The 56,071-nt window shown below is 63.1% G+C and carries 53 protein-coding genes and 1 pseudogene (2 of these 54 running past the window's edge); 26 read left to right on the top strand and 28 right to left on the bottom strand.

Features of this window, described 5'->3' with window-relative positions:
- The 5 genes from O7A60_RS23090 to O7A60_RS23070 form a co-directional block, all read right to left on the bottom strand.
- Positions 1-1,301, bottom strand: partial view of a cold-shock protein gene (locus O7A60_RS23090; protein ID WP_337108139.1) — the 5' portion only. It extends 229 nt beyond the left edge of the window; only the first 1,301 of its 1,530 coding nucleotides appear in the window; it begins with the start codon at positions 1,299-1,301; its stop codon lies off the left edge, out of view.
- Positions 1,302-1,816: 515 nt separating this feature from the next.
- On the bottom strand, positions 1,817-5,314 hold the full coding sequence (gene carB / locus O7A60_RS23085; protein WP_337108138.1) for a carbamoyl-phosphate synthase large subunit: 3,498 nt from the start codon (positions 5,312-5,314) through the stop codon (positions 1,817-1,819).
- 190 nt (positions 5,315-5,504) lie between these two features.
- Positions 5,505-6,284 carry an SH3 domain-containing protein gene (locus tag O7A60_RS23080; RefSeq protein ID WP_337108137.1) on the bottom strand — a complete coding sequence of 260 codons (780 nt, stop codon included), beginning with the start codon at positions 6,282-6,284 and terminating at the stop codon, positions 5,505-5,507.
- A 152-nt stretch (positions 6,285-6,436) separates the two neighbouring features.
- Entirely contained in the window at positions 6,437-7,207 is a 771-nt protein-coding gene (locus tag O7A60_RS23075) for a metallophosphoesterase family protein (protein WP_337108136.1), read from the bottom strand.
- Positions 7,208-7,268: 61 nt separating this feature from the next.
- On the bottom strand, positions 7,269-7,625 hold the full coding sequence (locus O7A60_RS23070; RefSeq protein WP_027143252.1) for an ArsR/SmtB family transcription factor: 357 nt from the start codon (positions 7,623-7,625) through the stop codon (positions 7,269-7,271).
- A gap of 195 nt (positions 7,626-7,820) precedes the next feature.
- Here O7A60_RS23070 and O7A60_RS23065 point away from each other — a divergent pair, with 195 nt between their 5' ends.
- Complete coding sequence (locus O7A60_RS23065; RefSeq protein WP_337108135.1) at positions 7,821-8,999, top strand: MFS transporter; 1,179 nt, start codon at positions 7,821-7,823, stop codon at positions 8,997-8,999.
- 30 nt (positions 9,000-9,029) lie between these two features.
- Here the strand turns inward: O7A60_RS23065 and O7A60_RS23060 are convergent, their stop codons facing one another.
- Positions 9,030-9,494: a MarR family winged helix-turn-helix transcriptional regulator gene (locus O7A60_RS23060; protein WP_337108134.1), complete on the bottom strand. Its 465-nt coding sequence runs from the start codon at positions 9,492-9,494 to the stop codon at positions 9,030-9,032.
- Positions 9,495-9,706: 212 nt separating this feature from the next.
- Here O7A60_RS23060 and O7A60_RS23055 point away from each other — a divergent pair, with 212 nt between their 5' ends.
- Positions 9,707-10,501, top strand: coding sequence for an SDR family NAD(P)-dependent oxidoreductase (locus tag O7A60_RS23055; RefSeq protein ID WP_337108133.1), 795 nt, complete (start codon positions 9,707-9,709; stop codon positions 10,499-10,501).
- Between the two features lie 85 nt (positions 10,502-10,586).
- Here O7A60_RS23055 and O7A60_RS23050 read toward each other — a convergent pair whose 3' ends face one another.
- A complete protein-coding gene (locus O7A60_RS23050) occupies positions 10,587-11,186 on the bottom strand; it encodes a LysE family translocator (protein ID WP_337108132.1) in 600 nt (199 codons plus the stop codon).
- Between the two features lie 96 nt (positions 11,187-11,282).
- Here O7A60_RS23050 and O7A60_RS23045 point away from each other — a divergent pair, with 96 nt between their 5' ends.
- The gene (locus O7A60_RS23045) at positions 11,283-12,152 is read left to right on the top strand and encodes a LysR substrate-binding domain-containing protein (RefSeq protein ID WP_337108131.1); all 870 of its coding nucleotides are present in this window, start codon (positions 11,283-11,285) and stop codon (positions 12,150-12,152) included.
- Positions 12,153-12,332: 180 nt separating this feature from the next.
- Here the strand turns inward: O7A60_RS23045 and O7A60_RS23040 are convergent, their stop codons facing one another.
- From O7A60_RS23040 to O7A60_RS23030, 3 genes and pseudogenes are all read right to left on the bottom strand, one after another.
- Positions 12,333-12,983, bottom strand: coding sequence for a dihydrofolate reductase family protein (locus O7A60_RS23040; protein ID WP_337108130.1), 651 nt, complete (start codon positions 12,981-12,983; stop codon positions 12,333-12,335).
- A gap of 110 nt (positions 12,984-13,093) precedes the next feature.
- A pseudogene (locus O7A60_RS23035) lies at positions 13,094-13,922 on the bottom strand (protein-L-isoaspartate O-methyltransferase family protein).
- 54 nt (positions 13,923-13,976) lie between these two features.
- Positions 13,977-15,341: an Nramp family divalent metal transporter gene (locus O7A60_RS23030; protein WP_337108129.1), complete on the bottom strand. Its 1,365-nt coding sequence runs from the start codon at positions 15,339-15,341 to the stop codon at positions 13,977-13,979.
- 213 nt (positions 15,342-15,554) lie between these two features.
- Between O7A60_RS23030 and mntR the strand changes: the two genes are divergently transcribed.
- From mntR to O7A60_RS23015, 3 genes are all read left to right on the top strand, one after another.
- Positions 15,555-16,004, top strand: a complete 450-nt coding sequence (gene mntR / locus O7A60_RS23025; protein ID WP_027145749.1) for a manganese-binding transcriptional regulator MntR — start codon at positions 15,555-15,557, stop codon at positions 16,002-16,004.
- 209 nt (positions 16,005-16,213) lie between these two features.
- Complete coding sequence (locus O7A60_RS23020; RefSeq protein WP_337108128.1) at positions 16,214-16,402, top strand: hypothetical protein; 189 nt, start codon at positions 16,214-16,216, stop codon at positions 16,400-16,402.
- 26 nt (positions 16,403-16,428) lie between these two features.
- Complete coding sequence (locus tag O7A60_RS23015; RefSeq protein ID WP_337108127.1) at positions 16,429-17,262, top strand: alpha/beta fold hydrolase; 834 nt, start codon at positions 16,429-16,431, stop codon at positions 17,260-17,262.
- A 438-nt stretch (positions 17,263-17,700) separates the two neighbouring features.
- On the opposite strand, the gene O7A60_RS23010 is transcribed toward O7A60_RS23015, so the two are convergent.
- A complete protein-coding gene (locus O7A60_RS23010; RefSeq protein WP_337108126.1) occupies positions 17,701-19,383 on the bottom strand; it encodes a hypothetical protein in 1,683 nt (560 codons plus the stop codon).
- Positions 19,384-19,576: 193 nt separating this feature from the next.
- Between O7A60_RS23010 and ypfJ the strand changes: the two genes are divergently transcribed.
- The 3 genes from ypfJ to O7A60_RS22995 all read left to right on the top strand — a co-directional run bounded on the left by ypfJ (position 19,577) and on the right by O7A60_RS22995 (position 22,117).
- A complete protein-coding gene (gene ypfJ, locus O7A60_RS23005) occupies positions 19,577-20,479 on the top strand; it encodes a KPN_02809 family neutral zinc metallopeptidase (RefSeq protein ID WP_337108125.1) in 903 nt (300 codons plus the stop codon).
- Between the two features lie 154 nt (positions 20,480-20,633).
- The gene (locus O7A60_RS23000; protein WP_337108124.1) at positions 20,634-21,899 is read left to right on the top strand and encodes a TCR/Tet family MFS transporter; all 1,266 of its coding nucleotides are present in this window, start codon (positions 20,634-20,636) and stop codon (positions 21,897-21,899) included.
- A complete protein-coding gene (locus O7A60_RS22995) occupies positions 21,896-22,117 on the top strand; it encodes a hypothetical protein (RefSeq protein WP_337108123.1) in 222 nt (73 codons plus the stop codon). Before O7A60_RS23000 ends, O7A60_RS22995 begins: the two co-directional genes overlap by 4 nt.
- Positions 22,118-22,154: 37 nt before the next feature.
- On the opposite strand, the gene carA is transcribed toward O7A60_RS22995, so the two are convergent.
- Positions 22,155-23,360, bottom strand: a complete 1,206-nt coding sequence (carA, locus tag O7A60_RS22990; protein ID WP_337108122.1) for a glutamine-hydrolyzing carbamoyl-phosphate synthase small subunit — start codon at positions 23,358-23,360, stop codon at positions 22,155-22,157.
- A 275-nt stretch (positions 23,361-23,635) separates the two neighbouring features.
- Between carA and O7A60_RS22985 the strand changes: the two genes are divergently transcribed.
- Positions 23,636-24,085 carry a GatB/YqeY domain-containing protein gene (locus O7A60_RS22985; protein ID WP_337108121.1) on the top strand — a complete coding sequence of 150 codons (450 nt, stop codon included), beginning with the start codon at positions 23,636-23,638 and terminating at the stop codon, positions 24,083-24,085.
- A 64-nt stretch (positions 24,086-24,149) separates the two neighbouring features.
- Here O7A60_RS22985 and O7A60_RS22980 read toward each other — a convergent pair whose 3' ends face one another.
- The gene (locus O7A60_RS22980; RefSeq protein WP_337108120.1) at positions 24,150-25,067 is read right to left on the bottom strand and encodes a LysR family transcriptional regulator; all 918 of its coding nucleotides are present in this window, start codon (positions 25,065-25,067) and stop codon (positions 24,150-24,152) included.
- Positions 25,068-25,166: 99 nt separating this feature from the next.
- Here O7A60_RS22980 and O7A60_RS22975 point away from each other — a divergent pair, with 99 nt between their 5' ends.
- Entirely contained in the window at positions 25,167-25,958 is a 792-nt protein-coding gene (locus O7A60_RS22975) for an alpha/beta fold hydrolase (protein WP_337108119.1), read from the top strand.
- A gap of 27 nt (positions 25,959-25,985) precedes the next feature.
- Here O7A60_RS22975 and O7A60_RS22970 read toward each other — a convergent pair whose 3' ends face one another.
- Positions 25,986-26,966, bottom strand: a complete 981-nt coding sequence (locus O7A60_RS22970) for a hypothetical protein (RefSeq protein WP_337108118.1) — start codon at positions 26,964-26,966, stop codon at positions 25,986-25,988.
- Positions 26,967-27,261: 295 nt separating this feature from the next.
- Here O7A60_RS22970 and O7A60_RS22965 point away from each other — a divergent pair, with 295 nt between their 5' ends.
- Positions 27,262-27,819, top strand: coding sequence for a GNAT family N-acetyltransferase (locus O7A60_RS22965; protein ID WP_337108117.1), 558 nt, complete (start codon positions 27,262-27,264; stop codon positions 27,817-27,819).
- 2 nt (positions 27,820-27,821) lie between these two features.
- Here the strand turns inward: O7A60_RS22965 and O7A60_RS22960 are convergent, their stop codons facing one another.
- From O7A60_RS22960 to O7A60_RS22945, 4 genes are all read right to left on the bottom strand, one after another.
- Positions 27,822-28,859, bottom strand: coding sequence for a DmpA family aminopeptidase (locus tag O7A60_RS22960; protein WP_337108116.1), 1,038 nt, complete (start codon positions 28,857-28,859; stop codon positions 27,822-27,824).
- Position 28,860: 1 nt separating this feature from the next.
- Entirely contained in the window at positions 28,861-30,045 is a 1,185-nt protein-coding gene (locus O7A60_RS22955) for an MFS transporter (RefSeq protein WP_337108115.1), read from the bottom strand.
- A gap of 115 nt (positions 30,046-30,160) precedes the next feature.
- The gene (locus O7A60_RS22950) at positions 30,161-30,370 is read right to left on the bottom strand and encodes a DUF2061 domain-containing protein (protein ID WP_027145762.1); all 210 of its coding nucleotides are present in this window, start codon (positions 30,368-30,370) and stop codon (positions 30,161-30,163) included.
- 133 nt (positions 30,371-30,503) lie between these two features.
- A complete protein-coding gene (locus O7A60_RS22945) occupies positions 30,504-32,168 on the bottom strand; it encodes a Na/Pi cotransporter family protein (RefSeq protein WP_140505131.1) in 1,665 nt (554 codons plus the stop codon).
- A gap of 380 nt (positions 32,169-32,548) precedes the next feature.
- On the opposite strand from O7A60_RS22945, the gene O7A60_RS22940 reads away from it, so the two are divergent.
- From O7A60_RS22940 to O7A60_RS22905, 8 genes are all read left to right on the top strand, one after another.
- A complete protein-coding gene (locus O7A60_RS22940; RefSeq protein ID WP_337108114.1) occupies positions 32,549-32,929 on the top strand; it encodes an RcnB family protein in 381 nt (126 codons plus the stop codon).
- 398 nt (positions 32,930-33,327) lie between these two features.
- Positions 33,328-33,693 carry a helix-turn-helix transcriptional regulator gene (locus O7A60_RS22935; protein WP_337108113.1) on the top strand — a complete coding sequence of 122 codons (366 nt, stop codon included), beginning with the start codon at positions 33,328-33,330 and terminating at the stop codon, positions 33,691-33,693.
- A 108-nt stretch (positions 33,694-33,801) separates the two neighbouring features.
- The gene (gene dnaG, locus O7A60_RS22930; RefSeq protein ID WP_337108112.1) at positions 33,802-35,757 is read left to right on the top strand and encodes a DNA primase; all 1,956 of its coding nucleotides are present in this window, start codon (positions 33,802-33,804) and stop codon (positions 35,755-35,757) included.
- 426 nt (positions 35,758-36,183) lie between these two features.
- Positions 36,184-38,208, top strand: a complete 2,025-nt coding sequence (gene rpoD / locus O7A60_RS22925; protein ID WP_027145766.1) for an RNA polymerase sigma factor RpoD — start codon at positions 36,184-36,186, stop codon at positions 38,206-38,208.
- A gap of 209 nt (positions 38,209-38,417) precedes the next feature.
- Positions 38,418-38,711: a GYD domain-containing protein gene (locus O7A60_RS22920; RefSeq protein ID WP_140505142.1), complete on the top strand. Its 294-nt coding sequence runs from the start codon at positions 38,418-38,420 to the stop codon at positions 38,709-38,711.
- Positions 38,712-38,968: 257 nt separating this feature from the next.
- A complete protein-coding gene (locus tag O7A60_RS22915) occupies positions 38,969-39,100 on the top strand; it encodes a DUF333 domain-containing protein (protein WP_337108111.1) in 132 nt (43 codons plus the stop codon).
- Positions 39,101-39,120: 20 nt separating this feature from the next.
- Positions 39,121-39,489, top strand: a complete 369-nt coding sequence (locus O7A60_RS22910; protein WP_337108169.1) for a thiol-disulfide oxidoreductase DCC family protein — start codon at positions 39,121-39,123, stop codon at positions 39,487-39,489.
- Between the two features lie 154 nt (positions 39,490-39,643).
- On the top strand, positions 39,644-40,336 hold the full coding sequence (locus tag O7A60_RS22905; RefSeq protein ID WP_337108110.1) for a PadR family transcriptional regulator: 693 nt from the start codon (positions 39,644-39,646) through the stop codon (positions 40,334-40,336).
- 93 nt (positions 40,337-40,429) lie between these two features.
- Here the strand turns inward: O7A60_RS22905 and O7A60_RS22900 are convergent, their stop codons facing one another.
- Positions 40,430-40,690 (bottom strand): YiaA/YiaB family inner membrane protein, encoded by a 261-nt coding sequence (locus O7A60_RS22900; RefSeq protein ID WP_337108109.1) that lies wholly within the window; start codon positions 40,688-40,690, stop codon positions 40,430-40,432.
- A 64-nt stretch (positions 40,691-40,754) separates the two neighbouring features.
- Positions 40,755-41,432, bottom strand: coding sequence for a PspA/IM30 family protein (locus O7A60_RS22895; protein ID WP_337108108.1), 678 nt, complete (start codon positions 41,430-41,432; stop codon positions 40,755-40,757).
- 178 nt (positions 41,433-41,610) lie between these two features.
- Between O7A60_RS22895 and O7A60_RS22890 the strand changes: the two genes are divergently transcribed.
- Positions 41,611-42,252 carry a TetR/AcrR family transcriptional regulator gene (locus O7A60_RS22890; RefSeq protein WP_337108107.1) on the top strand — a complete coding sequence of 214 codons (642 nt, stop codon included), beginning with the start codon at positions 41,611-41,613 and terminating at the stop codon, positions 42,250-42,252.
- 44 nt (positions 42,253-42,296) lie between these two features.
- Positions 42,297-42,590, top strand: coding sequence for an HlyU family transcriptional regulator (locus O7A60_RS22885; protein WP_027145774.1), 294 nt, complete (start codon positions 42,297-42,299; stop codon positions 42,588-42,590).
- A 108-nt stretch (positions 42,591-42,698) separates the two neighbouring features.
- Here O7A60_RS22885 and O7A60_RS22880 read toward each other — a convergent pair whose 3' ends face one another.
- Positions 42,699-43,733 carry a class I SAM-dependent methyltransferase gene (locus O7A60_RS22880; protein WP_337108106.1) on the bottom strand — a complete coding sequence of 345 codons (1,035 nt, stop codon included), beginning with the start codon at positions 43,731-43,733 and terminating at the stop codon, positions 42,699-42,701.
- A gap of 199 nt (positions 43,734-43,932) precedes the next feature.
- Between O7A60_RS22880 and O7A60_RS22875 the strand changes: the two genes are divergently transcribed.
- Entirely contained in the window at positions 43,933-46,026 is a 2,094-nt protein-coding gene (locus tag O7A60_RS22875; RefSeq protein ID WP_245262315.1) for a putative bifunctional diguanylate cyclase/phosphodiesterase, read from the top strand.
- 139 nt (positions 46,027-46,165) lie between these two features.
- Here O7A60_RS22875 and O7A60_RS22870 read toward each other — a convergent pair whose 3' ends face one another.
- Both O7A60_RS22870 and O7A60_RS22865 read right to left on the bottom strand, forming a co-directional pair.
- A complete protein-coding gene (locus tag O7A60_RS22870) occupies positions 46,166-47,368 on the bottom strand; it encodes an MFS transporter (RefSeq protein WP_337108105.1) in 1,203 nt (400 codons plus the stop codon).
- A 171-nt stretch (positions 47,369-47,539) separates the two neighbouring features.
- A complete protein-coding gene (locus tag O7A60_RS22865) occupies positions 47,540-47,998 on the bottom strand; it encodes an Lrp/AsnC family transcriptional regulator (RefSeq protein ID WP_027145778.1) in 459 nt (152 codons plus the stop codon).
- 170 nt (positions 47,999-48,168) lie between these two features.
- Between O7A60_RS22865 and O7A60_RS22860 the strand changes: the two genes are divergently transcribed.
- Complete coding sequence (locus O7A60_RS22860) at positions 48,169-48,912, top strand: AzlC family ABC transporter permease (RefSeq protein WP_337108168.1); 744 nt, start codon at positions 48,169-48,171, stop codon at positions 48,910-48,912.
- A complete protein-coding gene (locus O7A60_RS22855) occupies positions 48,900-49,199 on the top strand; it encodes an AzlD family protein (protein WP_415926846.1) in 300 nt (99 codons plus the stop codon). Before O7A60_RS22860 ends, O7A60_RS22855 begins: the two co-directional genes overlap by 13 nt.
- Positions 49,200-49,252: 53 nt before the next feature.
- On the opposite strand, the gene O7A60_RS22850 is transcribed toward O7A60_RS22855, so the two are convergent.
- Positions 49,253-49,885 carry an FMN-dependent NADH-azoreductase gene (locus O7A60_RS22850; protein WP_140505161.1) on the bottom strand — a complete coding sequence of 211 codons (633 nt, stop codon included), beginning with the start codon at positions 49,883-49,885 and terminating at the stop codon, positions 49,253-49,255.
- A gap of 107 nt (positions 49,886-49,992) precedes the next feature.
- On the opposite strand from O7A60_RS22850, the gene O7A60_RS22845 reads away from it, so the two are divergent.
- Positions 49,993-50,955, top strand: coding sequence for a LysR family transcriptional regulator (locus O7A60_RS22845; protein WP_337108103.1), 963 nt, complete (start codon positions 49,993-49,995; stop codon positions 50,953-50,955).
- Between the two features lie 17 nt (positions 50,956-50,972).
- Here the strand turns inward: O7A60_RS22845 and O7A60_RS22840 are convergent, their stop codons facing one another.
- The 4 genes from O7A60_RS22840 to O7A60_RS22825 all read right to left on the bottom strand — a co-directional run.
- A complete protein-coding gene (locus tag O7A60_RS22840) occupies positions 50,973-51,071 on the bottom strand; it encodes a putative RiPP precursor (protein ID WP_210241180.1) in 99 nt (32 codons plus the stop codon).
- A 125-nt stretch (positions 51,072-51,196) separates the two neighbouring features.
- On the bottom strand, positions 51,197-51,808 hold the full coding sequence (locus tag O7A60_RS22835; RefSeq protein ID WP_337108102.1) for a TetR/AcrR family transcriptional regulator: 612 nt from the start codon (positions 51,806-51,808) through the stop codon (positions 51,197-51,199).
- A 144-nt stretch (positions 51,809-51,952) separates the two neighbouring features.
- On the bottom strand, positions 51,953-55,063 hold the full coding sequence (locus O7A60_RS22830) for an efflux RND transporter permease subunit (protein WP_337108101.1): 3,111 nt from the start codon (positions 55,061-55,063) through the stop codon (positions 51,953-51,955).
- Positions 55,063-56,071, bottom strand: partial view of an efflux RND transporter periplasmic adaptor subunit gene (locus O7A60_RS22825; RefSeq protein ID WP_337108100.1) — the 3' portion only. The gene runs 104 nt beyond the window's last position; the window shows 1,009 of its 1,113 coding nt (coding positions 105-1,113); the start codon falls outside the window, past its right edge; it ends in the stop codon at positions 55,063-55,065. The genes O7A60_RS22830 and O7A60_RS22825 overlap by 1 nt, the downstream gene beginning before the upstream one ends.

Genomic DNA, 56,071 nt, shown 5'->3' with positions numbered 1-56,071 from the left:
TTTTGCTTTGGCTTGGATATCTGCTTCCCTGTGTTTAATGTATTTGCAAGGCCGTAGTGTATTTCATATTCCATTCCAGTCTTTACCTTTGGAGATATGTTTGACGGTGTTCGCTCTCTAAAACACCATCTAATAAATTTTTCGTCCTCGGCCTCTTCTATAAAGCATAGGATATTCTGATCATAAAGGAATTGCAGAAATTCTTCCGCAGATTTCATAAAGCCAGGCGCATTTTGAGCTTCAGCTAGTACGTATTTATAGAATTCAGCGAAAGCTAACTCATAGTAATCGTAGTCAAATTTGCTCTTCCCGTTCAGGTACTCAAAAAATTTGAGAAATAACTCGAATTCAGACTCATCATAATAAAATGATAAGCTATCCTTTATCTCTCCGAGAAGATATTGACCATAATCTTCCTTGAACCGCCGCGTAAATAGGTCGCTATAAAGAAAAACCCTGTCTTTGTCTGTAGGAGATTTGTAGTGATCATTTAAAATATCTAGCATTGTTAGAATGTCACGAGGTCTATGATAGGAGTATCTCAGGAATATCACGAATGAGGTGGGGCGGCTGTGCTCTTCAGTAAGGTTTGTTGCCTCGAATGGAAAATAGTAGTCCCAAGCGTCTCCTGGGGGCTCTATTTTGTCTTGCTGTACGCTGAACATTCTGTCCGCCATCAGGAACAGCTCGCTGCTGCGGTATTTCCCGTAGTCAGTTATCCAGCTTAGGACAATAGAGTTATCCTTTAACTTTGTATTCCTATTTTGGAGACCAAGGGAATTGAATATGTCCGGCCTTAGAAGCAAGACGCACTTCATTCGACCCTTCGAATCCCTTATCTTTGGAAAGAAGTCGTTGTTCAAACTCCAGGCGGCGTTTGCTAGGCCTTTGACACAATCTAGATATTCATTGAACGGGATTGACGCAGGCCTTATATCTATCCCGTCAATAAAGAGAGAAACACTTTTGCTCAATTTTACTGAAGCCAAGGCGTCTTGAAGTTTACCCTGAATATACAGCAAGTTTGTTTGAAATTTCTTTGTCTCGGATTTTACCTCGACTCCATCGCCCTCTTTGAACGTAGCTCCAAACTGAGCGTACTTGGCAAAAATCTCAACTGCTGACGTTGAGTTTTCAACGAGCTGAAGCGCGGTTATTATCTCCGGCGCGAACGCATTACTATAATAATCGTTGATCGCGTCATTTAAGGCTTTGAATTTTGATATTTTATAAAGTATTCTGCTGTTCCAGACGACGTTATTATCTCTTTCGCGAATATAAGTAGAATTATGACCTTCCATATATCGGTGTATTCAGAAAGGCTAATGTTTTTCTCTCTTTTTAGAGAAATGAACTTATTGTAGTCGGTCTCTCTAATAAATTTGTGACTTGAAATTTGTTTTTCATTGGGGAAATTCGATCGGTAGACCGCGTAAGCTGTCTTTCCGGTGCCCTTCTCGCCAACAAGGAAAAATATGCTTGGGTCGTCTAAATCTCGAAGGGCGTCAGTACGCAAAAATATTCGATTAAAGAGCTCCCTATTTTCTCTCCTGCGATAGTTCTCTGCATCAGAGAAGCCGAACGTGATCTCCGAAACAGGTTTCATTCGTTTGCCCCCTAACGAGTAAGTTTCCAGCTATCGTGACTGCCTTTATATTGAGCGTCAACAAGGCGACTGTCGAAATGGTGTGGGTTGCTGATAGGAGCATGGCAAATTGCCCCAACCGTCGATGACTCATATGCATGAAGCAATCAGACTGAGCAATTCTGGCATGTGAGGCAACCGCCTCGGTTCAAGTCAGGAGGGTAGAAATCCTCAGGCAAAATACTCCTGCAGCGGCCTGACCTCCAAACTCCCCGCCTTCAGCGCTGCAATCGCCTCCGCCACCGCAGCCGCACCAGACAGCGTGGTGTAATACGGCACCTTCTGCATCAGCGTGGCGCGGCGCAGCGACTTCGAATCCGACACTGCCTTCTGGCCGTCCGTCGTGTTGAAGACGATCTGGACCTGGCGGTTGCGGATGGCATCTTCGATGTGGGGGCGGCCTTCCAGGACCTTGTTGATCTTTTCCGCCACCACGCCGTTTTCTGCGAGGAAGCGCTGCGTGCCTGACGTCGCCAGCACCTTGAAGCCGAGGCCGGCGAGGCGCTTGACCGCCGGCAACATGCCTTTCTTGTCTTCGTCGCGCACGGAGACGAACAGCGTGCCGGAGCGCGGCAGGTCGACGCCGGCGCCGAGCTGGCTTTTGGCGAAGGCCAGCGCGAAGTCGCGGTCGAGGCCCATGACCTCGCCGGTCGAGCGCATTTCCGGGCCGAGCAATATGTCGACGCCGGGGAATCGGGCGAAGGGGAACACGGCTTCCTTGACCGCGATGTGGCCGGGATTGCGCGGGTCGGGCATGGCGCCGTAATGGGAAAAGGCGTCTTCCAGCGTCTCGCCGGCCATGATACGGGCGGCGATCTTGGCGATGGGACGCCCGATGGTCTTGGCAACAAAAGGCACGGTGCGTGATGCCCGCGGGTTGACCTCCAGCACGTAGACCGTGCCGTCCTTGATCGCGTACTGCACGTTCATCAGACCGCCGACATTGAGGGCGCGGGCAAGGGCCGCCGTCTGGCGCTCCAGCTCGTCGACCAGTTCCGAAGGCAGCGAGTGGACCGGCAGCGAGCAGGCCGAGTCGCCCGAATGGATGCCGGCCTCCTCGATGTGTTCGAGAATGCCGGAGACGAAGGTCGCCTTGCCGTCGCACAGGCAATCGACGTCGACCTCGATCGCGCCGGAAAGATAGGTGTCGAACAGCAGCGGGTTCTTACCCAGCAGCGTGTTGATCTGACCGGTCTTGTCGTTGGGGTATTTCTGCTTGATGTCCTCCGGCACCAGGCCGGGCACGGTGTCGAGCAGGTAGTTCTGCAGCATGCCTTCGTCATGGATGATCTGCATGGCGCGGCCGCCGAGCACATAGGACGGGCGCACCACCAGCGGGAAGCCGAGCTCGCCGGCGACGAGGCGGGCCTGCTCGACCGAGTAGGCGATGCCGTTCTTCGGCTGGCTGAGGTTGAGCTTGTGCAAGAGCTTCTGGAAGCGGTCGCGGTCTTCGGCCAGATCGATCATGTCGGGCGAGGTGCCGAGGATCGGGATTCCGGCCTTCTCCAGCGCGTCCGCCAGCTTCAGCGGCGTCTGGCCGCCGAACTGGACGATGACGCCGACCAGCTCGCCCGAGGCCTGCTCGGCGCGCAGGATCTCCAGCACGTCCTCCGCCGTCAGCGGCTCGAAATAGAGCCGGTCCGATGTGTCGTAGTCGGTCGACACGGTCTCGGGGTTGCAGTTGATCATGATCGCTTCATAGCCGGCATCGCGCAGCGCGAACGCCGCGTGGCAGCAGCAATAGTCGAACTCGATGCCCTGGCCGATGCGGTTCGGCCCGCCGCCGAGGATGACGACCTTCTTGCGCGACGACACCTGCGCCTCGTTGGCGAGCGCGCCGGCGAAGGGCACTTCATAGGTCGAATACATGTAGGCGGTGGGCGAGGCGAACTCGGCGGCGCAGGTATCGATGCGCTTATAAACCGGATGAACGTCGAGCTTTTCACGAATCTTCTGAACGACTTCGGCGTCAGTCTTCATCAGCGACGCGAGGCGGGCATCGGAGAAGCCCATGGCTTTGAGCATCCGCAGGTTGACGGCATCCTGGGGGATGCCGTGCTCGCGGATGCGGGCTTCCATGGCGAGAATGCCCGCGATCTGTTCGAGGAACCACGGGTCGATCTTGCACATGGCGTGTACGTCTTCCAGCGACGTGCCCATGCGGATCGCCTGCGCCACCATGCGCAGCCGGTCGGGCGTTGGCGTGCCCAAGGCGGCGCGGATGGCGTTGCGGTCGTCCGGGTTGTTACCCAGGGCATGACCGAGACCGGGGATCTCGATCTCGTCGAGGCCCGTGAGGCCGGTCTCCAGACCGCGCAACGCCTTCTGCAAAGACTCCTGGAAGGTGCGGCCGATGGCCATGACTTCGCCGACCGACTTCATGGCGGTGGTCAGCACCGGCTCGGCGCCGGGAAATTTCTCGAAGGCAAAGCGCGGGATCTTGGTCACGACGTAGTCGATCGATGGTTCGAACGAGGCGGGCGTCGCTCCGCCGGTGATGTCGTTCTCCAGTTCGTCCAGCGTGTAGCCGACGGCGAGTTTGGCGGCGATCTTGGCGATCGGGAAACCGGTCGCCTTGGAGGCGAGCGCGGACGAGCGCGAGACGCGCGGGTTCATCTCGATGACGACGAGGCGGCCATCGGCGGGGTTGACGGCGAACTGCACGTTGGAGCCGCCGGTCTCGACGCCGATCTCGCGCAGCACCGCGATCGAGGCGTTGCGCATCATCTGGTATTCTTTGTCTGTGAGAGTGAGGGCAGGGGCGACGGTGATGCTATCGCCCGTATGCACGCCCATCGGGTCGATGTTCTCGATCGAGCAGACGATGATGCAGTTGTCCGCCTTGTCGCGGACGACCTCCATCTCATACTCCTTCCAGCCGAGCACGCTTTCCTCGATCAGCACTTCGGTGGTCGGCGAGGCGTCGAGGCCGGACTGGACGATGTCGTAGAATTCGGCCCTGTTATAGGCGATGCCGCCGCCGGTGCCGCCCATGGTGAAGGAGGGGCGGATGATGGCGGGCAGGCCGACATGGTCGAGCGCCTGGGCGGCGATCGCCATGCCATGGCTGATGTAGCGCTGCTTGCGGTCGCCTTCGCCGAGGTTCCAGCGGGTTTCCAGCGCGTCGAGTTCGGCGTCGAGATTGTCGGGCTTCTCGGCCTTCAGCGCGGCGCGCTCGGCCTCATGCGTCTTGCGATCGGCGTTCTTGACGTCGGTGGCGTTGGCCAGCATCGACTTCGGCGTTTCGAGCCCGATCGTCTTCATCGCCTCGCGAAACAGCGCGCGGTCCTCGGCCTTGTCGATGGCATGCGCGTCGGCGCCGATCATCTCGACATTGTAACGCTCGAGCACGCCCATGCGGCGCAGCGACAGGGCGGTGTTGAGCGCGGTCTGGCCGCCCATGGTCGGCAGCAGCGCGTCGGGCCGCTCCTTGGCGATGATCTTGGCGACGACTTCGGGGGTGATCGGCTCGATATAGGTGGCATCGGCCAGTTCCGGGTCGGTCATGATGGTGGCCGGGTTGGAATTGACCAGGATGACGCGAAAACCCTCTTCCTTCAGCGCCTTGCAGGCCTGGGTGCCGGAATAGTCGAACTCGCAGGCCTGGCCGATGACGATGGGGCCGGCCCCGATGATCAGGATCGACTTGATATCGGTGCGTCTGGGCATGTCTGTGAATTCCGTTCGGCAGCGGGCTTGCACAAAAAACCGGGACGGGAAGACCCGGCCGGTTGTGCTCGCGATTCTGGTATCAGGCTAGGAGGGCCTTATAGGGAAGAGTTTTGCCCGATGTAACCCCGAAAATGAAGGGTTCACAGGGCTAAGCAAACAAGCGCCTCATTCCCTCGCGCCCACGTGCCTAGTCCCCCAGCACCACCGTATCCGTGATCTCGAACCGCTCCGCCACGCCGATGCGGATCATGTTGAGGTTGCCTTCCCTGGTGAAGCGGAAGTTGCTGCCGGCGTCCGAGCTTGCCGGCAGGCCGGCAGCGAAGGAGATGACGCGGCTGCCGCCATCGGGCCAGGTCACGGTCACGTCGGCCTTATCCGTGCCCTTGCGCGTCACGCTCGCCGCGCAGGGCGCCATGGGCTGTCCAACGTAGCGGGCGCAGGGAATTTGCAGGGTTCCATTCGCCGCCAGCGCCAGGCCATAGGCATCCTGCATGGCGATCTCCGCCGCGGATTTAGGCATGGTTTCGGGACTGGCCGGCTGGCTCGCGCTACCCAGCCGGGCAGTCAGGTCGGGTGCATCGGGCGTCGCGCCGGCTTCGGCGGCCACGGCGTCCGCCGCCTGGCCGGGCACCGTCGCCGGATTGAGGGGCACGAGATAGCGGGCGGGGGCCCAGCCGCTGGCTTTGGGATTGTCGGACTCGATCTTGCACCAGGGATGGCCGTCAATGTCGTTGCAGCCGAGGTTTCTCACGCTCGCACCGGCAGCCAGGCGGGCCTCGGTCTTACCGATCGCCGACGGCTTGGCGCGGATATTGAGCAGGTCGTCGGGGGCGAGCCCGGTGACGACGGAGATGAACGGCGCCTCTTCGGCATGCGCCGGAACAACGGCCGGCCACGCCGCCATCAGCAGCGGAGCGGCAATCAGCGCCTGCAAACTTTTTCGGAGCGTAACTGTGCGCCTCATCATTTGGCCGTGCGCCGATACTCAAATCACCATGCCGCGACCGTCTCGCCGCATGTCCGGCCGGTTTTATAAGGGACGGCGCGCCGGCATGTAAGCCGGAAAATTCAGCCCAATCATGATGGCAAACCATGGCGCCGCGTGGTGCGGTTTAAGGATTACGGCCGCGCCGCTTCCGGCATGAAGCCGGTGCGCAGGCCGTGCGCCCATTCCGGGCGTCCCGCCTGTTCGGCCTGCCGTGCCGCCGCCTCGTGGTCGTAGTCCACCGCGATCATCTCGAACCGATCCGGTTGACCGGCGCCGCCCAAGGTGACGATGCCATAGCGCGCATGCGGCGAGCCCTGTTCGGAGACATGCGCCGGCGGCGTGTCGTCGTCATAGGCGGGGCAGCCAATGCTGCCCGGGTTGAAGATGACGGGACCGTCAGGAATGCGGATCAACTCGGCCCGGTGGCTGTGGCCGCAGAGCGAGATGCGGCAGGCTGGGTCGAGCGCCTTCAGCCGGCGCCGGATCGTGGCCAGCGGCGCGCGGACCAACTGGCCATCGACGATCGCGTCGAGCAGGTATTTCTCGTCGTGATCCGGGCGGGCATGGAAAGCGACAACGCCAGGCGCGATCTCAAGGGTCAGCGGTTGGGCGAACAGTGCGTCGCGCTGCGCTGGCGTCAATCGCTGCTGCGCATAGACGTCGGAAGCCCACATGGTCTCGTCGGCCGGATCGGCGGCGACGCGGCGGTCATGGTTGCCACGCACCGTCGGCAGCTTGAGCGCTTCCAGCCGTTCCATCGTTTCGCGCGGCCAGAGCGGACCAGAAACGCTGTCGCCGAGATTGACGGTGAGATCAGCGCCGCCGCGATGCCTGAGATCGTCGAGCACGGCGTCAAGGGCGAGAACGTTGCCGTGGATGTCGGCGAGAACGGCGATGCGCATGAGGAGCTTCCCTGGGTGGGCGGCAGGACTTGGTTCCTCCCCGCTTCGCGAAGGAAAAGGTTCAGACCGGCACTTCCAAATCATGACCGCCTACCGCCGGCAGGGCGGCGTCGTCGGCCGCCGCGGCGATGACGCTGTCGAGCAGGCCGGGGAAACGGGCGTCGAGGTCGGCGCGGCGGAGCGTGATCATTCGGTTGGTGCCGACCACTTCGGCGCGGGTGACGCCGGCCTCGCGCAGTTTGGCGAGGTGGTAGCTGAGGTTGGTCTTGGAGGCGAGGTCGAGGAAGCGGCTGCAGTTCAGCGGCACGCCTTCCTTGCTGGCGAGATAGCGCACGATCGCGAGCCGCGTCGGGTCGCCGAGCACGCCGAGCACGATGGGCAGGCTGATCTGGTCCGTATTGGGGTGTGGCAAGCTCATGGCTGGAACCTAAGCGCAGTTCGGGCCGATTTCAACGCGTCGATCCTGCTCAGCCCATACACACGGTTTTCTCCACTTCATGACCGTCCTGACACAGGGCTGTCAGCATGGTTCAGCTATTTTGCCCTGGCTCATTGACATCATGGCCTGTTATGTCCAATTGTTCAATAACTTTTGAACTAAGGACGCTTTCCCATGGACAAGAGAATCTTCTGGCTTGCGCTCGGATCCTTTGCGATCTCGACCGAAGGCTTCGTCATCTCCAGCCTCCTGCCCGATATCGCCAGGGATGCCGGCATCTCCGTGCCGCTCGCCGGTTCGCTGATCACCGCCTTCGCGCTCGCCTATGCGATCGGCACGCCGATCCTGGCGACGCTGACCGGTGAATGGGACCGACGCCGCGTCATCCTGTGGACGCTGGTGTTCTTCGTCATCGGCAATGTCGTCGCCGCCCTGAGCTCGTCCTTCGAAGTGCTGCTCGTCGCACGCATCATCATGGCGCTGTCGTCGGGCCTATTCGCGGCAACCGCGCAAGGCACGGCGGTGGCGCTGGTCGATGACCATCACCGGGCCCGCGCCATTGCCGTCGTCGTCGGCGGCACCACCGTGGCAGTCGCCGTCGGTGCGCCGCTTGGCGCGCTGGTCGCGGCCATCGCCGGCTGGCGCGGCACTTTCTATGCCATTGCCGGCCTTGGCGCGCTCGCCGGCGCCATCCTGTGGTACTGGCTGCCGCGCGGCATCATCGGCACCAGACTGCCGCTGAAGCGCCGACTGGCGGCGGCCATGCGTCCCGGCGTGATGCCGATCCTCGTGACGACGATGCTTGCCCTCATCGGTGCCTTCACCGTGTTCAGCTTCATCGCGCCCCTGGCCATTGAAAGCGCCGGGCTCTCGCCGATCGCGCTGCCGGGCATGCTGCTCGCCTTCGGTGTCGGCGCCGTCATCGGCAATATTGCCGGGGGCCAGGCAGCCGATCGTTTCGGCGCGACGCGCACTGTCGGCTGGTCACTGGCGCTGAGCGCGGCCATGCTCGTCACCTTCTCGCTGATCCCGACCTTCCTGCCGCATCACCTCGCCGGACCGGCGCTGATGGGCATGATGGTGCCGTGGGGCATCGTCGGCTGGGCCTTCCCGCCGGCGCAGGCGAGCCGCATCATCAAGCTCGCACCCGACGCGGCCCCGATCGTGCTGTCGCTCAATGCCTCGGCGCTCTATCTCGGCGTGGCGCTGGGCGCGGTGGTCGGCGGGGCAGTGCTGCGCTACGGCGCGCCGGCCGATCTCGGCCTGATCGCGGCGGCCTTCCCGGTCATCGGGCTCGGCATCGTGCTGGCCGGGCGGATGCTGGGCCGGCCGGTCGCCATGCCGGCGGAATAGATCTGGAAGTGAAATGATGCCGGCCGCTCTTCAGTCAGAAGAAGCGGTCGGCGGCATGTCGAAATCCAGCGCGCTGATGTCGTCCAGCACCGCGCGGAGGTTTGCCGCCTGATCCTTGCCCACCACCGCTTCGAAACGTTGCTGGGCGACGTGCCACAGTTTCATCACCTCATCGAGCTTGACGAGGCCTTGCGGCGTCAGTCGCACCCGCTTGACGCGGCGGTCGGCCGGGTCGGCGAAGGTCTCGACATAGCCGTCGCGGATCAGGGGCTTCAGCGTGTGGCCGAGCGCCGACAGATCCATGATCAGGGAAGCCGCTATGGCGCCCATCGCCGGCTCGTTGCCGACGTGGATCTGGTAGAGCAGGCCCTGCTGCGTGGCCTTGAGACCCGAGGGCGCCAGCACATCGTCATAGTACTGGCCAATCTTGCGCGTCGCGCGACGCAGCATGGCATTGTTGCAGAGCGTCAGTCCGGACGGGGCCTCTTTCGACATGATGGTTCCTTGGCAGCGACGACATTTTGTCCTGCTGCTGCCTGATAAATAATCCCGGATGCGCTCATTGACAAGATAGTGGCATATGCCTATTTCGTAAAAGTGGCATATGCCACTAAATTAATCAGGCGACTTGCCCGGGCGCCTAGAGGCGAGTGCCTGCGATGCCTCGGCCAGGTCGAAGCAACCATCCGAGATAGAAGGACAGGACAATGAGCGAACAGGCAAACAAGGGCACGGCGGTCGTCACCGGCGCTTCATCGGGTATCGGTGCGGTCTATGCGGACCGGCTGGCGGGGCAGGGCTACGATCTGGTGCTGGTGGCGCGGCGTACCGACCGGCTGCAGGAGCTGGCCGAGAAGCTGCGCCATGCCTACAGCCGCAACGTCAGCGTGATCGCAGCGGACCTGTCCGACGACGACGATGTGCGCCGTGTCGAGCAGGCGATATCGGCCGACCAAACCGTGACGCTGCTGGTCAACAATGCCGGCCTTGGCGGCCAGGCGGTGGTGGCAACCGCCGATGCCGACGCCGCCGAGCGCATGATCAAGGTCAATGTCGTGGCGCTGACCCGGCTGACGCGCGCCGTGCTGCCCGGGCTCTTGGCGCGCAACCGCGGCGGGATCGTCAACATCGCCTCGGTGCTGGCCTTCGATACCTCTTTCGGCGGTATCTACAGCGGCACCAAGGCCTATGTCGTCAACTTCACCGAAGCGCTGCAACGCGAAGTCGCTGATACCGAGGTAAGGGTTCAGGTGGTGCTGCCGGGCGCGACCCGGACCGATTTCTGGGAGCTTTCCGGCGGCGATATCGATACCCTTCCGAAGGAGATCGTCATGACCGCCGACGATATGGTCGATGCTGCCCTTGTCGGCCTGGCGCGGGGCGAAGCCGTCACCGTGCCGGCGCTTGCCGATACGGGAAAGCTGGACACGTTCCTCGGTGCCCGGCAGGCCTTCTACGGCAGCCTGCACGCCGACAAGCCGGCGGCTCGCTACGCCGCTTGAGGCTGGACGGGAAGGCTGGCGCCGACTTTGCAAGACTTAGGTTTCTCGCCCCCGCAACGCGGGGGAGAGGAAATGGGTATGCGCCTTACGCCGACCGCCACATCGGGATGATCGAGGCGGCGAGCACCAGCGCCAGCACGATGTTGAGCGCGCGCCATTGCCACTCGGTCTTGAGCAGCCGTGCCAGCACCATGCCGGCCACGCACCAGACGGACAGCGAGATGGCGGCGGTGAGGCCGAAGGTCGAGCCGAGCAGCAGCGCCAGTTCGCCCGGCCCGTCGGCAAGCGCGGCGAAGGAGGCAGCCGCGCCCAGCCCCATCGCCCAGCCCTTCGGGTTCATCCACTGGATGCCGGCGCCGCCCAGGAAACTGTTGGGCCTGGCCATGGCCACATCGAGATTGGGCGGCCCGGCGCGGCCGATCTTGATTGCCAGCCAGACGAGGTAGAGCGAGCCGGCGATCTTCATGGCAAGCTGCAGCGACGGCATGGCAAGCAGCAGGCCGGCAAGCCCGGCGGCCGCCGCACCCGTCACGGTCGCGAGGCCGGCAGCACTGCCGATCATCAACGGAACCGAGCGGCGAAAGCCGAACTGCGCGCCTGAAGCGGTCGACAGGGTGGTGGCGATGCCTGGTGTGGCAGTGGCCACGAAGGCAAACAGGATCAGCGGCAGGATAGGCTGGAGCATGGGACATCCCCTTGTCGAAAGCTCCATGGTAGGCGCCGGCTCGCATCAGTAAATGCAATGTTTGCGATGATCCGCATTAGCATATATAATGCTGAAATGATCCGCAATCTCGATACCAGCCTCGTGCGCACCTTCGTCACCGTCGCCGACAAAGCGAGCATGACGGCGGCGGCCAATACGCTGCACCTGACGCAGGGCGCCGTCAGCCAGCAGGTCAAGCGGCTGGAAGACACGCTCGGCTGCAGCCTGTTCGAACGCGACCGGCGCGGTCTGCGCCTGACCCATTCCGGTGAGCGGCTGTTCGACAAGGCCAGGCGCCTGCTCAGCCTCAATGACGAGATCTGGGCCGACATGGTGGGGAGTGCTGTCGCCGGCCAGGTGCGGCTCGGCGTGCCCTACGACCTTGTCGGCACCTTGTTGGCGCCCGTCCTGAAGATCTATGCCGAGGCCTATCCGCAGGTCGAGATATCGCTGGTCTGCGCCTCCTCGCCGGAACTGGCGGCAGCACTTGCTGCGGGAACCATCGACCTCGCGGTGATCGAGGAGAGGGTCGGTCCGACGTCAGGCGAATGCCTGGCCATCGACCGGCTGGTCTGGGTCGGGGCAAGGGGCGGAGTAGCCCGCGCCAAGCGGCCGCTGCCGGTCTCGATCGTCGCCGACACCTGCGCCTTCCGGCCGGTGGTGCTGTCGGCACTCAACGAGCATGGGCTAGAATGGCGCAGCGTGTTCGAGAACGGCAACATCGACGCGACCACGGCGACGGTGCGCTCGGACCTCGCCGTCACCACATGGCTGGCTTCCACCGTGCCTCCGGATCTCGACATATTGCCGTTCGACGCCGGCCTGCCGCCGCTGCCGAATTTTGCCATCAACCTGCATCTGCCGAGGCATGGCGTCGGGCCGGCGGCGCAGGAGTTCGCACGGCATATCCGTGAGGGGCTGGGGCGGCGATTGCAGGCGGCTTGAGGGTGCGCCCCTTCTCCCCGTCACTATACGGGGAGGAGGTGCCGGCAGGCGGATGAGGGGCAGCGCGAACCGATCCGTTTTCATATCCACAGACGTTTCGTCCAATTGGCGAGATCAGCGCTGCCCCTCATTGCCCTGCCGGGCATTTCTCCCCGTATAGTGACGGGGAGAAAGAACCACTCACTTCCAGTTCTTGCGCCGTTCGAGTTCGGCGTCGGAGGGTTTGCCCGTGACAAAGGAGCCGACCTCGATTTCGCCCGCGCGCTCGTAGGTCGCCATGATGACGCCGGTGGTGGAAGCCTGCGATTTGACAAGCTTGAAGGCGGCCGGCATCGCGGCATCGCCGAACAGCCGCTTGCCCTTGCCCAGCAACAGCGGGAAGGTCATCAGCCGAATCTCGTCGATCAGCCCGTTGGCGAGCAAGGTCTGAATGAGATTGCCAGATCCCTGGATGAGCAGGTCAGGTCCATCTTCCTGCTTGAGCCGGCGCAAAGTCGCGATGATGTCGGGTCCAAGCGCGTGCGTGTTCTGCCAGGTCAGAGTATCCGGCCGATGCGTCGCCACATACTTGGTCGCGGGGTTGAAGGCGTCCGCGATCGGATCTTTCTGGTACGGCCAATACGCGGCGAAGATGTCGTAGGTTCTGCGGCCGAGCAGCAGGGCGAAGGGTTTGGAGAATAGGTCATCCATTGCCGCGCCCGCCACCTCGTCAAAGTAGTGGAACGTCCAGCCGCCGAATTTGAAGCCGCCGACCGGATCTTCTTCCGGTCCACCGGGTGCCTGCATGACGCCATCGAGGCTGATGAAGGTTGCGGCGATGATCTTTCTCATTGTGCTCTCCCTTGCTTTCGTCCACGCCGTCGCGGCCGGACTTCAGTCCAAGGACGGACCAGCCGCCCCCATCCCGACAGCGGCCGCGAAATCCGGTTCGCCACCGATACTCAATCACGCGCGCTCGGGGCTTCCGACGAGAACCAGACATGCTCGAAGATCGCGGTGGCGGTGCTGTCTGGCTGCCTGTCCTCGATCAGCCAGATCGAGCGGCTGCGCGCGGCCTCTTCGCGCGTCGGGATCTTCGCGGCGGAATCGGCGATCGACGCGCCGACACAAGGGATGAACCACGAGCGCATGAACGGGTGGCAGGCGAAGCCTTTTTCGCCGCGGGTCACCATCACCGCGAACGGGACGCGCTCGGCCGGACGCCACGGGAAGATCATGCGGCCGCCGGGGCGCAACGCCTTCAGCCATCCGGCGGGAGGGGCCACCACGCCAGCGTTGACATAGATGATGTCGGATGGTGGCAGGGGCGAGGTCACGGCATCGCCATGGACAACAGTCGCATTGCCGTAGGCTTCGAGATTTCCGCGCGCCAGTTTGGCCATCTGATCGTCGAACTCGAAAGCAGCGACGGTGCCGCCGGGCGAAACCAGCGTGGCAAGCAAAGCCGTGTAGTAACCGCTGCCGGCGCCGATATGCGTGACGGCCTCGCCTGGCGAGTTTTCCGATCCATATGGCATGCAGGAAGGGCTCGCCATTGTTGATGCCCTTGTCGGGATCGAGCGCCACGAGCACGTTCTGGTAGATGTGAGCCGGATCGGCGCTTGGTGTCGTGAGCGTGGCGTTGCCGGCAATGATCGTCCATGGCCCTGGGCCGAGGAAGGCTTCGCGCGGCACGCTGGCGAACACGTCTTCCAGACGCGGGTCCGATGAGGCGGCGTTGGCCGCCATCAGCCGCGCGTAGAATCTCCTGATGTCTTCGATGTTGCTCATGGCATCGGCAAAGATAGAGCGATCAGGCAGTTTGTCCCGGGATTAAACTGGCCTTCAACCAGCCCCGGACATGGTGTCGTAGAGCAGCTTGAAATTGAGCACCAGGATGATGGCCGCGACCACCCAGGCCAATGCCGCCACGCCGCGCGGGATGGCGAGGTTGCCCATCTTCTTCTTGTCGGAGACGAACTGCACCAGCGGGATGACCGCGAAGGGCAGCTGCATGGACAGGATCACCTGACTGAACACCAGCAGCTGGCCGGTGCCCTTCTCGCCATAGAGCGCGGTGACGACCACCACCGGAACGATGGCCAGGCCGCGCGTCAAAAGACGCCGTGCCCAGCTGGGGATGCGCAGGCGCAGAAAACCTTCCATGATGATCTGGCCGGCCAGCGTCGCCGTCACCGTCGAGTTGAGGCCCGAGGCCAGCAGTGCCACGGCAAACAGGATCGAGGCGATGCCCAAGCCAAGCAGCGGCGACAAGAGCTGGAAGGCCTGGTCGATCTCGGCGACATGATGGTGGCCGGTGTCGTGGAAGGCGACCGCCGCGACGATCAGGATGGCGGCGTTGACGAACAGCGCCAGCATGAGGGCGATGGTGGAGTCCATCGTCGCCCATTTGATGGCATCGCGCTTGCCCGCGTCGGTGCGTTCATAGGCGCGGGTCTGCACGATCGAGGAATGCAGATAGAGATTATGCGGCATGACCGTGGCGCCGATGATGCCGATGGCGATGTAGAGCATCGCCGGGTTGGTGATGATGTCGGAGGACGGCACGAACATCGAATGCAGGATCGTGCCGGCCGGCGGGGCGGCGACGAAGATCTGGATGGCAAAGCAGCTGAAGATGATGATCAGAAGCGCGACGACGAAGGCTTCCAGATAGCGGAAACCCTTGTTCATCAGGAGCAGCACCAGGAAAGCGTCGAGCGCGGTGAGAATGGCGCCGCCGATCAGCGGGATGCCGAACAAAAGCTGCAGCGCGATCGCGGTGCCGATCACCTCGGCGAGGTCGCAGGCGATGATGGCGAGTTCGCAGGCGATCCACAGCACGAAGTTGACCGGGCGCGGGTAGTAAGCGCGGCAGGCCTGGGCGAGGTCGCGGCCGGTGGCGATGCCAAGCCGCGCGGCCAGCGCCTGCAGCAGGATCGCCATCAGGTTGGACAGCATGATGATGAACAAAAGCGTGTAGCCGAACTGGGCGCCGCCGGCGAGGTCGGTCGCCCAGTTGCCCGGGTCCATATAGCCGACCGAGACCATGTAGCCCGGGCCCATGAAGGCGAACAGCCGGCGGAACCAGACGCCTGACGTCGGCACCGCGATGGTGGAATTGACCTCGCGCAGGCTGGGCTGATCGTCTTCCTCCCGTCTGGCGAACCGCCATGCGGACCGGGGGGCTGTGACGTCTGCTTCTAACATGAAAGGCTTTCCGCGGCTTCCGGAGGATACGCATAAGCTATGCCAGGGCTCAACATTATGCAATAGGCTATATTTCATTGTCGGTGCTTGTTGCGAGGGCGGGCAACCGGAGACGCCGATTGCGCCTCTCGTGGAATGCAAATAAACGGCCTGAAGAATCAGAGCCCGTGCTATAAAAGCAGCGACGGCTAAACTTCCGAGGAGGAGCGCGCATTGGCGCTGAAGAACAGACCGGTCCCGCGTGAGCCGTTGCTCGATGCCGATATCCATTCGGAAGGGTTCCGGCAGACGCGCGAAGCGCGCCGCAGCGCGCTGGTCGAGGATTATGTCGAGCTGATCGCCGACCTGATCGAGGACGGCAACGAGGCGCGCCAGGTCGACATCGCCGCTCGCCTCGGCGTCGCCCAGCCGACGGTGGCCAAGATGCTGACGCGGCTCTGCGCCGACGGGCTGGTGTCGCGAAAACCCTATCGCGGCGTGTTCCTGACCGAAGCCGGCCGCAAGGTCGCGGAGGAAAGCCGCATTCGCCACCAGACGGTGGAAGCCTTCCTGCGCTCCCTCGGCGTCAGCGCCGAGACGGCGCGCATCGACGCCGAGGGCATCGAGCACCATGTCAGCGCCGAGACGCTGGAAGCGTTCCGCAAGGCGATGACGGCCCGCTGAAACGCGCTTCATTGCCGAATTTTCGAACACGTTGCAGCATGTCGCGGCGAATAGGATTCGCCCGACCTGCCGTAAGCTTCTGATTTTGTGCGTGTCGTTATCCCGGAACCGAGGACGCTTCCGGGCGACATGCTTTAGCCGCTGGAACCGTCGGCGCTTATGCGCGTTGGCTCTCATCGCGCGCTTGTTGCGCGCCAGGGAGGAAGCTATTGGGCGTCGAGCAGGCACCGACCGAAAAAGGCAAGCAGGCAGCCACAGGACTGAAACAGGCGGCCGCAAGGGACGAGCGCAAGACCGAAGCCGAAACGGGACATCCGCTGAAGAAAGGCGCCGATCGTTTCGAGGAACGCTCGAAAAGCTCGGACGGCAAGAGCGCCGGTGCCAAGCAGAAAGAGTAGGCGGCGGTAATTCCGGATCGATGCAGATGACGATCGAGTGGCGCCCGCCCGAACGCTTTGTCTTTCAAGGACATTCCATCGCCTGGGGCGTGATGGGGGAAGGACCGCCCGCCGTCGTTCTCCATGGCACGCCCTTCTCCTCGGTCGAGTGGCGCCGCATCGCGCCATGGCTCGCCAAGCAGCGACGCGTCCACTATTTCGACATGCTTGGCTATGGCTGGTCGGACAAACCGGACGGCGACGTGTCGCGCGGCATCCAGAACGAATTGTTCGCGGCGCTCTGTGCCCACTGGAAGCTGGAACGGCCCGACGTGGTCGCGCATGATTTCGGCGGATCGACCGCTCTGCGCGGTCATCTGCTCAACGGGTTAAATTTTCGCTCGCTGGTGCTGATCGATCCGGTGGCGATCAGCCCGCAAGGCTCGCCGCTCGTCCAGGCAGCCAAACAGAACGAGAAGGTTTTTGCCGGGCTGCCCGCCTATGTTCACGAAGCGATCTTGCGCGCCTATGTCAACGGCGCGACTTACAATCCGTTGCGCAAGGACGAGATGCAGGCCTATCTGCGTCCATGGCTTGGCGACGAGGGCCAGAAAGCATTCTGGAGGCAAGTCGCACAGATGGATGACAAATACACCGAGGAGGTGGAGTGGCGATATGGCGAAATCCGGTGTCCGGTCACCATCCTGTGGGGCGACAATGACGATTGGATTCCGGTAAAGGACGGCCGGGAGCTGGCGCGGCGCATTCCCGGCGCGACGTTTCAGACAGTCCCTGATGCCAAGCATCTCGTCCAGGAAGATGCGCCGGAAGCGATCGCCGCCACGGTCCTTCAGTTCTGGCGGAGCATGGAAGCCGGCTAGGACTGTTCGGAAGGAAGGTTTACTCCGGGGCTGTTGTCCAATCCCCGGACGGCTCACTCGCTGACATCCTGTTTCCAGCTGCGCGGATGGCCGTCGACGCGGAACTGGAAGATGAAATAGGGCGGGATGCAGGTGCCTTCGCCAGGCTTGGCCTCGGGTAGATCCTCATAGCCGGCGGTGCAGATATAGTCCTCGCGGCAGGGATGCGCCTTGCCGCAGGCGCGCAGGCCGGCAGTCTTGGTGAATTCCCTGGTGCAGAATTATGGTCCTTGCCGGACGCGATGCAGTCGTTGAAGCCGGTCTTGGCGAGACGACCGCAACTTGCCTCGTCGGGGAGCTTGTCGCAGCTCGCCTTGCGCAGCATGCCGCCGGGAAAGCCGCCGGTCTTCTGGTCGGGATTGTCGTAGCGCTGGCGTGCCGCGCCATAGCCGGCGAGCTTCACCACCGGCTTCTTGTCGCGCGCGGGTCGATGCCACAATCCTTGGCGGTGGCGGGCGACAGGCGGCAATACCGGTCGCTGCCCCAGGTCGACATCCTGATCTCGCCGAATTCCACGGGGTCGCCGACCGCAATGCCTTTTTCGCTGACACAGGTGCCGAAGCCTGGATGGATGGCGCTTTCGTGGACACCGGCGCAGCGCAGGCCGGCACCGCAGGTCCAGCCCTTGAAGCTTTCATCCTCGCCGCGATAGCAGATCGAGCCCCAGCCATTGTAGAGGTCGGTGCCTTTCAGCGCCTCGGCGTAGCGGGCATCGGGGCGGGCGGCGAAGCCCCTGGTGAAATCCGGGTGGCCGCCGGCGGCGAATTCCTCGACGATGGCGCGGCGGCGCGGCAGGTCGGCGAAGAAGACGGCAGAGCCGGGCACGAAGACGGCGTTGCGGCGCGGCTCGCTCGCCGGATCGGCGCCGGTGTAGTGGAAGCCGGCGATGCCATGCGTCTGGTGGCAGCCGGTGCAGGACATCTCATTGAGGCGCAGGTTGAAGCCGGCGACCGATTTGATGGTGACGAGCGTGTTGCCCCTGGCGACATAGTCCTTCAGCGCCTTGTCGATGTCGGCGTCGTCGACCAGCCCAAAGACGATGTTGTTCTGCGAGCGGCTCAAGCCGCCGGGCGCTACCGACACAGCGCTCCTGGCCAGGAGTTTCTCGTCGACGACCAGCCGGCCATGGTCGAGGTCATAGATGTTGCGGTCGGTGAGCAGCCATTTGGCGAAGGCTGGCCTGTCGGCCAGCACGGTTGACCGGTCGATCTCGTTTTCCATCCTCGCTTCATAAAAGCTCGACTTCTCTGGATCCCACTTGAAGATCTTCAGGAGATACTCGGCATGGCCGCCGAAATCGCGTCGTGTCGAGGCCGACAGCCTGAGCACCTGCATGTTGAGTTCGAGGCGCATGATCTGCGAGGAATTCAGCATGGCGCCCGACAGCGGGCCTTCGTCGGAGCGCAGCCAGGCGGCGAGCTGTTCCGGCGGCAGGTCCTTTCGACCGGCGGCCAGCCAGCGCCGGGCGACGTCCGCGCAGGACGCGTCGGTGGCGCTCGGCAGGTTCTTCGAAGCGCGGGCCTGCGCCTTCCCGGGCTTGGCGTTGAAGACCAGGCTCATGGTCAACGGCAGGCGGGAGGAGATGCGCTGGCCGACCTTGCCCTTCACCGATTTTTCCTGAACAGAATAGTGGAAGCGGTAGATCAGCCGGATCTCGCCGCACTCGGTGTGGCCGAGATAACCTCGGTCCATGCGGTTGACGACGCCGGTCAGGTCGAGGGTCGAGCCGTCGTCGTCGATGTACTTGGGATTGAATTTCTGGCTGGTGTCGTTCGATTTCGCCATGGCCGCGACATAGGGGTCGGGGCTGGTCTTCGGCTCATCGGCGATCTCGCGCTTGACGGTGTCGCGCACCGTCGTCAGCGCCGGCACCGAAAACAGGCCGCGATTGTCGACGTCGCGGGTGAGGCCGAGGGCAGGGCCGAGCAGGCGGCTGATCGACAGGCCGCCACGCTCCAGCGCCTGCAAGGTGGCGGGATCGGTGACGGCGACGCTGGAATCGAGCGTGACGGCTCCGGCATTTTCAAGCCCGAGCCACAGCAGCGCCACCAGCAGCGACAGGAAACCTCCGATCGTCCTCAAGCCTCGAACCCCTCCCAATGCCAGCGATGCTACAGGCCTTGTGCGCTCCCGGCCAGTGTGGTGAAACGGCGATGCCCAGCGCTATCCTGGCCAGGAAAAATCCTGTGACTTGGAGCAACCATTGCGATAATTGTTTGTTGGGTTGAGCCGGCCTTGCCGGAGCAATGGGAAGTTTGCAGCGCGAGGAGTTGCCATGCTCTGGAGAGGCCGTCGTCAGAGTGACAATATCGAGGACGACCGCAGCGATGATGGCGGCGGCGGGATCGGTGGTGGTGGCGGCCAGTTCCGCATCCCGATCGGTGGCCGCGCCGGTGGCGGCGGCAGCATATTCCTCGTCATCCTGGTGGTGCTGGCCGGTTGGTATTTCGGCTTCGATCCCTCAACAATCCTCGGCGGCGGCGACGGCGGCCAGATATCGGACAATAGCGGCGGCCAGGACAGCAGCGGCACACCCGCCAATGACGAGATGAAGCAGTTCGTGGCGACCGTGCTCGCCGAGACCGAGGACACCTGGACCGGCATCTTCAAGTCGCAGGGCCTGACCTATGAGGACCCCAAGCTGGTGCTGTTTTCCGGCCAGGTCCGCTCGGCCTGCGGTTTTGCTTCCGCCGCGGCCGGACCGTTCTATTGTCCGGGCGACCACAAGGTCTATCTCGACATGACCTTCTTCCAGCAGCTCGACCAGCAGTTCGGCGCTTCAGGCGAGTTCGCCCGTGCCTACGTCATCGCGCATGAGGTCGGTCATCACGTGCAGAACCTCACCGGTATCATGGGTAAGTTCAACCAGATGCGCCAAGGCATGAGCGAAGCCGATGCCAACCAGCTGTCGGTGCGCATCGAGCTGCAGGCCGACTGCTTCGCCGGCGTGTGGGCGCACTACACCGGGCAGAAGGGTATATTGGAGCAGGGCGACTTCGAAAGCGCGCTGAACGCGGCCAAGCAGATCGGCGACGATACGCTGCAGAAGAAGATGCAGGGCTATGTCGTGCCGGAAAGCTTCAACCACGGCACCTCGCAGCAGCGGCAGACCTGGCTGACGCGCGGCTACAAGAGCGGCAAGCTGTCGGACTGCAACACGATGAGCGGTTCGCTGTAATCACTTGTTTCCCTGCCCTCCCTGACCGCTAACACGCCGTCAGGGAGTGTCAGGATCAAAGCTTCCTGCCTGTTCCCGCATTGTTCCTTTTCGCCGGCTCGCCTATAAGGTGCGTCCACCCGCGCCCCAGGGCGGCCAGAGGAGCTTGACCATCATGATCGACCCCAAGACCGCCAGGCGGGGCCTTGCGCTCGTTTTCACCACGCTGCTGCTCGACATTATCGGCTTCGGCATGATCATGCCGGTGCTGCCAGCTTTTCTCAGGGAATTGACCGGCGTCGGCATCAGCGAAGCAGCGATCGAGGGCGGCTGGCTGTTCTTCGTCTATGCTGCCATGCAGTTCTTCTTCGCGCCCATCATGGGCGGCCTGAGCGACCGGTTCGGGCGGCGGCCGATCCTGCTCGCCTCGGTGCTGACCTTTTCCATCGACAATTTAATCTGCGCGATCGCCTGGTCCTATCCGATGCTGTTCATCGGGCGTGTGCTCGCCGGCATTTCGGGCGCCAGCTATTCGACGACGTCGGCCTTCATCGCCGACATTTCGAACGACGAGAACCGGGCGAAGAATTTCGGCCTGCTCGGCATTGCGTTCGGCGTCGGTTTCGTCATCGGGCCGGTGCTGGGCGGCCTGCTCGGCACATTCGGCCCGCGCGTGCCGTTCTTTTGCGCCGCCGGGCTGGCCTTCGTGAACTTCCTGATCGCGATGTTCTTCCTGCCCGAAACGCTCGATGAAAAGCATCGCCGCCGCTTCGAATGGAAACGCGCCAACCCGGTCGGCACGCTCCTGCAGATGCGCCAGTATCAAGGCATCGCCTGGATCGGGCTGGTCTTCTTCCTGATGACGCTCGGCCACATGATGTATCCGGCGGTGTGGTCGTTCGTCTCCAACTACCGTTATGGCTGGAGCGAGCAGCAGATCGGCTTTTCGCTCGGCGCTTTCGGCCTGTGCGGCGCGATCGTCATGGGCACGGTGCTGCCGCGCGTCATCCCCAGGCTCGGCGAGTGGAGAACGGCGGTCATCGGCCTGACGTTCACGGCGGCCAGCGCCTTCGGCTATGCCTTCGCCTCGCAAGGCTGGATGGTCTATGCGGTGATCGTCGTCGGCTGCCTGGAAGCGCTGGCCGATCCGCCGCTCAGAAGCCTCGCCGCCGCCAAGGTGCCGCCTTCGGCACAGGGCGAGTTGCAAGGCGCGATGACCTCGATCTTCTCGATCACCTCGATCATCACGCCACTGCTCTATACCGCGATCTTTTCCTGGTTCACCGGGCCAAGCGCGCCTGTCACCTTCGGCGGCGCGCCCTATCTGGTCGGCGCGTGCTTCCTGATGCTGGCGGTCATCGTCTTCGTCACCAAGGTGGCGAGACCGTCGCCACTCAGCAGCACCTCGACCGACGTGGCCGAGGATGGAGCACAGGCATGACAATCACATCCGTGCTGACCGCCGACGGCGTGTCGCCGGCGCCGGCGATCTTGCGACCGTCGCCATCACTTGGCTACTGCGCCATCCGGCTGGTGCCGGTGCTCGGTTCGATGAAGCCGAGACGGGTGGCCGCGATGCCCAAGGCGCTGGAGATCAATCTCGACCGCCAGCAATCGTTTGCAATCCGGGAGGCCAACGAGGGCCGGCCGGTGGCGTAAGTTTGGAGCGTTTGCGACGGAGGCGCGAGAACGCCTCTTAAGCCCGCTCCACCAGCAATTCCTCGCCGCGTTTCTGGCGGATCAGGTTGACGAAGCGGCGGAACAGATAGTGCGAATCCTGCGGCCCGGGCGAGGCCTCGGGGTGATGCTGGACCGAGAACACCGGATGGCCGGTCAGCGCGATGCCGCAGTTCGAGCCGTCGAACAGCGAGACATGGGTTTCCTCGACGCCCGCGGGCAGCGAGTCGGCATCGACGGCAAAGCCATGGTTCATCGAGACGATCTCGACCTTGCCCGTTGTGTGATCCTTGACCGGATGATTGGCGCCGTGATGGCCCTGGTGCATCTTGGCGGTCTTGCCGCCCAGCGCCAGCGCCAGCATCTGATGGCCAAGGCAGATGCCGAACACCGGAATGTCGGTCTTGAGCAGATCCTGGATGACCGGCACGGCATAGCCGCCGGTGGCTTCCGGATCGCCGGGGCCGTTGGAGAGAAAGATGCCGTCGGGCTGCATGGCGAGAATTTCTTCCGCGTCGGTCTTGGCGGGAACGACGGTGACCTTGGCGCCGAGGCCGGCAAGCAGCCGCAAGATGTTGCGCTTGACGCCGTAGTCGATGGCGACGACATGCAGCGAAGGCTCGGCCTGTTCGCCAAAGCCCTCGTTCCACACCCATGGCGTCTCGCGCCAGACCGAGGACTGGCCCGACGTGACCTCCTTGGCGAGATCGAGCCCGATCAGGCCCGACCATGCGGCGGCGCGCCGCTTCAGATCGTCGAGGTCGAAGACGCCATCCGGTGCATGCGCGATGACGGCGTTGGGCATGCCCTTTTCGCGGATCAGCGCGGTGAGCGCGCGGGTGTCGATGCCCGAGAGCGCGACGATGCCGCGCTTCTTCAGCCACTGATCGAGGTGGCCGGCCGTGCGGTAATTGGACGGGTTGGTGACATCGGCCTTGAACACGGCGCCGACAGCGCCGGCGCGGGCGGCCGGGTTGAGGTCTTCGATGTCCTCGCCATTGGTGCCGATGTTGCCGATATGCGGGAAGGTGAAGGTGACGATCTGGCCGGCATAGGACGGGTCGGTGAGGATTTCCTGGTAGCCGGTGAGTGCGGTGTTGAAGCAGACTTCGGCGACGGCGGAGCCGGTGGCGCCGAGGCCGCGACCCTCGATGACGGTACCGTCCGCCAACACCAGAAGGGCGGTAGGCTTTTCAGTGGCCCAGGCGGGCGTCATCTCGGCCATGGCGGCACTCCTATCAGGCCGCGCGCTTCCATAGCCCGGCGGGCCTTCGCGCGGCAAACGGCGCGAAGCGGCGAATTCGCAGCCTCCACGCACCCAAGCTTCAGTTCATGCAAGGCCCAGTACATAGGGGAAGGGAGCAGGGCGGTCAATGATCATGCCAAATGCCGTCGCGATTTATTTCATTGAGGAATATCATAGGCTTGCCCTGGCATATCAGGGTTTGCGTTGGCCTGTCCCCGGCGCTATTGTCCGCGCCGACCGAAGGAGAGAGAGCAATGCGCGCGAAAATCGCCGAATCCCTGAAGACCGCGATGAAGGCGCAGGACAAGCACCGGCTGCCGACATTGCGGCTGATCCAGACCGCCATCCACGACCGCGACATCGCCAATCGCGGTGCCGGCAAGGAACCCGCCAGCGATGAGGAAATCCTGCAGATCCTGGCCAAGATGGTGAAGCAGCGCGAGGAATCGGCCAAGGCATTCGAGGACGGCAAGCGGCCGGAACTGGCGGCGCAGGAACGCGGCGAGATGGAGATCATCCGTGGCTTCCTGCCGACGCAGCTCGACGATGCGGCAGTCGCGGCGGCGGCGCGCGAGGCAATTGCGGAGACCGGTGCGGCCAGCCAGAAGGACATGGGCAAGGTGATTGCCGCGCTGAAGCAGAAATATGCCGGCCAGATGGATTTCGGCAAGGCGAGCGGCATCGTCAAGGGGTTGCTGCAGTAGGGCTTTTACCGTCGCGTCAGCGGCTTCCAACACGGCCCACTCGACGCCAAGCCGCGGCTCGCTATTAGGCCCGAGGCTCCAACGCGCGGCGCAATGCCGGCGCTTCCTGCTGGAGATGGTCCCACAGGCGGTTGGCGATCGGGCCGTGCGGCCGGTCGCGGCGGCGCGCCACCACCAATTCGTCGGTGCGGCCCGGCAGATGACTGCCGGCAATCGATAGTAGCTGTCCCCCGCGCAGCTCTTCCGCGATCAGGAAGCGGGGCAGGTGGCCCCAGCCGAGCCCTTGCAGGATGATTTCCTTCTTCATCGCTTGATCGGGGACCAGGCATTGCGGCGCGCCCTCGACCACGAAATAGTCCTGTCGTGGCGAATGCAGGGCGGTGTCGCGCATCACGCATTGCGTGAACGCCTGCATCTTCTCCAGTGTGATCGGTCGTTCGATGCGCTCGGGCAGGAAGCCCGGCGCCACCACGGGAATGAACGGCACCTTGCTGAGGTCGATCCATTCCACCCGCGCATCACCCTTGTCGATCCAGTGCAGGATGAGATCGGCCTTGTCGTCGAAAAGGCGCTCCCACGGGCCGCCGACGGCCTCGAAATGGAGATGCAGCCGGGTGCCGGGGCACTGGGCGAAGAACCGCCCGAGCATGCCCAGTACCTGCGGGCGCGGGCAGATGTCGCCGAGCACGACGTGGATTTCGCTTTCCTCGCCCATCGACAGCTGGGCGGCATGGACGCGCAGGCCTTCCAGTTCGCGCAGCATCGATTGCGCGCGCCGATGGAACGACAGCCCCGCTTTGGTCGCACGCACACGGTAGCCGCTGCGATCGAGCAGGACGAGGTCGAGCTGGCGTTCGAGCCTGGCGACGGCGGCGAACACCGCCGGATGCGAGCGGTGGAGCATGGCCGCGGCCGGCTGAAAGCCCCCGGTGCGGATCACGGCGTCGAAGCACTGGAGATCGTGCAAGGTGAAGTCGGCCATGTCAGCTTTGATTACAGAGATTGTCCTATCTTTGTAATATCACCAAAACACGGCCACAGCTACGTTTTGCCTCATTCAACGTTCCAAGAGGATTTCATCATGAGTGAGCTGAATTTCGTGACTGTCGGCGACGGCACGCGCATCGCCTACCGCTTCGACGGCGACGCCGGGAAGCCTGTGCTGGTGCTGTCCAACTCGATCGCCACCATGCTGCATATGTGGGATGGGCAGGTCGGCGAGTTGTCCAGACATTTCCGCGTTCTGCGCTACGACTTTCGCGGCCATGGCGGGTCGAGCACGCCAGTCGGCGCCTATTCACTCGACCGGCTTGGCCGCGATGTGATCGAACTCATCGATGCGCTCGGCCTTGGGCGCGTGCATTTCCTCGGCCTGTCGCTGGGCGGTTTCGTCGGGCAGTGGCTCGGCATCCACGCGCCCGAGCGGATCGACCGGCTGATCCTGAGCAACACCTCGTCCCATCTCGGGCCGGCAAGTTATTTCGACGAGCGGATTGCCGTCGTGCGACAGGCGCCGGACATGTCGGAAACCGCCGACGTGTTCCTCAACAACTGGTTCCCCGCGGACATGGTGGCGGCCAACGAACCCCTCATCGAGGAATTCCGCGCTATGCTGCTTGCGATCGACCGGCAAGGCCTGGCCGGCCTGTTCGCGGCGGTTCGCGATGCCGACCTTCGCCGCACGGTGGCGCTGATCTCCCGGCCGACACTGGTGATCGCCGGCGAGCACGACACGGTGACGGCGGCGAGCCATAGCGAACTGATCGCGGCCGCTGTCCCCGGGGCGAAGCTTGTCGTGCTGCCCGCGGTCCACCTGTCGAACGTGGAATACCCCGCCGAGTTCATGCAGGCCGTGCTCGATTTCCTGCGCTGAGCCGGAGCAGGGCGCCGTGGGTACGTCTCACGGCTCCTTGCAGATCGGCAGCGGCTGCGCAGGTGGTGCGGGATGATCCTTCTTGTACTGGGCGATGACAGGCTCGAGCATTTTTCGCGGCCAGAATTTCGGCTTGCCGATTTCCTTCAGGCACGATGCGTTCCAGTAGGTGCCTGAAGCGGAACGGCCGCTGGCAACGGCGGCGATATCGCGCGATTCCGGATAGATGTAGAGCGTCGTCGGATTGTCCTTCACCATCGAGATGAGTTGCGCGGCATCGGCCGGCGACCAGCTGGTGCAACCATTGCTGCGGCCGCCGGCATAGTCCACCAGTTTGCCGAACGGCACGAAGCCGTCATGGTCGGCATAGGAACTGTTCGGGGTCTTGCGCATGCACATGGTGCGCAGCACTTGCGCCGCGTGGCCGCCGATCACGCGCTGCCTTGCGTTGGCGACTTCGCCTTCACCGTCGAACTGGATGAAGGTGCGCTGGAAAGCCACGTCCTGTTTCGCGCCGGTGCGATAAAAGCCCTTGAACGAGGTTTTCGCTTCGCGGGTCATGTAGGCGCCGCCGGCGGTCAGTTCCGAATCCATGGCATTGCCGAAGTTCTTCGCGCAGCGCCTGCCGTTCGAAAAATCGACGGTGCCTTTCAGGTTCCGGCCGCCGCCGTGACCCGACGAAATCGCGCGAAACGACTGGCTGGCTTCGCATACGACATAGTAGCGGCGCCCGAGCACGCCATTGCCCAGATCGCCGGGACGGGTGGCATCCATGGCGAAGTAGCAGGGGTTCCGGACGGCGCCCTGCGCCACCTTCTTCAGGTAAAGCGCGCGTGCCCGCTCCAGCACGACTTGTGAGATCTGGCCATCGCCGTTGCCGACATGGGCCTCCAGCCAGGCCGGAATGGCGGATGGCGCGGCAAAGGACCGGGCCGATGCCATTAAGGCAACGATGATGACAAGAAGACTGAGGGCGACGACACCCAGCGGGACAGATCTCAACCGCACCGTACCCATTCTCCTGCCGAAGCCCTTTGTGATTCCCCGCGGAATCACCAGAGGACGATCATAAGACGCGGGGTGTCGTCAAGGCGAAACACATCTTGTTTAGCGCGTCGGCAAGTATGCGCGAAGAGACCAGGCCGACGCGCAACCATCCATAAGCTGCCATGCCGGGCCAAGGCTTGGGGCGGAGGCCTGCAAACGTCCCCAATTTTCGATCCGCCCGGATTGCGCTTCCAGCCGGCTTGAGCGCCCTGCTGTCGAAGGTTATGCCTGCCTCATTTATCAGGAGGCATCGATCATGGTCGAGATCGTGAAACCGGCGCTTGAACATCTGCCGTCCTACAAGGCGGCGCTCGAGCGCGGCTGGTCGCCGGACAATGTGCGGCTCCTGGAGGCGACGCGCGAGCAGCTCGCGGCCATAGAAGAAAATCCCATGGCGTTCCTCGCCGACCTCGATGATCCCGAGGCCAAAGGGCCGCCCATCGCCTTGCCCGACGGCACGCAGGTGCCGCGCCTGCCGGGCTTCCGCCGCTGGATCTGGGACGGCGAGGCGTCGGGCTCGATCGGCTTTCGCTGGCAGAAGGGCACGGCGGAACTGCCGCCGCACGTGCTTGGCCATATCGGCTACGCGGTGGTGCCGTGGAAGCGGCGGCGCGGCTACGCCACCGAAGCGTTGCGGCTGATGCTGGACGAGGCGAGGGCGGTCGGCCTGCCCTATGTCGTGATCACCGCCAAGCCGGGCAATCCGGCCTCGCACAAGGTGATCCTGGCCAATGGCGGCAAGCTCGTCGAGCGCTTCGTCGAGGACGCCGCCTATGGCGGGGCGGAGAGCCTGCGGTTCCGGATCGAGCTGTAGGCCTATCGCCTTTCGGCCTGGTCGCGCAGCCAGTCGGCGAGCGATGCGCGGTGCGCGCCGGCCCTGCCGGTGAAAGCCTCGGCGGAGAGCATGGAATTCAGCACCGCCTCCTGCGTCGCTTCCGCCGCCGCCCGGAAGAGAATGTCGATGCGTGCTTCGTTGAGCGCGACCAGCGGCACCAGATCGCGGGTTTCATCGTGGTCGACCGGGTTGCCGGTGCTGAAGGCAATGGCTATGTCGCCGCTGCCATTGCCCCAGAAGGAGCCAAGCCTGGCGATGCCAGCCCCAGTGCGGCGCGCCACGCGCTTGAGCTGGCGGTGTTCGAGCGGCACGTCCGTCGCCAGAACGATCATGATCGAGCCGCGTTCGGCCTCGGCCTGCCGCCTGGGGTCGGGCCGGCGTCCATCGGGCAGGACGAGGTCGCCGGGCCTGCCGAAATTCGACAGGACGAGGACGCCAAGATTATGTCCCTCGCCAAGCGCGATCTTCCTGGAAGCCGAGCCTATGCCACCCTTGAAGCCGAAGCAGCTCATTCCCGTTCCGGCGCCGACATTGCCCTGCTCGACCGCGCCCTCACGGGCATCCGCCAACGCGGCAAGGGCATGCTCCTCCGATATCGCCAGGGCCTGGATGTCGTTCAGCGCACCGTCATTGCATTCACCGACCACCGGATTGACCGTTCCGGTGGTGCGGCCGATATCCGGGTTCTGGCGGATGGCGTCACGGATCAGCGCCGTGGCGCAGGTGCCGACCGAGAGCGTGTTGGTCAAGAGAACGGGCGTCTCGATGGTGCCGAGTTCCTGCACCTGCGTCAGCCCGACCGTCTTGCCGAAGCCGTTGATGACATGGCTTGCCGCCATCACCTTGCCGCGGAACAGGTTTCCGCCATGCGGCAGGATCGCGGTCACGCCGGTGTTGATGTCGCCGTCGCGCAGCGTGCAGTGACCGACGCGCACGCCAGGCACGTCGGTGATCGCGTTGTGCGTGCCCGTCGGCAAGGTGCCGCAGGTCAGGCCGAAATCGGCGACAGTCCTTGCCATGTTATTCGGCGGCGGCCGGTACCGGCGGGCTGATGTCGCTGCGCCGTTCCCAAAGATGGGAGAGGACAGCCACAATCACGGCGACCAGCATGGCAAACGCGCCAACAACCGGCAAGCTGCGATAGCCGTAGCCGGCATTGAGCATGGCGGCGCCGAGCGACGCGGCCAGCGCGATGCCGATATTGAAGCCGGACGGAATGAGCGACGCGGCGAGGCCGGAGGCGTCGGCCGTCCAGGACAGGATGCGGGTCTGGATCGGGGTGCCGATGGCGAAGTTGAGACCGCCCCAGACGATGATCGCGACAACCATCGGCACGGGGTAGGGGCTGACGGCATATATGACGGCCAGCGTCACCGCCTGCAGGGCGAGCATGGTGATCAGCGACGGCATCAGTTTCCAGTCCGACAGTTTGCCGCCGAGGAAGACGCCAAGCGTGGCGCCGACGCCGTTGAGCAGCAGCACCCAGGGCACCAGGTTTTCGTCGAGCCCTGTCACCTCCAGCAGCGTCGGGGTGATGTAGGTGAACAGGCAGAACTGGCCGAGCATCAGCATCAGCATCAGGATCAGCGAGGTCCAGACCTGCTGGCGCGCCAGCACGCGGACCTCGCTGGCTAGGCTCGCCGCCTTGGCCTGATATCCGGTCGTGCGCGGCAACAGGGCCGCCATGGCCAGAGTTGCCGCCACGCCCAGTGCGCCCATCACCCAGAAGGTCGCGCGCCAGCCCCAGATGTTGCCAATGGCGGTGCCGGCCGGCACGCCGATGACGTTGGAGACGGTGAGGCCCGACAGGATGACGGCGACCGCCATGCCACGCTGATCCTCGCGCACCAGGCCGACGGCGACCACCATGGCGACGCCGAAATAGGCGCCATGCGCGACTGCCACGGCAATGCGCAGCAACAGCATCGAGGTGAAGTCGGGCGCCAGCGCGCAGGCCGCCTGGCCCAGGGTGAAGGCGACGGCGAGGCCGAGCAGCAAGGTCTTGCGCGGCAAGGACTTGGTGGCGAGCGCCAGCAGCGGGCCGCCGATGGCGATGCCGCAGGCATAGCCGGAGACGAGATAGCCGGCGGAAGGAACCGAAACGCCAAGCCCTTGCGCCACCTGCGGCAGCACGCCGGCGATGACGAATTCGGTGGTGCCGAAAGCGAAGGCGGCGATGAACAGGGCGATGAGCGGCAGCGACATGAGCAGAAACCCCCGAAATACAGGGCTCAAACCATGGATAGCCCGGGCAGGCAATCCAGAAATTGTCACGGTCGCTTTAGCTTTTCTTGACCAGATCCGTTGGGCACCGGTCCCGTCAGGTCACGGACTTACGTCCGTAAGGAACCTTCAGCCACGCCCGCTCGTGAAAATAATAAAGCAGCGACTTGGTGAAGACCTCCGTTACACCGATGGCGGCCGCAATCTTGACGCTTCCGGTCACCACCAGCGAGATTATCATCGTATCGATGGTGCCGGTCACCCGCCAGGAAAGCGCCTTGGCGAAACTGCGCGAATGGGTTTCCATCGATTTCCTCCCGGTGGAAACGGATTCTTAGCCGACGGATGGGTGGTTAAGCAAAGACTAATTTGGCCGTTCACGGCTGGAATGCCTACCCCTTGTTGCCAAGGTGGATGCCGCCGCGGCGAATCGTTGTCGCCTAGCTGGCCTTCAGCCGTGACCCCGTGAGCAGGCCGCGCTCTTCCAGCACGGGATAGGCCATCGAGGCCAGCAGCGAGTTGATCTGCTTCAGGTCGCGGATGGTATCGAGGTGGATCGAACTGGTTTCGACGCTTTTGGCGGTGCCTTCGCGCAGCCGCAGGAAATGGCTGGCGCTGGTTTCTTTTTCGCGGTCGCGCAGCTGGTCCTTCTCCAGCACCAGCTGGCGTGCGGTTTCGGCATCGCGCGAGACCAGCACGTTGAAGGCAAGCCGGGCATTGGCCAGCACCGAGGCGTGGAAGGCGCACAATTCGCTCCAGCCTTCGTCAGTGAATTCCAGCCCGCGTTCGAATTTCTTCTTCACATGGACCAGCATGTTGCGCACGACGATGTCGCCGACCTGCTCGAGCTTGACGCAGGCGCCGATCAGCTCCTGGCAGCGCAGCGCCTCGTCTTCGGTCATCGGGTTCCTCGTGACCTTGGCGAGGTAGAGCTTTATGGCCGCGTGCCTGCGGTCGACACGGTCGTCGAGCGCCGCCAGCGCCTTGATCTTGTCCGAGTCGGCGTCCTCATAGAGTTCGATGATACGCTTGAGCATGATTTCGACCGTCTCGCAGACCCGCACCACCTCGCGTGTGGCGTTGGCCAGAGCCTGGCTCGGCACATCGAGCGCGCTTTCGTTGAGCGCCGACAGTTCGACGACGTCGAGCGTGGCGGCCGGCGCCGGCTTGGCTCCGAGTGCCACGATCCTTTCGGAGGCTCGGTAGACCAAACCGGCCAGCGGCAGGCCGGCGAGCAGGATGATCACGTTGAACAGGATATGGGCGTTGACGATCTGATCGGCCGCCGTCGGGCCGAGGAAGGCGACATGCGGCCGGAAGATCATGAACAGGATCAGCATGACCAGCGAGCCCAGCCCGCGCATCAGGAGGTTGCCGACCGGCACGACGCGGACTTCGGGGCTGGCCGAGCGTGTCAGCATCGGCGCGATGAGCGATGAACCGAGATTGACCCCAAGGATGAGGACGAGGCCGAGTTCGGGGCTGATCAGACCGCGGCCGGCCAGCGTGGCCATCAACAGCACCGCCGCGATGCTCGACTGGAACAGCCAGGTGATCATTGCCGCCAGCAGGTAGGCGGTGATGGAATCGGTGGAGAAGTAATTGAGGATGACCGGCAGCAACTGGCTGTTGCGCAGCGGCTCGGACGCCTGGCCGATCATTTCGAGGGACAGGATCAAGAGGCCTATGCCGACCAGGATGCGGCCGATCTGGCGCCAGTCGCGCCGCTCGGTGGCCATGAACATCACCGTGCCTGATGTCAGGCAGAGCGGCACCAGCAGCGTGAGATCGAAGGTCAGCAGCTTGACCACCAGAGCCGAGCCGATCTCGGCGCCACGCACGGCCAACTGGCCGGCGGCGCCCGAGACGATGCCGGAACCGGCGAAGGAGCCGACCAGCAAGGTGACGGCGGTCGAGCTTTGCAGCGCGATCGCAAGGCCGGTGCCGGCCAGCACCGCCATGATCGGATTGCGCATGGTGGCCCGCAGACGATGACGCAGCACGTCGCCATAGGCGCGTTCGACGCCGGTCTTGACCATGCGGGTGGCAAACAGCATCAGCGCGACCGCGCCGGCCAGATGCAGAAGGACGACCGAGCCGCTCATCGCCGCGCCTGCGCGCGGGCATGGCCCACGCTTCGGGCAGCATGGCGACAGGGGGCGAAGACGAGGGCACGAATCATGGTCATGTCAGCCTTGGAATATAGCCGGAATATTTTAGCCGGATAATAAAAATTTGTCGATTTCAAGGGCCGCCGCGAGGCGACAGCCGGTGTCGGAAAATGGACGGGCCCGCAAATGGTTGCATGGTCCTAAGCCGTGGATTCGGCCGGATCCGCGACGCTTTTGGCGCCCTTCTTTGCGATGATGTTCAAATCTTTGGATTAACCGGCGGAATTCATTACATAATTGTAATGCTGGCGTTCAGTTTCGGTTCATCCCCTGGCCGCTATTCCCCTGGGCATCGACAACCAAGGAGACTTCTGATGAAACGCATTGTCCTTTCCGCTCTCGCCTTCTCGATGCTGGCCGCCACCTCGCTCACCGGCCAGGCAGCGCCGATGAACGCGCCAGTGGCGCCGCAGTCGAACTACGCCAAGGTCGACTGGCAGAAGCCCGCCAACCGGGATGTCAAGAAGCGCGTCATCCAGAAGCGGTTCGTCCAGAAGAAAGTGATCGTGAAGCGGAACCACTGGCGCAACGGCCAGAAATATTCCGGCTGGAGGCAGCACCAGCCGATCCGCGATTATGGCCGCTACGGCCTGCATCGTCCCGGCCGCGGCCAGGAATGGATCCGCGTCGGCAATGACTATGTGCTGGTCGGCATCCTCTCCGGCGTCATCTTCGGCGCGCTTGCCGCGCAGTAGTCATCTACGATAGCCGGCATGTCGCCGGCCTTTCGATAGCAGGCGGCCCGCAAGGGTCGCCTTCTTTTGGCTCGTCCTATCCAGTCTCATGCCGACCCACCTTGCTGAAAATATCACAATATGCGATATTTAGACGGTGAAGCGGGTCGTACTTCTACCCTTGGCGGCAAAAGCGTTGCGAAAGCATCGGGTCGATGCCGAGAGGATTTATCGAAGATCGAAACCTATGCCAGGGACGCGAGTACACTTGCAAACAGCGTCAAGGCCTTGCAGGGATCGTCGGCGCTGCGCTTAAAGGGTCGGCGGCTATCGCGTGATCTTCGAAGAGACGGATCAAGAGATCATCGTGACCAAGATCGGACCGCGTGGATCGGTATATGATTGAAGGAAATGCCGGGATGAACAACGTCGCCTATGTCACGACGCCAGGTGGCGAGGAACTGGCCATCCTGCCTCGCAGCGAACTGGAAGCTCTTCGTGAATCGCTGGAGCATGCGCAGGCGCTTGGCGGGTTTCGTGCCGGGCAGCTTCCCGGTCTTACGCCCGATGAAGCACGAGCACTTGTCGGCGCGGTCTCTCCGCTCGCTTTTTGGCGCAGATACCGCAAGCAGACCCAGGCCGTTCTCGCTGCCTCCGTGGGCGTGACCCAGAACTATCTTTCGGATATCGAGAACGGAAAGCGCGGTGGGGACGTCACGCTTTGGCTGCGGATTGCCCGTGCTCTCGAATTGCCGATCGAGAGTTTGGTCGACGACGGCGACTGACCGGCGGTACAGCGGGGTCGCCTTGCCCTGTGGAAACCGGGTATGGCCTCTATTGGCGGTCGTCTGAAATCGCGGGCATGATTATATGGTGACGAAACGAGTTCCCCGATGCGATTTCCGCCCGCCTTCCTTGACGAGATACGCGACCGCGTGCCGATTTCGCAGGTCATCGGCCAGCGCGTTGCGTGGGATCGCAAGAAGACCAATACGTCGCGCGGCGACTATTGGGCCTGCTGTCCGTTCCATGGCGAGAAGAGCCCGTCCTTCCACTGCGAGGACAAGAAGGGCCGTTACCACTGTTTCGGCTGCTCGGTCTCGGGCGACCATTTCAAATTCCTGACCGAGCTCGAAGGACTGAGTTTTCCCGAGGCGGTCGAGAAGATCGCCGACATGGCCGGCGTGCCGATGCCGGTTCGCGACGCACAGGAAGAGCGGCGCGAGCAGGAACGCGCCAGCCTGACCGATGTCATGGAGATGGCGACCGCCTTTTTCCAGGAGCGCCTGCAAGGGCCCGAGGGTGCCAAGGCCCGCGCCTATCTGCGCGATCGCGGGCTGACGCCGGCGACACAGCAGTCGTTCCGGCTCGGCTTCGCGCCCGACAGCCGCAATGCGCTGAAGGAGCATCTGGCGGCCAAGGGTGTGCCGAAAGGCGATATCGAGGCCTGCGGGCTGGTGCGCCATGGCGACGACATTCCGGTCTCCTATGACTGGTTCCGCGACCGCATCATGTTCCCGATCCCGGATTCGCGCGGCAAGATCATCGCCTTCGGCGGCCGCGCGCTGGCTCCCGACGCGCTCGCCAAATACATGAACTCGCCCGATACCGAGCTCTTCCACAAGGGTAACGTGCTCTACAATTTCGCCCGCGCCCGGCAAGCCCTGTCAAAGGGGGCTCTGGCCAAGGGCGGCACGGTCATCGCGGTCGAAGGCTACATGGACGTGATCGCGCTGGCGCAGGCGGGCTTCGAGAATGTCGTGGCGCCGCTCGGCACCGCGCTCACCGAAAACCAGCTCGAACTGTTGTGGCGCATGGCGCCGGAGCCGATGCTGTGCTTCGACGGCGACAAGGCCGGGCTGAAGGCGGCCTGGCGGGCCGCCGATCTGGCGCTGCCATCGGTGCAGGCCGGACGCTCGGCGCGCTTCGCGCTGCTGCCGGAAGGCAAGGATCCCGACGATCTGGTCAAGGCCGAGGGGCCGGAGGCCTTCCGCGCCGTGCTGGCCGATGCGCGGCCGCTGGTCGACCTGTTGTGGATGCGCGAGACGGCGGGCGGCGTCTTCGACACGCCCGAGCGGCGGGCGGAATTGGGACAGACACTGCGGGAACTCAGCAGCCGCATCCGCGACGAAAGCACGCGCTACCACTACCAGCAGGAAATGCGCGAGCGGGTGCTGAGCTTCTTCGGCTCCCAGCGCAATGCGCGGCAAGGCCGTCAGGATGGCGGCCGGCCCGGTCAGCGCGGCCAGGGCAAGCCCGCACCCGGCGGGCAATTCGCCAAGGCAGGCGGCGGGCGCATGGCGATCACCGAAAGCCTCGGCCAGTCGGCGCTGGTCAGGCGCGGCGAGGGGATGTCGGTGCGCGAGGCGACGATCATCGTGGCATTGGTCAACCACCCGGCGCTGATCGACGAGAATTTCGCCCATGTCGAGTTCCTCGACCTCGCCAATTCCGACCTGAGGCGTCTGCACGCCGCCATCCTCGACGCGATGGCGCATGACATGGCCAATGACCGCCACGCCGTGGTGGCGACGATCGAGCGCGCCGGCTGCGCCGAGATCTGGGAGCGCGCCGTCGGCCTGATCAAGCGGGCGCGGCAATGGCCGGCACTTGAGACGGCGGCCCTCGAGGATGCCCGCGACGCTCTGAACCAGGCGTTGCACTTGCAGCGCAGCGCGCGCACCTTACATAAGGAGCTGAAACAGGCGGAAGCGGCCCTCGAAGCGGATCCTTCGGACGAAAACTTCCGCCATCTGATCGAAATTCAGGCGCAATTTCAGGATGTACAAGCGACGGAAGCGCTGATCGAAGGATTTGGTGTTTCGTCGGGCAGGGCTGGGCGAGCCTAAGTGCATGCGAGCGCGAAATGAAGGCGCGGCCACGCTTCCCCTGGGGGCGAGGCGCGCTAAGTCGGGTAATTGATTCGCTTTTTTCATGCGAATCATGCCAGAGGCGCTTGACCTTCGGACAGAATGGCGGAATCAGGACGATTCGAAACGTTAACCCGCACCCGCGTCGACGGGAAACAAGCGATGCAAGGTACTTGATCACTGGACAGGCGGCCCGCCTGACACAGATATCAGGGTTAATCTGGACTTAATGTATGCCGCCCAAGAGTGGAACCCGGTTTTGGGGCAACGGCATGCACCAAACAAAAGAGTGGATGCAGCTCATGGGCCGGGTGAAGCGCGTTTAGAAAAACGGGCGTATCCGATTTAACTGGTCCGACAGCTGACGCGGCCCCCATGGCCGGCCGCTAGGAGAAGATAAAGACTATGGCGACAAAAGAAAAGGAAGAGGTCGAGACCGAACGCGAAGGCGCCACCGATGGGCCCTTGCTCGACCTTTCCGATGATGCTGTCAAGAAGATGATCAAGGCCGCCAAGAAGCGCGGCTATGTCACCATGGACGAGCTGAATTCGGTGCTGCCTTCCGAGGAAGTGACCTCCGAGCAGATCGAGGACACGATGGCGATGCTGTCCGACATGGGCATCAACGTCGTCGAGGATGACGAGCAGGGCGAAGAGGCCGAGGCCGGCGACACAGCCGCCGATGCCGAGGAAGACGCCAACGAGCTTGCCGAGCAGACCGGCACCGCGGTCGCCGCCACCACCACCAAGAAAGAGCCGACCGACCGCACCGACGATCCGGTGCGCATGTATCTGCGCGAAATGGGCTCGGTCGAGCTGCTGTCGCGCGAGGGCGAAATCGCGATCGCCAAGCGCATCGAGGCCGGCCGCGAGACGATGATCGCAGGCCTCTGCGAAAGCCCGCTGACCTTCCAGGCGATCATCATCTGGCGCGACGAGCTCAACGAATCCAAGATCCTGCTGCGCGAGATCATCGACCTCGAAGCCACCTATGCCGGCCCCGAAGCCAAGCAGGCGCCGGTGGTCGAACGTGTCGAGGAAGCGCCCAAGGCCGAGGAAAAGCCGCGCCGCGGACGCGACGATGAAGACGACATCACCAATGTCGGCGCCGATACGCGCGGCATCGGCGACGACGACGAGGAAGACGAGGACGAGGCGAGCCTGTCGCTGGCGGCGATGGAAGCCGAACTGCGCCCGCAGGTGATGGAGACGCTCGACGTCATCGCCGACACCTACAAGAAGCTCAGGAAGCTGCAGGACCAGCAGGTCGAGAACCGGCTGGCCGCCGCCGGCACGCTGTCGCCCAGCCAGGACCGCCGGCTGAAGGAGCTGAAGGACCAGCTGATCAAGGCGGTGAAGTCGCTGTCGCTCAACACGGCGCGCATCGAGGCGCTGGTCGAGCAGCTCTACGACATCAACAAGCGCCTGGTGCAGAACGAGGGCAAGCTTCTGCGCCTCGCCGAAAGCTATGGCGTGCGCCGCGAGGAGTTCCTGAAGGAATATCAGGGCTCCGAACTCGATCCGAACTGGACGCGCTCGATCGCCAACCTGACCTCGCGCGGCTGGAAGGAATTCACCAAGAACGAGAAGGATGCGATCAAGGATCTGCGCGCCGAGATCCAGCACCTGGCCACCGAGACGGCGATCTCGATCCTGGAATTCCGGAAAATCGTCAACCAGGTGCAGAAGGGCGAGCGCGAAGCCGCGATCGCCAAGAAGGAAATGGTCGAGGCCAATCTGCGCCTCGTCATCTCGATCGCCAAGAAGTACACCAATCGCGGCCTGCAGTTCCTCGACCTGATCCAGGAAGGCAATATCGGCCTGATGAAGGCTGTCGACAAATTCGAATACCGCCGCGGCTACAAATTCTCGACCTACGCGACATGGTGGATCCGGCAGGCGATCACGCGTTCGATCGCCGACCAGGCCCGCACCATCCGCATTCCGGTGCACATGATCGAGACGATCAACAAGATCGTGCGCACGTCGCGCCAGATGCTGCACGAGATCGGCCGCGAGCCGACGCCGGAGGAATTGGCCGAAAAGCTCGCCATGCCGCTCGAAAAAGTGCGCAAGGTCTTGAAGATCGCCAAGGAGCCGATCTCGCTCGAAACGCCTGTCGGCGACGAGGAGGATTCGCATCTGGGCGATTTCATCGAGGACAAGATGGCGATCCTGCCGATCGACGCGGCGATCCAGGCCAATTTGCGCGAGACCACAACGCGCGTTCTGGCCTCCCTGACGCCGCGTGAGGAGCGCGTGCTCAGAATGCGCTTCGGCATCGGCATGAACACCGACCACACGCTGGAAGAAGTCGGCCAGCAGTTCTCGGTCACCCGCGAGCGTATCCGCCAGATCGAAGCCAAGGCGCTGCGCAAGCTCAAGCACCCGAGCCGGAGCCGCAAGCTGCGCAGCTTCCTGGATAGCTGAGACCTGCCAATCGCATTGGAGATAAAGGGCGCCACGAGCGCCCTTTTTCATGGCGTGTTCGCTCCTGCGACCCGCGACCTTAGGGAGGATAATTTCGCCTCGGACGCATTTTCTGGGCGACAACCCCGGAAAGCCCGCCCCGGTCGAGGCCGTGTCGACAGACCCACGGCCTGAGTGCCGTGCTCCGTGGCCCCGGAGGGAGGTGTGCCATGACAAGCTACATCGTGCTGATGAACTGGACCGAGCAGGGCGCCAAGAACGTGCGCGAATCCCCGAAGCGGCTCGACGCCGCCAGGAAGCAACTGGGCGAAATGGGCGGATCGTTCAAGGCGTTCTACCTGACCATGGGCGAGTACGACATGGTGGCGGTGGTCGAGGCGCCCGACGACGCGGTCCTGGCGCGTTTCTCGCTGATGCTGGCGGCAGCCGGCAACATCAGGACGCGGACGATGAAGGCCTTCCCCGAATTCGCCTATCGCGAGATCATCACCTCACTTGGATGATGAGGTTTGCGGACAGCCGGATCAGGTGCCGCCTCAACGGCTCTTGATCCGGTGCGCGTTCCGACAGATTTGACAGCTGCCTCGGGACAGGACGCCTCGCCCTGGCGGCCAAGGAGAGATCGCATGAACAATTTTTCGATACTGGCCGTCGGTCTTGCCTTGATGTCGTCGATGCCCATCGACGCCGGCGCCGCGCAAAAACCGGTCGGCATGGCCAATCGGCATCGGTCCACTGCGGTGCGATCGGCGGCCGCTTCGTGGTTAGGAAGGACAAGGCCGGCAACGAATACGGGTTTTGCCGCCTGCCCAGCGGTCGCCTGTGCGAGGAGTGGGCGCTGTTTCGCGACAACAAATGCGTCGGGCCGAAGGCGGCGATGCGCGGCAAGTGACTGGTAGCGGAACCACGCCTTTGCTGACCGTCTGGTACAACACGCGCTGTCCGGTCTGCGATGCCGGCATCGACCGGCAGAAGCGGCGGCTGATCGAGGCGGTCAAGGCCGGTCGGGTCGAATTCCGCGATATCAACCTGGAGCCGCATGCGCTGTCGTCGCATGGCGTCTCGCTGGAGGACATCCGCCGCCGGCTGCATGCCGCCGATGCGGCTGGCAATTTGCTGATCGGCGCCGACGTGGCGATCGCGGTTTTGCTGTTAACGCCCGGCGAGGGCTGGCTGGCGAGCCTGTTCGGCAATCGGCTCATGCTGCCGCTTACCCGCCTTGCCTATGATCGCTTCGCCGACCTGCTCTACGGCTGGAACCGGCGCAAAGGCCGCTGGTAGTCCATTCGCACTCCGTCCATTCCCATCAAGCCTGACGCTTCGATGCCACGATGTCGCTTGGCTCGCATCAGATACATCGTAAGATATATCTTGACTCGACAGCACTGCGCGCCTAACTAAGATATATCGTAAGATAGAACTCAAGGAGCAATCAATGCACAGACACAATCATTCCGATCATCATCATTTTGGCGAGCGCATGTTCATGCACATGGCCGGCAAGTTCGGCGGCAAATTTGGTGGCAGAGGGGGCGGCGGCTTCGGTCCGTTCGGCGGCAGGGGCGGTGGCCGCGGCCCGGGCGACATGTTCCGCGCCGGACGAATGCTCGCCGACGGTGACCTCAAGCTGATCACGCTGTCGCTGCTGGCCGAGGCGCCACGCCATGGCTACGACATCATCAAGGCGCTGGAAGAGCGCACCAGCGGCATCTACAGCCCGAGCCCGGGCGTGGTCTACCCGACGCTGACCTTCCTGGAAGAGGCCGGCTACGCCGTGTCGACGAGCGAAGGCAACAAGAAGGTGTTCTCGATCACCGAGGCCGGGCAGGCGCATCTGGCCGACAACCGCGAAATGATCGACGGCGTGCTCGATCATCTCGAGCGCTTCGGCCGCAAGATGGCCAAGGCGCGCGACTGGTTCGGCTGGAACGATGACGGCGAGGACCGCCGCAGCGGCCGGAGCGGCCGTGGCGAGCGCTCGGAAACGCGCGACGAATTCCGCGCCATCCGCCACCGGCTCCGCGCGGCCCTCGGCGACATCGTCGATGCCCCAGCCGAAAAGCAGGCCGAGGCGATCGCCATTCTGGAAGCCGCCGCCGAAGCGCTGGAAGCGCTGTCGCACCGCTGAGGCGGGCAAGCTTTCCTCTCACCCCGCTTTGCGAGCGCGAGGACGCAGAAAAGCCCGGGGAGACCCGGGCTTTCTCGTCAGGCCGTGCCGGCATCATTCCTTGCCGACATATTCGCTGATCAGCTTTTCGTTGCGCGCCTTCTCGATCTTGGCGGTGGTTTCGGCGGAGATGCGCTCGTCGGTGCGGTACTTGACCAGGTTCACCAGGCTGCCGGTGAGCAGCAGGATGCCCATGGCCCAGTAGCCCTTGGTCGACAGGTCGACCGGCGCCAGCCACAGGGACAGGCCAAGCATGAAGTAGGCGGCGCCGACCGAGACGGTGTTGAACATGATGTAGGTCTGATTGCCGTTCATTGTCGTGTTCCTTTGATTGGATCGAAGTTGGGTTTAATGTGGTCGTGGTCAGGTCCAAAAATCTTCAGTTGATGGTCTTCAGGCGCTCGAGCACGTCCCTGGCGCGCACCTTCACCGCCGGGCCGTGCCCGGCGTCGGCAAGGCGGTCGCGGATCGCGTCATGACGAAGCTCGCCGTCGATTTCGTCGAGAATGCCGGCTTCCTCGAACGGATCGCTGGCTCCCTTGATGCGGGCCAAAAGCCCCTCGGCGTCGCTGAGGCTCGCCGAATGACCGATCGACCTGAAGAGGCGTGACTGCGCCTTGCGCTCGGCATCGATGGCCCGGGCCGAGATCATGCCCTGGTTGAGATCGATGATGCGGCGGTGCGCCCGCTCCACCGAAACGCGCATCCGCAAGGTCTTTTCGCCAAGGCTTTGCACTTTGGCGCGGCGGACCTCGCGTTCATTCTCCAGTTCGGCGATGGCCGCGGCACCGCTTTCGGCCAGCCCGCTGTTGCCGGCGGCCAGCGCGCTGATGGTGCGTGTCTCCAGGTCGGCGTGGCGGCGGTCGAGATGCTCGAGGCCGGCCTGTTCGGCACGCTGGCGCACGATCAGTGAGGCAAGCGTCTGCTTGGCGGCGGCAAGTCCCGCCTCGGCATCGCGGATGCGCTGCGCCAGAAGGTCGATGGCGAAGCGATCCTTCAGGCCGTCCTCGGCCCGTGCGCTGGCGCCGTCGAGCAGTGTTCCGATCAGGCTAAGCATGGTTCTTCTCCCTTCGAAGTTTTCGTGAACAATGTTCACAAACTCAACATAGCGGGCAAATGAAACATTGTTCAAGATGATGAACGCTGTTCACGATATCCGAGATGTGGTAAACGAAGGGAAATCGGGGGGCGAAAAAGCGTGCCTTCGAAGGCACGCGCATCCAAAAAGGACTGCTATGGCGCTCGACAAGGAAGAGACCGGCGAGCGGGTGCTGGCCATTGCCGAGACGCTGCTCAACGAAGGCGGCATGGACAATCTGAAGGCCAGGACCATCGCCGAACAGGCGGGCATCTCGGTCGGCTCGGTCTATAATCTGTTTTCCGATCTCGACGGTGTGCACCGCGCCGTCAACATGCGGCTGCTCGACCGGCTGGGGATCGCGGGCGCTGCGGCGATGGCCGATCTTGGCAGGCGCGGCATCACCGACGTGCGCCAACGGCTGATGGTGCTGGCCGGCGCCTATGTTCGCTTCGTCGAGGCGCATCCCGGTAGCTGGCCGGCGCTGCTGGCCTTCAACAGGCGGCGTCCTGTGCTGACCGAGCCCGACGTCTACGAGGCACGGCTCGATCAGTTGTTCGAGATCATCGCCAGCGTCCTTGCCGATGGCGGCTTCGATCTCGACGAGGACACGCGCCGGATCGCCGCGCGAACCCTCTGGTCAAGCGTGCATGGCATCGTCACCAGCGGGTATGCGGGCAGGTCCGTTAGCCGGCAGGCCGACGAGATCGACCGGCAGATCGAGCTCCTGGTCGCCGTCTTCATCAGGGGGCTGGAACGCGGCGGCACATTCGCGCATGCTGGGCCGACAGCGTCGTGAATCGCATACCGACGGCGATCGCAGGCGGCAAGGAGATTTGAGCGATGTCTTTTCTGAAACGTCTTTTCGGCGGCGGTGGCGGCGAAGCGGCCGAGCCCGCAAGTGCCGCGCCCGCCAAGCAGGTCGAGCACAAGGGTTTTACGATCAGCGCCACGCCCTACAAGACCGAAGGCCAGTACCAGACCTGCGGCGTCGTCTCCAAGGAGGTCGATGGCGTGGTGAAGGAGCACAAATTCATCCGTGCCGACCGTTTCGCCGGACTGGACGACGCCGTCGACATCTCGATCAAGAAAGGCATCCAGCTCGTCGACGAGCAGGGCGATCGGATTTTCGGGTAGGGTCCAGCCGTCTCCAAAAGAGCGTGGATCGCGCGTGAGGGGCCTTACACCCTCGAGCACTCCGTGAAGCGCTCGAGGTCCTTGGCTGGCGTGCCATCCAGGTGGGTATTAGCCGCGCTTTTGGATGACGCCGTAGAGCACGTTGCGATTCTCGCCGAAGTACACTTGCGCCTCCACGGTGTTGCGGTCGACGCTGGCATTGATGATGTTCCACATGTCGACTTCCGACCGCAGCAGCAGCACCCAGTCCATGAACGTTTCCCGGTAGCCGGCGTCAGGAGTGCCCTCGGCGTAGTTCGCAAACAGGAATGTCCCGTTCGGCTTCAGCATCTGCAGACAGGTCTTGGCGAGCTTCACGGCGACGTTGTGCTGAAGGTAGTCGTAAAGCCCGGAGGCATAGATGAGATCGAACTTGCCAAGCTTGTGGCCCCTGGTGAGCACGGTCCGTACCGAGCCGTCGATGGCCTCGACCGCGGTGCCTTGGAAATCGCGCGCGATCAGTCCGACGCTCTGGGGATCCTGGTCGAGCGCGACCCAGCGCTTGAGGCCGCCCTCGGCCAATGCGGCCGAACGGTTCGCTTCGCGCAGATGGCCGGCCGCGATAGCCAGGACTTCGGTTTCCGGTCCATTCTTGGCCGCGGTCTCATCGACATAGCGGGTCAGCAGATCGCGGCGCTCCCGTGCCGCGACGCATGACGGGACGTTCTGGGTATGGCTGTAAAGCGCCTTGCCGATCTCCGAGGCGTTCGCCACGCTCTCGGCCACGTGCGGGTCACAATAGATGTAGTCGAGCAACTGCGCGTCGCCGGAATAACCCCTGGGCTTGGTGAAGGACCAATGCGTCAGCGGATCCTCGAGAAAGTACTTCTGGATCGGGTGGTTCTGCGCCACCGGTATCAAGGCTTGCCACACGTCGGGATGAACCTTGGCACGCAACGCGTTGAGAAGCGACAGCAGCCGGCGAACGATCTCGGCGGGAAATTTTTGCTGCTCGACCTGTTGCTGTGTCGCGTGGAGGATGAGCGCCAGCTCCGCGCGAGCGGTTTCGAACGCTTCGCCATGATGCTCGGGCTTTCCTCGACGGAGACCACTGGCAATTGCCTCCGCGGTAATCAGACTCTGGCCATCAAAGACAGTTTGCACACCAAGACTCCATAGTTAACAGTCAGTTAACTTATTGCTTAGAATATTCGAATTGCCAATGTCGGGCCGCGGGCATTTTATCGGTATGATTAATTTCCCGCTAACCATGTCAATTCTTTGGGGTTTTTAAGGAGGGGATTCCGGGTTCGAGTTAACGGAAACTTGTCCTGCGTCATTGCATTTGATCGCGCGGCAAGAGATGTCGCGCCCAAGGAGTCGGTCTGCGTTGGGGGCAGAAGCTGCAAAAGAATTCGGAACGCGAGATGCCCTTCAGCCGGGATTTGTCGTGAACGAACGCGCGTCATCCAGAGTGGCCGATGCGGTCGATTCGGAACCGCACGATCCCCGCCAGGAGTTGGGGGCGGCTGAACTTCGCATCCTTTACCGTACGGAAGCCCAGGCGAAGCGAAGGAAGGAAGCCAGGCCAGGCCTTTGGATCGCCGTCGTCATCTATGTCTTGTTTTCGGTATCGGATCTGCTGCTGATACCGGATGTGGCCGCCCTCACGATCACGGCCCGCTTCGCTGTCGGACTGACCGCACTGTTGGTCCTGGAAGCACAGCTTCGCCGGGGAGCCGCCACGGACTGGCTTGACGTAACCTGCGCCGCGGCCATCATCTTCGGCTATATCGGCTGGCTTTACCCCGCCTCCATGGGGGCGAACAAGGAAACCGTCGCCTATTATATGGTCTTCGGCACCATTTTCATGATGAGTGCCAATCTCTTCTTCACGTTCCGGTTCAAAGTGTCGATCATAACGTCGACTATAATTTTGTGTATCTTGTATGTGGTGAACTACTTTCTACCCGCGTCGCTGGCATACAAGATGGTATTTGGCACTTTCTACGTTTCGTGCTTCACGTTCACATCCTATGTGAACTGGAAGCTGAACGAAGAGCGCTACAACGTCTTCCTCAACGCGCTGGAAGCCAAGATCCAGCACAATGAGGCCACCGAGCGCGGCAAGGCCCTGCTCAGGCTGTCGCGGACGGATCCGCTCACAGGCCTGGAGAACCGGCGCGCCATCGACGAGAAACTGCGCGACTACTGGAATGACTGGCAAAAGCTTGGCCATGGTTTTGCGGCGATCCTCATCGACGTCGACTTCTTCAAGAAGTTCAACGATTGCTATGGCCATCAGGAGGGTGACCGTTGCCTGATCCAGGTCGCCGAGGCGCTCAGCGACCTGATCAAGCAATATGATGGCTCCATCGGGCGCTATGGTGGGGAGGAATTCATCGTCCTGGCTCGCATGGGCAGGAAAGACCAGGTCGCGGATCTCGCCGAAGCCATTTGCCGCACGGTCGAGAATCTGGCGATCGCGCACGAGTTGCGGCGGGATGGCATCGCGATCGTGACGGCGAGCGTAGGCGCGGCATTCACCAGGAAGCAGACCGCCGCCAAGCTGGAGAAGATCATCCACGAGGCCGATCGAGCGCTCTATCTGGCAAAAGCCGGCGGCCGAAATTGTGTCCGGCTGTTCGATCCGACCGATCCCCAGAGCAGCGACGAGAGCGAGAATCTCGCGGCTTTGCTGAAGATCGCGATCGGCCAGGATCTCGTTTCGCTTGTCTATCAGCCCATCCAGGACGTCGCGTCGGGCCGGGTCGAGGCCGTGGAGGCGCTGATGCGTCTCAAGATGCTCGACGGAACCCTGGTTCCGCCGAGCCTGTTCATTCCCGTCGCGGAGCGAACCGGCGCCATCCTCGAGCTCGGGCGTTGGGCGATAAGGACCGTGTGCGCCGAACTCCTGGCGCAGGATCACGTGCGCGTCGTCAGCGTCAACGTCTCGCCGATCCAGCTCAAGACGCCCGGCTTCGCGACATCGGTCGCGACCATTCTGGGCGAGACCGGCGTCACCGGCAACAGGCTGGCCTTCGAGATCACCGAGGGGCTGGAGATGGAGATGCACTCCGACATCCTGCGCTGCATCAGCGATCTGAAGCTGCTCGGAATCAGAATATGGCTCGATGATTTCGGGACGGGCTTCGCCGGCCTTTCATGGCTTCGTCTCATCGATTTCGATACGGTCAAGATCGACCGTTCGTTTCTCCACGACTGCGGCACCCCCAAGGGCATGGCGATGCTGCAGGATATCATCGCGCTGGTCAGAAATCGCGGCCACAAAATCCTGGTCGAAGGGGTGGAGACCGAAGAGCAGATGCTCCTCATGCGCCAGTTTGGCATCGACAAAGTCCAGGGCTTTCATGTCGGCCGCCCGGCTCCGGCCGCGAATTTCCAGACCAAACGGGCCATTCAGAAGCGGCCGTTCACGGTTCTCAAGTCGGCGTGACGCCGAAGCAGGCGGTGGCTTGACCGGCCATGGCCCGTCAAGCCCGTTTGTCATCTGGCCACGATTGCCGTCCGGCCGTGTCTCCTGATTTTATGCGTGTCGTTATCCCGGAACCGAGGAGACTTCCGGGCGACATGCACTATGCCGTCTGCAACGCCGTGCGTGGCAGCGGCGGGAAGGCGATGGCTATGCCCGCGGCACCCAGGCCGATGAGAGCCGAGCCGATGAACAGCCAATGGTAGCTGGCATAGGCGTCGAAGATCATGCCGCCGGCAAGCGGCCCCAGCGCCATGCCGAGGCTGGAAAGCATGGTGGCGGCGCCGAACACGGTGCCGAGAATGCGCTGGCCGAAATATTCGCGCGCCAGCACGGCGTAGAGCGGCATGACGCCGCCATAGGTGGCGCCGAAGATGACGGCCAGCATATAGAACTGGTCGAGCTGGCTGATCGAGAGATAGGCGGCAATGACGATCGCCTGGATCGCCAGCCCCGCGATCAGCACCGGCTTGACGCCCAGCCTGTCGGCCAGCACGCCGTAGAGCAGCCGGCCGCCGAGGCCAGCCAGACCCTCGACACTGTAGATCGAGACCGCGGCCATCGGGGCGACGCCGCACAGCATGGCGTAGCTGACCATGTGGAAGATCGGGCCGGAATGGGCCGCGCAACAGGCGAAGAAGGTTAGCCCCAGCACGATGAATTGCGGCGAGCGCAGCGCCTGCCCGACCGTCAGGCCGGCGCCTTCGGCGACTGGTGCCGCGGCCGCACCGGAGGCGGCGGGTTTCGGCGGCTGGCGCACCAGAAGGACGGCGGGCAGCAGGAGCACCCAGGCCAGGAGGCCGATGTCGAACATGGCGGCGCGCCATTCATAGGCCGAGATCAGCCAGCGCGCGAAAGGCGAGATCGTCATCGGCGCCACGCCCATGCCGGCCGAGACCAGCGATACCGCCAGCCCGCGATTGGTGTCGAACCAGCCTGATGTCAGCGCGATCATCGGCGCGAAGAAGGCGCTGGCCGCGAGCCCGACGAGCACGCCATAAGTGATCTGGAAGTTGAGAAGCGAACCGGCGCGGCTTGCCAGCACCAGCGCCAGCCCGAGCAGCACGGCGCCGATCGTGACGACGATGCGGGCGCCGAACCGGTCGGACAGGGCGCCCCAGGCGAAGCCGCCGAGGCCCATCACCAGGAAGTTGAGCGTCATGGCGCTCGAAATGCCCGCGCGCGACCAGTTGGTATCGATCGCCATTGGCTCGAGGAAAATCGCCAGCGAAAACATCGTGCCGATGGCGACACAGGACATCAGCGCGCCAGCCGCGACGATGACCCAACGGTAGGAATGATTCATGTTTCTTCTCCCAGCCGGGAACAGGATCGATCTTTCGACGCCGCCCGGCAATTCCGGTTGCGTCCCAAGGACGTTCGAGGCGTGCTCGGATCGACATTCCAGATGGAAATTCTTATAGGGCCAGGCGATGGCCTGCGCCTCGTCAAATGCGCTGAGAGATATTTCAAAGGCTCAGATCGGCAGTTCCGATGTGTACTTGATCGTCCAGCTGGGAACGTCGGTCTTGACGTTCTGCACGCCCTTGATGCGGCTCAGATGCTCCGACTGGAAACGGCGATAGTCGTTGACATCAGCCGCCACCACGCGCACCAGGGCGTCGCAGTCGCCCAGCATGAGATAGCATTCCATCACTTGCGGCAGCTTGGCCACCTCGGTGGCGAAGTGCTCGATCGTGTCCTCGTCCTGCGTCTTCAGCCAGATCCGGGTGAAGAAGGTGAGGCCCTTGTCGATGCTGGCCGGATTGAGCACGGCGACATAGCGGTCGATGACGCCGGCTTCCTCCAGGAGCTTGACGCGCCGCAGGCAAGGCGAGGGCGACAGGCCGACCTCATTGGCCAGATCATTGTTGGCCATGCGGCCGTCGCGCTGCAGTGCCCGCAGGATGCGCTTGTCGATGTCGTCGAGCTTCACGGCGTTGAATTCCATTTTCCTGCAGATATGTGACATTCAATGCCAAAATTTGGCGGAAGACAACAATCTTCGCAACCAAATTGCGGGGAGGTGTAGGTATGTTTCGCCCTGACATCACGAAATTTCCAAACGCAGGGCAGGGCGGCTGCGAGGCCGGCCTATGGCAGACCATGAGCATTTCACAGGCAGTCGAGGCAGCCGGCAATGGTTCGGAATCCGAGTTCCGCCGTGGTGTGATGTCCTGCGCGCCGGTGCTGCTCGGCACCATTCCCTACGCGCTGGTGCTTGGCGCCCAGGCCACGCAGAAGGGGCTGAGCACGGTCGAGTTGTCCATGATGACCGGTCTGAACTTCGCCGGCGGTTCGGAATTCGCGGCGATCCAGTTGTGGACGTCGCCGCCGCACGTCCTGCTCATTGTCGCCATCACCTTCCTGGTCAACAGCCGTCATCTGCTGATGGGGGCGGCGCTCGCGCCGTTCCTGCGCGAGCTACCGCGGCGCAAGGTTTTCCCGGCGCTGTTCTTCATGTGCGACGAAAGCTGGGCGCTGGGCCTGGCCGATGCCAAACAGCGTGCCGCCGCGGGCATCGGCCCGGCCTTCAGCCCGCGCTATTATATGGGTGCGGGGCTGGCGATGTATCTCACCTGGGTAGCCTTCACGACGCTCGGCGCCTTGCTCGGCCCGATGCTGGGCGATGTCGAAACCTATGGTTTCGACATGGCGTTTCCGGCCGTCTTCCTGGTGCTGATGCGCGGCATGTGGAAAGGCTTTGCCGCCGCGCGACCGTGGCTCGTCAGCCTGGCAGTCGCCGCGCTTGTCTATTTCTTCGTTCCGGGCGCCTGGTATGTCGCGGCGGGTGCTGTGTCGGGGCTGGTCACGGCCTGGTTGCTGGCAGGTGATACATATTCGACATGACAACCCTTCTCACCATCGTGCTGATGGCCGGCGTCACCTATCTGTCGCGGGTCGGCGGCTATGTCGTGCTGCGCAACCGCGTGCTCAGCACCCGCGCCACGGCGGTGATGGAGGCAGCGCCCGGCTGCGTGCTGATCTCTGTCATCGCGCCGGCCTTCGTGTCGCGGAATCCGGCTGATCTTGCGGCATTGGCCATCACGCTGGCGGCGGCAACGCGGCTTTCCATGCTGCCGACCGTGCTGATCGGGGTCGCTTCGGCCGGCCTCTTGCGGCATCTGATCGGCTGAAGCGAAAAGGCAGGCGCGAACGCCTGCCTTTCGAGTTCAGATGATCGAGAGCCTTACGCGGCAGCAGCAGCCTGCTGGCTGGCCACCACGGCGTCGACCTTGGCGGTCGCCTTGGCGAGCGCGGCAGTGACCGCGTCCGGGCCCATGCCAACGCCTTCGATGCGGATGACATCGACATCGGTCATGCCGAGGAAGCCGAGCACGCCGCGCAGATACGGAATGGCGTGATCGAACTGCACGGCCGCGCCCTCGGAATAGATGCCGCCCGAAGCCAGCACGATATAGACTTTCTTGCCGGTGACGAGGCCCTTGGGACCATTCTCGCCATAGGCAAAGCTCCGGCCGGAGCGGGCGATGTGGTCGACCCAGGACTTCAGTGTCGAGGAGATGTTGAAGTTGATGAAGCCGGTGGCGAGGATCACCGTGTCGGCAGCAAACAGTTCGTCCAGCACCGCGTCCGAAACGCCCACCACCTCGGCCTGGCGCGGGGTGCGGGCATCGGCCGGCGTGTAGATGCCGGTCGCATAGTCGGCATCGATGTGCGGCAGCGGGTTGGCGACGAGATCGCGCACGACCAGCGTGTTCGATGGGTCGGCGGCGAGAAGCTTCTGAGCGAATTCAGTTGCAATGCGGGTCGAGTGCGAGGCAGCGCCGCGGGGGCTCGAGGTAACAAGAAGAATGGACATGGCGGGTCTCTCCAGTTGAATGAATTGTCCCGACATATATGGGCTATCGATCCATCCGATAAACTGGCATATTTTCTATACGATCCATCTATAAAGTAGATACAGCGATGCAGCCGAACCCGACCCTCGACCAGCTCCAGATCCTTGTCGCCGTTGCCGACACCGGCAGTTTCTCGGCCGCCGGCCGCAAGCTCAACCGGGCACAATCCGTCATCAGTTATGGCATCGCCAATCTCGAGGCGCAGCTCGGGCTGAAGCTGTTCGAGCGCGAGGGCACGCGCGAGCCGCAACTGACCGAGATCGGCCGGGCAATGCTGGAGGATGCGCGGCGCATGGTGGGCGTGCTGCAGCGCATCCGCTCGCGCGCCGACGGCCACCATCACGGGCTGGAGGCCGAGGTGGCGCTGTCGGTCGATGCGACCTTGCCGTCGCCGGTGCTGGTGCGGGTGCTCAAGGCGTTCGAGGCGCGGTTTCCGACCGTGATGCTGCGCCTGCATATCGGCACGCTCGGCCTCATTCCCGATCTCGTCGTCAATGGGCAGGCCGATCTGGGCATTGGCGGCTTGCTGGGCGATGTCGACGTGCATCTCGTGCGCATCGGCTTCATGTCGCTGGTGCCGGCGGCCGCACCCAGCCATCCGCTGGCACAGCTGCCGAAGCCGGTGGCGCTCGAGGATGTGCGCGAGCACACGCAGCTTGTCGTCACCGATCAGTCGGAGCGCACCAAGGGACGTGATTACGGCGTCTTCGCCTACCGCACCTGGCGCCTGACCGACGTGCGCACCAAGCACATACTGATGCGCGAGGGGCTGGGCTGGGGTGGGCTGCCGCGCTGGTTGATCGCCGACGATCTGGCCAGCGGCCGCCTGGTGGAGCTTGATCTCGAGCCCTACAAGGAGGTGAGTTCGCCATTGTTCGCCATGCACCGCAACGATCGCAGCCCGAAGCCGGCGGCCGCCTGGTTGATCGACCGGTTCAAGCGCGGGCTCGGCTGCTTCAACGAGTTCGAGCCGGGCGAGGTGCCCGAAGAGGAGCCAGAGACCCATGGCCTGTCCGGCTCCGGCATCTGACCCGGGCATCCGAGAAATCACCGGATTATCGTCACCCCGGAAACCACGATCTGCGCGGTGCGGGCGGTCAATTTCCCGTGCTTGCGTAGCGTCGGTTTTTCATAGGTCTTTTTCATGTGTCGGTCCCGAATGTGAGCCTCGAGGCGGGAGTGAGCCCTGACATAACGAGATTGGAGAGTTCCGGTTGCGTCGCCGTGCCATTCCGTGCCGCGGAATGTGACACGATCACCAGCCAGCGGCCTCAGTCAGACTTTCCCAGAGCTTTCAGGATAAAGCGAATCTGCTCGCGCAGGCTCGTTTCGGTGTCTTCGCTGTTTCGAACGCAGTGCTCTATTAGAATCGGGTGGAAGAACGGCATGAATGCGGCCTTGACCGCACGCGCCGCTTCCGCTGGGTCCTCGACCTTGAATTCCCCTGCTTCGACGCCTTCGCGAATGATCGCTTTGAAGATCGTCACCATCCGCTCGAGATGCGACTTGATGACCGCCCAGTTCTCCTGCATGGCGGCGACAATCATGTCGTGCATGCACCGTTCCTTGACCAGCTTCTTCTTGTTGTGATGGTGAAGTGCGTTCAAGAGTCGGTCGAGTTTCACCGAGGCCGGTACGTTCGTGCATGCGATCGCAACGGCAATGTCAGCAAACTCATTCAAGACCCTTCTGCAGATGGATTCGTTGATGGCATCCCGGGAGGGGAAGAAGCGGTAGACGTTCGCCGGGCTCATGCCAAGCCCGGAGGCGATGTCGGCCACCGACGTCTTGTGGCAGCCGATGCGGCGAAAGTGCTCCTCAGCAACCTCCAGGATGCGCGCGCGCATCTCGTCGGGATCAGGAGTTCGAACCGGACGATTCATGCATGTCTCCAGAATTGATGAGCGAACCTGCCGGACTCGCGGGGAAGATCATCTCCAGCCGGCCAGTTCGTGCCGTTGGCCCTGCATGTGTCCAGGCAGAGCCAACGGGCAAGAACTTGAACCGTCTCCCGCGACAACAGAGCCCTACTCGGCCGCCATAGCTGTTGGCACTTCCGGTTCCTCCGTCGAATCCTCTTGGAATTCATCCGTGGTCGGTTTGATCCGGAACCACGCGACATAGAGCGCAGGGAGGAACAGCAGGATCAGCACCGTGCCGGCCGCCGTGCCGCCGATCAGCGTGAAGGCCATCGATCCCCAGAAGACGGAGTGGGTGAGGGGGATGAAAGCCAGCACGGCGGCAAGTGCGGTCAGGATCACCGGCCTCGTGCGTTGCACCGTGGCCTCGATGACGGCGTGATAGTCGTCAAGGCCAGCGGCACGGTTCTCCTTGATCTGTTCGGTCAGGATCAGCGTGTTGCGCATCAGGATGCCCGCCAGTCCTATCAGGCCCAGAATGGCGTTGAATCCGAAGGGCTGGTTGAAGGCCAGTAACATCGGTACGACGCCAACGAGGCCGAGGGGTGCCGTCAGCATGACCATCGCCATCGTCGAGAACGATCGCACCTGCAGTATGATGACGATCAGCATGGCGGCGAGCATGGCCGGGAAGACCTTACCCAGCGCGGTGTTGGCCTTGGCCGCCTCTTCGATCGATCCACCCATTTCGATGCGATAGCCGGCAGGCAGGGATTTGATCAGCGGCTGAAGGGCCTCCATGATCTGCTTGGAAACCTCTGGAGGCTGGGTCGCCTCATTGATGTCCGAGCGAATCGTGATGACCGGGGTGCGATCACGCCGCTTCAGGATCGGCTCTTCCAGACGGATTTCCGAGTGGCCGATCTGGTCGAGCGGGATCTGGCGACCGTCCCGGCTCATCAGCGAGAAATCCGCCAGACGCGATGGATCCAGTCGCTCGCCGCCGGCGCTGCGTGCCACGATGGGGACATTGCGGATGTCCTCGCGGACCTGCGTGACCGGGATGCCGGTGAGGAGGAACTGGAGCTGCTGGGCCACCTCCGCCGGCGACAGGCCGATGAGGTTCAGTCGATCCTGATCCGGTATGAAGCGCAGTACCGGCGTGCGATTGCCCCAGTCGCGACTGGCCTGCCGCACGTCCGGCACGCCGCGCATCACATCGAGGGCTTTCTCAGAGATGGCGTACAATTGCGCGGGATCAGGCCCCATGACCCGGAACTCGACCGGGAACGGCGTGTAGGGTCCGAACACGAGTTGCGTAACGCGGACGTTCGCTTCGGGGGCAAGCCCTGTCGCAACCGCTTCACGCAGCCGGTGCTTCAAGGCCTCGCGGGCTTCCGCGTCCGGTGTCAGCACGACGATCTTTGCGAAGGCGGGATCAGGCAGTTCCGGTGCCATGGCAAAGAAGAAGCGCGGGGCGCCCTGGCCGACATAGCTCGCCACGATCTTGGCCTCGGGTTGGCCGCCAAGCCAGTGTTCCAGCTTTTCGACCGTGGCGGTCGTCGTCTCGATGCTGGTGCCTTCGGGCAGGCGAACCTCGACCAGCACTTCAGGGCGATCGGATGTCGGGAAGAACTGCTGCTTGAGACCGCCCATGCCGACAACCGAAAGCGCGAAGACGATGCCGACGGCAGCGCAGGTCACGAACTTGTGGCGCACCGCGCCAGTGATGAGCCGACGAAGGCGCCGATAGTTCGGTGTGTCATATATGGCATGGACACCTCCTTCGACCGGTTTGATCGCGGGCAGCATCTTGACGCCCATATACGGGGTGAAGACCACAGCGACGACCCAGGAGACGATGAGGGCGAAGCCCACGACCCAGAAGATGTTTCCGGCATATTCGCCGGCCGTCGAACGCGCGAAACCCACTGGTAGGAACCCGGCGATGGTCACGAGCGTGCCCGACAGCATCGGCGCCGCGGTATGGCTCCAGGCATAGGCCGCCGCCTTGATGCGGTCCATGCCTTCTTCCATTTTCACCACCATCACCTCAATGGCGATGATGGCGTCGTCCACGAGAAGGCCAAGCGCCAGGATGAGGGCGCCGAGCGTGATGCGGTCGAAGAACCGGCCGGTTTCCAGCATGATGAGGAAGACGACGGCAAGCGTCAGAGGAACGGCGGCCGCCACGACGATGCCGACGCGCCAACCCATGCTGATCAGGGCGATCAGCAGCACCACGCCGAGCGCCATCGCGAATTTGAGCATGAACTCGTTCACCGACGAGCCGATGTTCACGGCCTGGTCGCTGACCTTGGCCAGCGACATCCCGAGAGGCAGCGTTTGTGCGATCGCCGCCGATCTCTCCTCCAGTGCCTTGCCGAGTTCAAGACCATTCCAGCCCTCCTGCATCACCGCCGCGAGCATGATGGTCGGCTCGCCCTGGTGACGGATGACGTAAGTGGCAGGATCCTCGTAGCCGCGCCGGACCTCGGCGATGTCGGAGAGCTTCAACGTCCGTCCCGCGGCGACGATCGGCGTGTCGGCGATCGTCTGGACACTGTCATAAGCGCCGTTGACCCTGATGAAGACCTGCGGCCCCTTTGTGTCGATCGAGCCCGCCGGTGTGACGGTGTTCTGGCGCTGCAAGGCGGCGACGATATCCTGCGCCGACACGCCGAGGGTTGCGAGCTTAGCATAGGAAAACTCGACGAATATCTGTTCGGGACGCTCGCCGAGGATGTTGATCTTCTTGACGCCAGGCACATGCAGAAGGTCCTGGCGAATGGTCTCGGCTTGCCTGGCGAGCTCCCGCATGGGCAAGCCCTTCGCCTTGAGGGCGTAAAGAGCGAAACTCACATCGGAATATTCGTCGTTGACGAAGGGGCCGAGCACGCCGGGCGGCAGATTGCGGGCTTCATCCCCGAGTTTCTTACGGGCCTGATAGAACTCCTCCTGAACGCTGGATGGCGGTGTGCTGTCCTTCAGCGTGACCGTCAGATAGGCATAACCTGGCCGTGTTGTCGTCTCCACCCGGTCGTACCAGGTCAACTCCTGAAGTCGCTTCTCCAGCGGTTCGGCGACGAGGTCCTGCATCTCGCGCGCGGTCGCGCCCGGCCATACCGTCGTGACCGTCAGGGTCTTGATGGTGAAGTTGGGATCCTCCGCCCGTCCAAGCATGAGGAAAGCGTAGGCGCCGGCGGCGACCAGCAGAATAATGAAGAAAAGGGTGACGGCGCGCTCGCGAACGGCGATCGCGGAAAAATTGAGGCTCATCACTTGCTCCCGTTTTCAGAGGCAGTCCTGACGCGAGCGCCCTCCTGCAGGAGATGAGCGCCGAGCGAAACAATCTGATCGCTGGAACTCAGTCCGGAGATCACGGCGGTTTCGCTGGTCACACGAACAAGCTTGACGGGCCGAAAGTGCACGGTCGAGGTTGCGCCGTCCAAGCTCCAGACGCCGGTCTTCTGGCCATCATCCAGCACGGCTCCGAGCGGCACCTGGATTTCCGTTTGACTTGCCTGGCTTGCAAGCCGGATCGTCACGGTCGCGCCAAGCGGTGCTGCCGCCGCCTCACCATCGAGCACATAACGGGCCTCATAGGTACGGGTCTGGGGATCGGCGGCGTCCGACAACTGCCGCAGATGCGCCCTAAAATTCCGCCCATCGGCCCCATACATGCCCGCCTCGGCTACCGATCCGATCGCCGGCCGGATCGTTTCGGGAAGCGCGACCACAGCCTCGCGGGGACCGGCGTTCGCGATCCGAACCACGGTTTGTCCGGCGGTGACAACCTGTCCCGGCTCGCCAAGCGTTTCGACGACCGTTCCATCGGCGTTCGCGTCCAAGATGGAATAGGCCGCCTCGTTCTCCGCGACCTTCGCTTCCGCTTCCGCTGCGGCAAGCTGCGCCGTCGCGGTATCCAGTGCTGCCTTCGCCTGCTCGTAACGCTGCGGGGTTGCGGCCAATTCCTTCTTGACCAGAACGGCATAGCGCTTTTCGTCCGCACTGGTCTGAACCAGGACAGCGCGTGCCGCGGCGACAGCGTTGCGCTTGGCGGTGAGCGCAAGGGCCAGATCGGTATCATCGATCCGCAGCAGCGGTTGGCCCGCCTTGACCTGTTCACCGACATTCACCAGGCGTTCGATGATCTTGCCGGGAACGCGAAAGCCTAGATTGCTCTGCACCCGCGCGGCAATGGTGCCTGTAAAGCCGCGCTCGGATCCGGGCACCGGCACCGCCGTCACCAGTCTGACGATCGGTGGTTCCTGCCTCGGGTCGGCC

The organism is Mesorhizobium salmacidum (SeqCode) (assembly GCF_037179605.1).
Classification (GTDB): Bacteria; Pseudomonadota; Alphaproteobacteria; order Rhizobiales; family Rhizobiaceae; genus Mesorhizobium; species Mesorhizobium salmacidum.
Note: the sequence above shows the minus strand (reverse complement) of the source record. Positions and strands in the feature narration are given on the sequence as shown.

What these genes read in the sequence shown, in the direction of transcription:
- O7A60_RS22875 (WP_245262315.1), top strand. Translation starts at nt 43,933, where the DNA reads ATGTCGCGCCCAAGGAGTCGGTCTGCGTTGGGGGCAGAAGCTGCAAAA.
- O7A60_RS22935 (WP_337108113.1), top strand. Translation starts at nt 33,328, where the DNA reads ATGAACAACGTCGCCTATGTCACGACGCCAGGTGGCGAGGAACTGGCC.
- ypfJ (WP_337108125.1), top strand. Translation starts at nt 19,577, where the DNA reads ATGCTCTGGAGAGGCCGTCGTCAGAGTGACAATATCGAGGACGACCGC.
- O7A60_RS23055 (WP_337108133.1), top strand. Translation starts at nt 9,707, where the DNA reads ATGAGCGAACAGGCAAACAAGGGCACGGCGGTCGTCACCGGCGCTTCA.
- O7A60_RS23040 (WP_337108130.1), bottom strand. Translation starts at nt 12,983, where the DNA reads ATGAGAAAGATCATCGCCGCAACCTTCATCAGCCTCGATGGCGTCATG.
- O7A60_RS23000 (WP_337108124.1), top strand. Translation starts at nt 20,634, where the DNA reads ATGATCGACCCCAAGACCGCCAGGCGGGGCCTTGCGCTCGTTTTCACC.
- O7A60_RS22830 (WP_337108101.1), bottom strand. Translation starts at nt 55,063, where the DNA reads ATGAGCCTCAATTTTTCCGCGATCGCCGTTCGCGAGCGCGCCGTCACC.
- O7A60_RS22895 (WP_337108108.1), bottom strand. Translation starts at nt 41,432, where the DNA reads ATGCTTAGCCTGATCGGAACACTGCTCGACGGCGCCAGCGCACGGGCC.
- O7A60_RS22900 (WP_337108109.1), bottom strand. Translation starts at nt 40,690, where the DNA reads ATGAACGGCAATCAGACCTACATCATGTTCAACACCGTCTCGGTCGGC.
- O7A60_RS22905 (WP_337108110.1), top strand. Translation starts at nt 39,644, where the DNA reads ATGCACAGACACAATCATTCCGATCATCATCATTTTGGCGAGCGCATG.
- O7A60_RS23060 (WP_337108134.1), bottom strand. Translation starts at nt 9,494, where the DNA reads ATGTCGAAAGAGGCCCCGTCCGGACTGACGCTCTGCAACAATGCCATG.
- carB (WP_337108138.1), bottom strand. Translation starts at nt 5,314, where the DNA reads ATGCCCAGACGCACCGATATCAAGTCGATCCTGATCATCGGGGCCGGC.
- O7A60_RS22870 (WP_337108105.1), bottom strand. Translation starts at nt 47,368, where the DNA reads ATGAATCATTCCTACCGTTGGGTCATCGTCGCGGCTGGCGCGCTGATG.
- O7A60_RS22945 (WP_140505131.1), bottom strand. Translation starts at nt 32,168, where the DNA reads ATGAGCGGCTCGGTCGTCCTTCTGCATCTGGCCGGCGCGGTCGCGCTG.
- carA (WP_337108122.1), bottom strand. Translation starts at nt 23,360, where the DNA reads ATGGCCGAGATGACGCCCGCCTGGGCCACTGAAAAGCCTACCGCCCTT.
- O7A60_RS22940 (WP_337108114.1), top strand. Translation starts at nt 32,549, where the DNA reads ATGAAACGCATTGTCCTTTCCGCTCTCGCCTTCTCGATGCTGGCCGCC.
- O7A60_RS22950 (WP_027145762.1), bottom strand. Translation starts at nt 30,370, where the DNA reads ATGGAAACCCATTCGCGCAGTTTCGCCAAGGCGCTTTCCTGGCGGGTG.
- O7A60_RS23050 (WP_337108132.1), bottom strand. Translation starts at nt 11,186, where the DNA reads ATGCTCCAGCCTATCCTGCCGCTGATCCTGTTTGCCTTCGTGGCCACT.
- O7A60_RS22860 (WP_337108168.1), top strand. Translation starts at nt 48,169, where the DNA reads ATGAGCATTTCACAGGCAGTCGAGGCAGCCGGCAATGGTTCGGAATCC.
- O7A60_RS22965 (WP_337108117.1), top strand. Translation starts at nt 27,262, where the DNA reads ATGGTCGAGATCGTGAAACCGGCGCTTGAACATCTGCCGTCCTACAAG.
- O7A60_RS22890 (WP_337108107.1), top strand. Translation starts at nt 41,611, where the DNA reads ATGGCGCTCGACAAGGAAGAGACCGGCGAGCGGGTGCTGGCCATTGCC.
- O7A60_RS22980 (WP_337108120.1), bottom strand. Translation starts at nt 25,067, where the DNA reads ATGGCCGACTTCACCTTGCACGATCTCCAGTGCTTCGACGCCGTGATC.
- O7A60_RS22975 (WP_337108119.1), top strand. Translation starts at nt 25,167, where the DNA reads ATGAGTGAGCTGAATTTCGTGACTGTCGGCGACGGCACGCGCATCGCC.
- O7A60_RS23015 (WP_337108127.1), top strand. Translation starts at nt 16,429, where the DNA reads ATGACGATCGAGTGGCGCCCGCCCGAACGCTTTGTCTTTCAAGGACAT.
- O7A60_RS23065 (WP_337108135.1), top strand. Translation starts at nt 7,821, where the DNA reads ATGGACAAGAGAATCTTCTGGCTTGCGCTCGGATCCTTTGCGATCTCG.
- O7A60_RS23070 (WP_027143252.1), bottom strand. Translation starts at nt 7,625, where the DNA reads ATGAGCTTGCCACACCCCAATACGGACCAGATCAGCCTGCCCATCGTG.
- O7A60_RS23045 (WP_337108131.1), top strand. Translation starts at nt 11,283, where the DNA reads ATGATCCGCAATCTCGATACCAGCCTCGTGCGCACCTTCGTCACCGTC.
- O7A60_RS22845 (WP_337108103.1), top strand. Translation starts at nt 49,993, where the DNA reads ATGCAGCCGAACCCGACCCTCGACCAGCTCCAGATCCTTGTCGCCGTT.
- O7A60_RS22995 (WP_337108123.1), top strand. Translation starts at nt 21,896, where the DNA reads ATGACAATCACATCCGTGCTGACCGCCGACGGCGTGTCGCCGGCGCCG.
- O7A60_RS22885 (WP_027145774.1), top strand. Translation starts at nt 42,297, where the DNA reads ATGTCTTTTCTGAAACGTCTTTTCGGCGGCGGTGGCGGCGAAGCGGCC.
- O7A60_RS22955 (WP_337108115.1), bottom strand. Translation starts at nt 30,045, where the DNA reads ATGTCGCTGCCGCTCATCGCCCTGTTCATCGCCGCCTTCGCTTTCGGC.
- O7A60_RS22840 (WP_210241180.1), bottom strand. Translation starts at nt 51,071, where the DNA reads ATGAAAAAGACCTATGAAAAACCGACGCTACGCAAGCACGGGAAATTG.
- rpoD (WP_027145766.1), top strand. Translation starts at nt 36,184, where the DNA reads ATGGCGACAAAAGAAAAGGAAGAGGTCGAGACCGAACGCGAAGGCGCC.
- O7A60_RS23075 (WP_337108136.1), bottom strand. Translation starts at nt 7,207, where the DNA reads ATGCGCATCGCCGTTCTCGCCGACATCCACGGCAACGTTCTCGCCCTT.
- O7A60_RS22960 (WP_337108116.1), bottom strand. Translation starts at nt 28,859, where the DNA reads ATGGCAAGGACTGTCGCCGATTTCGGCCTGACCTGCGGCACCTTGCCG.
- O7A60_RS23080 (WP_337108137.1), bottom strand. Translation starts at nt 6,284, where the DNA reads ATGATGAGGCGCACAGTTACGCTCCGAAAAAGTTTGCAGGCGCTGATT.
- O7A60_RS22920 (WP_140505142.1), top strand. Translation starts at nt 38,418, where the DNA reads ATGACAAGCTACATCGTGCTGATGAACTGGACCGAGCAGGGCGCCAAG.
- dnaG (WP_337108112.1), top strand. Translation starts at nt 33,802, where the DNA reads ATGCGATTTCCGCCCGCCTTCCTTGACGAGATACGCGACCGCGTGCCG.
- O7A60_RS23030 (WP_337108129.1), bottom strand. Translation starts at nt 15,341, where the DNA reads ATGTTAGAAGCAGACGTCACAGCCCCCCGGTCCGCATGGCGGTTCGCC.
- O7A60_RS22985 (WP_337108121.1), top strand. Translation starts at nt 23,636, where the DNA reads ATGCGCGCGAAAATCGCCGAATCCCTGAAGACCGCGATGAAGGCGCAG.
- O7A60_RS22835 (WP_337108102.1), bottom strand. Translation starts at nt 51,808, where the DNA reads ATGAATCGTCCGGTTCGAACTCCTGATCCCGACGAGATGCGCGCGCGC.
- O7A60_RS22850 (WP_140505161.1), bottom strand. Translation starts at nt 49,885, where the DNA reads ATGTCCATTCTTCTTGTTACCTCGAGCCCCCGCGGCGCTGCCTCGCAC.